Origin of the sequence: Stenotrophomonas sp. SMYL11 (assembly GCF_036320005.1) — a bacterium.
GTDB lineage: Bacteria > Pseudomonadota > Gammaproteobacteria > Xanthomonadales > Xanthomonadaceae > Stenotrophomonas > Stenotrophomonas maltophilia_A.
Map to the genome: position 1 here is coordinate 315,079 of NZ_JAWIRS010000002.1, position 57,298 is coordinate 372,376.

48 protein-coding genes, 1 tRNA gene and 1 pseudogene (2 of these 50 running past the window's edge) are annotated in these 57,298 nt (G+C 66.7%); 18 read left to right on the plus strand and 32 right to left on the minus strand.

Going from position 1 to position 57,298, the window contains the following annotated elements:
• The 4 genes in view from V3B46_RS05375 to V3B46_RS05390 are tightly spaced (each overlapping or abutting the next) and all read left to right on the plus strand, a layout consistent with a single transcriptional unit that may run on beyond the window.
• On the plus strand, positions 1 to 1,132 hold the 3' portion of the coding sequence (locus tag V3B46_RS05375) for a TolC family protein (protein ID WP_329891315.1). It extends 269 nt beyond the left edge of the window; the window shows 1,132 of its 1,401 coding nt (coding positions 270-1,401); the start codon falls outside the window, past its left edge; the stop codon is at positions 1,130 to 1,132.
• Positions 1,125 to 2,138, plus strand: coding sequence for an HlyD family secretion protein (locus V3B46_RS05380; protein WP_329891316.1), 1,014 nt, complete (start codon positions 1,125 to 1,127; stop codon positions 2,136 to 2,138). Before V3B46_RS05375 ends, V3B46_RS05380 begins: the two co-directional genes overlap by 8 nt.
• Positions 2,123 to 3,310, plus strand: a complete 1,188-nt coding sequence (locus tag V3B46_RS05385; RefSeq protein WP_329891317.1) for an ABC transporter permease — start codon at positions 2,123 to 2,125, stop codon at positions 3,308 to 3,310. Before V3B46_RS05380 ends, V3B46_RS05385 begins: the two co-directional genes overlap by 16 nt.
• Positions 3,307 to 4,434 (plus strand): ABC transporter permease, encoded by a 1,128-nt coding sequence (locus V3B46_RS05390; RefSeq protein ID WP_329891318.1) that lies wholly within the window; start codon positions 3,307 to 3,309, stop codon positions 4,432 to 4,434. The genes V3B46_RS05385 and V3B46_RS05390 overlap by 4 nt, the downstream gene beginning before the upstream one ends.
• A gap of 125 nt (positions 4,435 to 4,559) precedes the next feature.
• On the opposite strand, the gene V3B46_RS05395 is transcribed toward V3B46_RS05390, so the two are convergent.
• Positions 4,560 to 4,928 carry a glycine zipper 2TM domain-containing protein gene (locus V3B46_RS05395; RefSeq protein WP_032127541.1) on the minus strand — a complete coding sequence of 123 codons (369 nt, stop codon included), beginning with the start codon at positions 4,926 to 4,928 and terminating at the stop codon, positions 4,560 to 4,562.
• A 166-nt stretch (positions 4,929 to 5,094) separates the two neighbouring features.
• The gene (locus V3B46_RS05400; RefSeq protein WP_329891319.1) at positions 5,095 to 7,317 is read right to left on the minus strand and encodes a methyl-accepting chemotaxis protein; all 2,223 of its coding nucleotides are present in this window, start codon (positions 7,315 to 7,317) and stop codon (positions 5,095 to 5,097) included.
• A 281-nt stretch (positions 7,318 to 7,598) separates the two neighbouring features.
• Between V3B46_RS05400 and V3B46_RS05405 the strand changes: the two genes are divergently transcribed.
• Complete coding sequence (locus V3B46_RS05405; RefSeq protein ID WP_049424493.1) at positions 7,599 to 7,991, plus strand: barstar family protein; 393 nt, start codon at positions 7,599 to 7,601, stop codon at positions 7,989 to 7,991.
• 29 nt (positions 7,992 to 8,020) lie between these two features.
• Here the strand turns inward: V3B46_RS05405 and V3B46_RS05410 are convergent, their stop codons facing one another.
• Both V3B46_RS05410 and V3B46_RS05415 read right to left on the minus strand, forming a co-directional pair.
• Positions 8,021 to 9,013: a glycosyltransferase gene (locus tag V3B46_RS05410; protein WP_329891320.1), complete on the minus strand. Its 993-nt coding sequence runs from the start codon at positions 9,011 to 9,013 to the stop codon at positions 8,021 to 8,023.
• Positions 9,013 to 10,290, minus strand: coding sequence for an O-antigen ligase family protein (locus tag V3B46_RS05415; RefSeq protein ID WP_154262808.1), 1,278 nt, complete (start codon positions 10,288 to 10,290; stop codon positions 9,013 to 9,015). The genes V3B46_RS05410 and V3B46_RS05415 overlap by 1 nt, the downstream gene beginning before the upstream one ends.
• Positions 10,291 to 10,630: 340 nt before the next feature.
• On the opposite strand from V3B46_RS05415, the gene mutS reads away from it, so the two are divergent.
• The 3 genes from mutS to V3B46_RS05430 all read left to right on the plus strand — a co-directional run bounded on the left by mutS (position 10,631) and on the right by V3B46_RS05430 (position 15,731).
• Positions 10,631 to 13,186, plus strand: coding sequence for a DNA mismatch repair protein MutS (gene mutS / locus V3B46_RS05420; protein ID WP_329891483.1), 2,556 nt, complete (start codon positions 10,631 to 10,633; stop codon positions 13,184 to 13,186).
• Positions 13,187 to 13,376: 190 nt separating this feature from the next.
• Positions 13,377 to 15,020, plus strand: a complete 1,644-nt coding sequence (locus V3B46_RS05425; RefSeq protein WP_049424487.1) for a catalase — start codon at positions 13,377 to 13,379, stop codon at positions 15,018 to 15,020.
• 108 nt (positions 15,021 to 15,128) lie between these two features.
• Positions 15,129 to 15,731: a DUF937 domain-containing protein gene (locus tag V3B46_RS05430; RefSeq protein WP_164089596.1), complete on the plus strand. Its 603-nt coding sequence runs from the start codon at positions 15,129 to 15,131 to the stop codon at positions 15,729 to 15,731.
• A gap of 38 nt (positions 15,732 to 15,769) precedes the next feature.
• Here V3B46_RS05430 and V3B46_RS05435 read toward each other — a convergent pair whose 3' ends face one another.
• A complete protein-coding gene (locus V3B46_RS05435) occupies positions 15,770 to 16,177 on the minus strand; it encodes an RNA-binding S4 domain-containing protein (protein WP_005408603.1) in 408 nt (135 codons plus the stop codon).
• Between the two features lie 9 nt (positions 16,178 to 16,186).
• On the minus strand, positions 16,187 to 16,426 hold the full coding sequence (locus V3B46_RS05440; protein WP_106467434.1) for a hypothetical protein: 240 nt from the start codon (positions 16,424 to 16,426) through the stop codon (positions 16,187 to 16,189).
• Between the two features lie 62 nt (positions 16,427 to 16,488).
• On the opposite strand from V3B46_RS05440, the gene V3B46_RS05445 reads away from it, so the two are divergent.
• Positions 16,489 to 17,949, plus strand: coding sequence for an MATE family efflux transporter (locus V3B46_RS05445; RefSeq protein WP_107432624.1), 1,461 nt, complete (start codon positions 16,489 to 16,491; stop codon positions 17,947 to 17,949).
• Between the two features lie 69 nt (positions 17,950 to 18,018).
• On the opposite strand, the gene V3B46_RS05450 is transcribed toward V3B46_RS05445, so the two are convergent.
• The 10 genes from V3B46_RS05450 to ffh all read right to left on the minus strand — a co-directional run bounded on the left by V3B46_RS05450 (position 18,019) and on the right by ffh (position 25,103).
• Positions 18,019 to 18,429, minus strand: a complete 411-nt coding sequence (locus tag V3B46_RS05450; protein WP_154262800.1) for a DUF1801 domain-containing protein — start codon at positions 18,427 to 18,429, stop codon at positions 18,019 to 18,021.
• Between the two features lie 38 nt (positions 18,430 to 18,467).
• Complete coding sequence (locus V3B46_RS05455; RefSeq protein WP_329891321.1) at positions 18,468 to 18,902, minus strand: DUF1801 domain-containing protein; 435 nt, start codon at positions 18,900 to 18,902, stop codon at positions 18,468 to 18,470.
• A 79-nt stretch (positions 18,903 to 18,981) separates the two neighbouring features.
• A complete protein-coding gene (locus V3B46_RS05460; protein ID WP_329891322.1) occupies positions 18,982 to 19,362 on the minus strand; it encodes a DUF6404 family protein in 381 nt (126 codons plus the stop codon).
• An 82-nt stretch (positions 19,363 to 19,444) separates the two neighbouring features.
• Positions 19,445 to 19,846, minus strand: coding sequence for a 50S ribosomal protein L19 (gene rplS / locus V3B46_RS05465; RefSeq protein ID WP_005408597.1), 402 nt, complete (start codon positions 19,844 to 19,846; stop codon positions 19,445 to 19,447).
• 154 nt (positions 19,847 to 20,000) lie between these two features.
• On the minus strand, positions 20,001 to 20,759 hold the full coding sequence (gene trmD, locus V3B46_RS05470) for a tRNA (guanosine(37)-N1)-methyltransferase TrmD (RefSeq protein WP_329891323.1): 759 nt from the start codon (positions 20,757 to 20,759) through the stop codon (positions 20,001 to 20,003).
• Between the two features lie 8 nt (positions 20,760 to 20,767).
• A complete protein-coding gene (gene rimM, locus V3B46_RS05475; RefSeq protein ID WP_010483256.1) occupies positions 20,768 to 21,280 on the minus strand; it encodes a ribosome maturation factor RimM in 513 nt (170 codons plus the stop codon).
• A 44-nt stretch (positions 21,281 to 21,324) separates the two neighbouring features.
• Positions 21,325 to 21,585 (minus strand): 30S ribosomal protein S16, encoded by a 261-nt coding sequence (gene rpsP, locus V3B46_RS05480; RefSeq protein WP_005415733.1) that lies wholly within the window; start codon positions 21,583 to 21,585, stop codon positions 21,325 to 21,327.
• Positions 21,586 to 21,716: 131 nt separating this feature from the next.
• The gene (locus tag V3B46_RS05485; protein ID WP_329891324.1) at positions 21,717 to 22,499 is read right to left on the minus strand and encodes an aminotransferase class IV family protein; all 783 of its coding nucleotides are present in this window, start codon (positions 22,497 to 22,499) and stop codon (positions 21,717 to 21,719) included.
• Positions 22,496 to 23,578 (minus strand): NAD(P)H-dependent flavin oxidoreductase, encoded by a 1,083-nt coding sequence (locus V3B46_RS05490; protein WP_329891325.1) that lies wholly within the window; start codon positions 23,576 to 23,578, stop codon positions 22,496 to 22,498. The genes V3B46_RS05485 and V3B46_RS05490 overlap by 4 nt, the downstream gene beginning before the upstream one ends.
• A gap of 148 nt (positions 23,579 to 23,726) precedes the next feature.
• On the minus strand, positions 23,727 to 25,103 hold the full coding sequence (ffh, locus tag V3B46_RS05495; protein ID WP_005408591.1) for a signal recognition particle protein: 1,377 nt from the start codon (positions 25,101 to 25,103) through the stop codon (positions 23,727 to 23,729).
• Between the two features lie 122 nt (positions 25,104 to 25,225).
• On the opposite strand from ffh, the gene V3B46_RS05500 reads away from it, so the two are divergent.
• Positions 25,226 to 26,020 (plus strand): cytochrome C assembly family protein, encoded by a 795-nt coding sequence (locus V3B46_RS05500; RefSeq protein WP_032127560.1) that lies wholly within the window; start codon positions 25,226 to 25,228, stop codon positions 26,018 to 26,020.
• A gap of 91 nt (positions 26,021 to 26,111) precedes the next feature.
• Here the strand turns inward: V3B46_RS05500 and V3B46_RS05505 are convergent, their stop codons facing one another.
• The 4 genes and pseudogenes from V3B46_RS05505 to radA all read right to left on the minus strand — a co-directional run bounded on the left by V3B46_RS05505 (position 26,112) and on the right by radA (position 32,413).
• Positions 26,112 to 26,576, minus strand: coding sequence for a YqhG/Tai3 family protein (locus V3B46_RS05505; protein WP_154262794.1), 465 nt, complete (start codon positions 26,574 to 26,576; stop codon positions 26,112 to 26,114).
• A gap of 107 nt (positions 26,577 to 26,683) precedes the next feature.
• Positions 26,684 to 28,987: pseudogene (locus tag V3B46_RS05510) on the minus strand (tetratricopeptide repeat protein); the annotation flags it as partial.
• 48 nt (positions 28,988 to 29,035) lie between these two features.
• Positions 29,036 to 30,892 (minus strand): ATP-binding protein, encoded by a 1,857-nt coding sequence (locus tag V3B46_RS05515; RefSeq protein ID WP_329891326.1) that lies wholly within the window; start codon positions 30,890 to 30,892, stop codon positions 29,036 to 29,038.
• A 144-nt stretch (positions 30,893 to 31,036) separates the two neighbouring features.
• Positions 31,037 to 32,413, minus strand: a complete 1,377-nt coding sequence (gene radA / locus V3B46_RS05520) for a DNA repair protein RadA (RefSeq protein ID WP_005408586.1) — start codon at positions 32,411 to 32,413, stop codon at positions 31,037 to 31,039.
• Between the two features lie 149 nt (positions 32,414 to 32,562).
• Between radA and V3B46_RS05525 the strand changes: the two genes are divergently transcribed.
• A complete protein-coding gene (locus V3B46_RS05525) occupies positions 32,563 to 34,623 on the plus strand; it encodes a putative bifunctional diguanylate cyclase/phosphodiesterase (RefSeq protein WP_329891327.1) in 2,061 nt (686 codons plus the stop codon).
• Between the two features lie 120 nt (positions 34,624 to 34,743).
• Here V3B46_RS05525 and cyoD read toward each other — a convergent pair whose 3' ends face one another.
• From cyoD to cyoA, 4 genes are read right to left on the minus strand one after another with little or no spacing between them, the layout of a single operon-like run.
• Positions 34,744 to 35,085: a cytochrome o ubiquinol oxidase subunit IV gene (gene cyoD, locus V3B46_RS05530; RefSeq protein WP_005408584.1), complete on the minus strand. Its 342-nt coding sequence runs from the start codon at positions 35,083 to 35,085 to the stop codon at positions 34,744 to 34,746.
• The gene (gene cyoC, locus V3B46_RS05535) at positions 35,085 to 35,723 is read right to left on the minus strand and encodes a cytochrome o ubiquinol oxidase subunit III (protein WP_005408583.1); all 639 of its coding nucleotides are present in this window, start codon (positions 35,721 to 35,723) and stop codon (positions 35,085 to 35,087) included. The genes cyoD and cyoC overlap by 1 nt, the downstream gene beginning before the upstream one ends.
• Positions 35,720 to 37,717: a cytochrome o ubiquinol oxidase subunit I gene (gene cyoB / locus V3B46_RS05540; protein ID WP_094000276.1), complete on the minus strand. Its 1,998-nt coding sequence runs from the start codon at positions 37,715 to 37,717 to the stop codon at positions 35,720 to 35,722. The genes cyoC and cyoB overlap by 4 nt, the downstream gene beginning before the upstream one ends.
• A gap of 2 nt (positions 37,718 to 37,719) precedes the next feature.
• Positions 37,720 to 38,760, minus strand: a complete 1,041-nt coding sequence (gene cyoA / locus V3B46_RS05545) for a ubiquinol oxidase subunit II (RefSeq protein WP_329891328.1) — start codon at positions 38,758 to 38,760, stop codon at positions 37,720 to 37,722.
• 352 nt (positions 38,761 to 39,112) lie between these two features.
• Between cyoA and V3B46_RS05550 the strand changes: the two genes are divergently transcribed.
• Both V3B46_RS05550 and V3B46_RS05555 read left to right on the plus strand, forming a co-directional pair.
• Positions 39,113 to 39,748 (plus strand): GyrI-like domain-containing protein, encoded by a 636-nt coding sequence (locus V3B46_RS05550; protein ID WP_329891329.1) that lies wholly within the window; start codon positions 39,113 to 39,115, stop codon positions 39,746 to 39,748.
• A 13-nt stretch (positions 39,749 to 39,761) separates the two neighbouring features.
• Positions 39,762 to 40,094 (plus strand): hypothetical protein, encoded by a 333-nt coding sequence (locus V3B46_RS05555; protein ID WP_329891330.1) that lies wholly within the window; start codon positions 39,762 to 39,764, stop codon positions 40,092 to 40,094.
• A 104-nt stretch (positions 40,095 to 40,198) separates the two neighbouring features.
• Here V3B46_RS05555 and V3B46_RS05560 read toward each other — a convergent pair.
• From V3B46_RS05560 to V3B46_RS05570, 3 genes are all read right to left on the minus strand, one after another.
• Positions 40,199 to 40,274 (minus strand) — tRNA-Thr (locus V3B46_RS05560).
• Positions 40,275 to 40,324: 50 nt separating this feature from the next.
• The gene (locus V3B46_RS05565; protein ID WP_329891331.1) at positions 40,325 to 41,329 is read right to left on the minus strand and encodes a 2-hydroxyacid dehydrogenase; all 1,005 of its coding nucleotides are present in this window, start codon (positions 41,327 to 41,329) and stop codon (positions 40,325 to 40,327) included.
• Between the two features lie 97 nt (positions 41,330 to 41,426).
• Positions 41,427 to 44,297, minus strand: a complete 2,871-nt coding sequence (locus V3B46_RS05570; protein WP_329891332.1) for an autotransporter family protein — start codon at positions 44,295 to 44,297, stop codon at positions 41,427 to 41,429.
• A gap of 254 nt (positions 44,298 to 44,551) precedes the next feature.
• Here V3B46_RS05570 and V3B46_RS05575 point away from each other — a divergent pair, with 254 nt between their 5' ends.
• From V3B46_RS05575 to V3B46_RS05595, 5 genes are read left to right on the plus strand one after another with little or no spacing between them, the layout of a single operon-like run.
• Positions 44,552 to 45,061 (plus strand): RNA polymerase sigma factor, encoded by a 510-nt coding sequence (locus V3B46_RS05575; protein ID WP_029379863.1) that lies wholly within the window; start codon positions 44,552 to 44,554, stop codon positions 45,059 to 45,061.
• On the plus strand, positions 45,058 to 46,026 hold the full coding sequence (locus V3B46_RS05580) for a FecR family protein (protein WP_329891333.1): 969 nt from the start codon (positions 45,058 to 45,060) through the stop codon (positions 46,024 to 46,026). The genes V3B46_RS05575 and V3B46_RS05580 overlap by 4 nt, the downstream gene beginning before the upstream one ends.
• 11 nt (positions 46,027 to 46,037) lie before the next feature.
• Positions 46,038 to 48,836 carry a TonB-dependent receptor plug domain-containing protein gene (locus tag V3B46_RS05585; RefSeq protein ID WP_329891334.1) on the plus strand — a complete coding sequence of 933 codons (2,799 nt, stop codon included), beginning with the start codon at positions 46,038 to 46,040 and terminating at the stop codon, positions 48,834 to 48,836.
• 46 nt (positions 48,837 to 48,882) lie between these two features.
• Positions 48,883 to 49,839 carry a hypothetical protein gene (locus V3B46_RS05590; RefSeq protein ID WP_329891335.1) on the plus strand — a complete coding sequence of 319 codons (957 nt, stop codon included), beginning with the start codon at positions 48,883 to 48,885 and terminating at the stop codon, positions 49,837 to 49,839.
• On the plus strand, positions 49,836 to 50,555 hold the full coding sequence (locus tag V3B46_RS05595) for a hypothetical protein (RefSeq protein WP_329891336.1): 720 nt from the start codon (positions 49,836 to 49,838) through the stop codon (positions 50,553 to 50,555). Before V3B46_RS05590 ends, V3B46_RS05595 begins: the two co-directional genes overlap by 4 nt.
• 83 nt (positions 50,556 to 50,638) lie before the next feature.
• On the opposite strand, the gene V3B46_RS05600 is transcribed toward V3B46_RS05595, so the two are convergent.
• From V3B46_RS05600 to ileS, 5 genes are all read right to left on the minus strand, one after another.
• Positions 50,639 to 51,304: a lysoplasmalogenase gene (locus tag V3B46_RS05600; protein ID WP_329891337.1), complete on the minus strand. Its 666-nt coding sequence runs from the start codon at positions 51,302 to 51,304 to the stop codon at positions 50,639 to 50,641.
• Entirely contained in the window at positions 51,301 to 53,184 is a 1,884-nt protein-coding gene (locus V3B46_RS05605) for a M61 family metallopeptidase (RefSeq protein WP_329891338.1), read from the minus strand. Before V3B46_RS05605 ends, V3B46_RS05600 begins: the two co-directional genes overlap by 4 nt.
• Before the next feature lie 202 nt (positions 53,185 to 53,386).
• A complete protein-coding gene (gene ispH, locus V3B46_RS05610) occupies positions 53,387 to 54,337 on the minus strand; it encodes a 4-hydroxy-3-methylbut-2-enyl diphosphate reductase (RefSeq protein ID WP_049424359.1) in 951 nt (316 codons plus the stop codon).
• A gap of 27 nt (positions 54,338 to 54,364) precedes the next feature.
• Positions 54,365 to 54,889 carry a signal peptidase II gene (lspA, locus tag V3B46_RS05615; RefSeq protein ID WP_010483311.1) on the minus strand — a complete coding sequence of 175 codons (525 nt, stop codon included), beginning with the start codon at positions 54,887 to 54,889 and terminating at the stop codon, positions 54,365 to 54,367.
• Positions 54,889 to 57,298 carry the 3' portion of an isoleucine--tRNA ligase gene (gene ileS, locus V3B46_RS05620; RefSeq protein ID WP_329891339.1) on the minus strand. It continues 422 nt past the right edge of the window, so 2,410 of the gene's 2,832 nt are visible here — the last part of the coding sequence; the start codon falls outside the window, past its right edge; the stop codon is at positions 54,889 to 54,891. The genes lspA and ileS overlap by 1 nt, the downstream gene beginning before the upstream one ends.

A 57,298-nucleotide genomic window follows, 5' to 3' on the forward strand; every position in this document is an offset into this window, starting at 1 on the left:
GACCCTCACCCTGCCACTGGGTTCGCTGGCACCGGTGGCCGAGGCCTATGGCATCGACTCGCCGCTGTCGTTCACCGAACGCGACTGGCGTACCCGCCCGGTAGTGACCGCGGTGCTGCCGCTGTACACCGGCGGCGTGATTCCGGCTGCGCAACGTGCGGCCAGCGCGGCGCACGAACAGGCCAGTGCCGAGCGCGAGGCTCAGCGCCAATCGCTGACCGTGCAGCTGGCCCAGGCTTATTTCGGCCAGCGCCTGGCCGAGCAGGCAGTGGATGTGCGCCGCGACGTACGCGATGGCCTCAACCGCCACCTGTCCGACGCGGAGAAGCTGGAACGCGAGGGCTTCGCCACCCGTGCACAGCGCCTGCAGGCCACCGTGGCCCGCGACAAGGCCGAGCGCGAATACCAGAAGACGGTGAACGACCTGGCCACGTTGAAGGCGGCGCTGGCCACGCTGCTGCGCAGTGGTGGCGAGGTACAGCCGGTGTCGCCGCTGTTCGTGCAGCGCGTGCCACTGGAACCGGTCGCCAGCTTCGAGCGCACTGCGCAGGCGCGCCAGCCGCAGATCGCCCGCCTGCGGGCGATGGTGGCGCAGGCCGAACAGGGCGTGCGCGTGCAGCAGGCCAAGCTGAAACCGCAGATCTTCGCCTTCGGCCAGTACGACTTCCGCCGCCGCGACGAGATGCTGACCGATCCGGACTGGGCCTTCGGTATCGGCCTGAAGTACACCTTCCTGTCACCGAACTCACGGCCGGCGCAGATCAGCGCCGCGCGTGCACAGCAGGAACAGGCCGAAGCAGGCCTGCGCGAAGCCGAGAACCAGGTCGCCCTGGGCGTGCGCAAGGCCTGGAATGAGCTGGAAACCGCACGCCAGCAATACGTGCTGCTGGACAGCAGCATCGCCCAGGCACAGGAGAACCTGCGCCTGCAGGAGCTGGCGTTCCGCGAAGGCCAGGCGACTTCGCTGGATGTGATCGACGCGCGGCTCGGCCTGGGCGGCGCCCGTGTCGAGCGCGCACAGGCCGCCTACCAATACGATATTGCGCTGGCACAGTTGCTGGAGGTCAGTGGACAGATGGACCGTTTCGAAGAGTTCCGACGGCGTGCGGACGAGGTGATCGACCATGAGTGATGTGCTGCACGACGATGCGACGACGCCCCCCGGCAAGCGTCGGCTGGGACCGATCCTGGCTGTGGTATTGCTGATCGTGGTGGTGCTCGGCCTGTGGCTGGCCTGGCGCAGCCCGGGCGACCAGATCCAGGGCATGGCCGATGCGGACACGATCAACGTGGCCGCCAAGATCACCGCGCGCGTGGCCGAACTGAAGGTGCGCGAGGGTGACCGCGTGCAGCCCGGGCAGGTGCTGTTCCTGCTCGACAGCCCGGAAGTGGCCGCCAAGGAACAGCAGGCGCACGGTGCATTGGCCGCCGCACAGGCGGTGGCCGACAAGGCCGACGAAGGCGCGCGCAACGAAGACATCCGCGCCGCCGAAGCGAACTGGAAGCGGGCCGAAGCCGGTGCGACGCTGGCCGAAGCCACCTACAAGCGCGTGCAGAACCTGTTCAACGAAGGGGTGATGACCCGGCAGAAGCGCGATGAAGCAAATGCCCAGGCCATCAGTTCGCGCGAACTGGCCCGTGCCGCCCGCGCGCAGTACGACATGGCGCTGGCCGGCGCACGCGAGCAGGACAAGCGTGCCGCGCAGGGCCAGGTGCAGCAGGCACAGGGCGCGGTGGCCGAAGTCAACGCCGCGCGTGTCGAAGTGGAAGGGCGCGCGCCGGTGGCCGGCGAGATCAACAAGCGCATGGCCGACCCGGGTGAACTGGTGCCGGCCGGCTACCCGGTGTTCACCCTGGTCGACATCGACCGCATGTGGGTAGCGATGAACCTGCGCGAATCGCAGATGCAGGGCCTGAAGGTCGGCAGCAAGCTGCAGGGCAGCGTGCCGGCGCTTGGCCAGGACGGCGAGTTCGAGGTCTATTTCATCAATCCGGCCGGTGACTATGCGACCTGGCGGACCACCCGCCAGTCGTCCGGCTACGATGTCCGCAGCTTCGAGGTGCGGGTGCGCCCGGTACGCCGCATCGAGGGCTTCCGCCCCGGCATGAGCGTGCTGTTCGCATGGCCCCAGCACTGAGCCCCGACAGCAGCAGCTTCGCCGCCAGCTGGCGGCGCGAGCTGCGGTCGCTGCGCGGCAACCGCGCCGACCTGCTGCTGGTCACCCTGCTGCCGCTGCTGATGCTGGCCGTGATGGCGTGGATGTTCACGCCCTCGGTGATGCGCGACATCCCGATCGCTGTGGTCGACCTCGACCACAGCAGCGACAGCCGCCTGCTGCTGCGCATGCTCGATGCCAGCCCCGGCGTGCGCATCGCCAGCCAGCCTGCGGACATGCAAGACGCACGCTCGCAGCTGCGCAGCCTGGACGTGTTCGCCATCGTACTGGTGCCGCGCGATGTCACCCGGCAGGCGTTGCGTGGGCGCCAGGGCACGGTGTTCGCCTACTACAACGCCACCTACATGACCACCGGCCAGTCCGCGGCGCGCGATATCGGCGACGCGATCTCGGCCTGGAACGCACGCCTGCTGCGCGAGCGCATCGGCCTGCAGGTCGGCCCGGGCAAATTGCGTGCGGCACCGATCGCGGTGCAGTCGGACATCCTGTACAACCCGGCGCGCAGCTACGAGCTGTTCCTGCTGCCGCTGATCTTCCCGGCGGTGCTGTCGCTGGTGCTGGCACTTGCGGTGGCCGGCAGCCTCGGCCGCGAGATCCGCGACGGCACCCTGCCCGCCTGGCTGGGCCGCAAGCCGTGGCTGGCGATTGCCGGCAAGGTCGCGCCCTATATCCTGCTGTTCTCGCTGTATGGCGCACTCGGCGTCGGTTACCTGGCCTGGCTGCGCGGCGATGGCGTGGCGGGCAGCGTGCTCCTGCTGCTGCTCGCACAACCCCTGTTCTATCTGGCCACCGCCGCCTACGCGCTGTTCTTCGTCGGCGTCACCCGCGACATGGGCACCGCGCTGTCCGCGGTGGGCCTCAGCATCGGTACTGCACTGGCATTTTCCAGCGCCACCTTCCCGGTGCTGGACGGGCCGTTATTCACCCGCGTCTGGCATCAGCTGCTGCCACTCAGTGCCTATATCAAGCTGCAGACCCAGCAACAGTTCATTGGTTCGCCGCTGCAGGTTTCGGTATGGCCGCTGACCACGTTGCTGCTGATGTCAGTGGTGGCCGGCGGCATCGGTGCACTGCGCCTGATCGCTTTCGCGCGTACGCCCGGGGCCGCGCAAACGGCGGGGGCCGACGCATGAGCGCACTCTGGCGCAGCCTGCGGCAGACGCTGATGGCGGTACTGTGCGACCGCTATGCGATCGTGGTGATGGTCGGCGCAGTGATCCTGTACTCGTTCTTCTACCCGGCCGCGTATCGCCACCAGGTGGCCGGCAACCTGCCGGTACTGGTGGTGGACGAAGACCACAGCGCGACCAGCCGCGAGCTGCTGCGAAAGCTCGACGCGTTGCGGGTCGCACGCGTGGTCGGGCAGCCTGCGGACATCGACAGCGCGCGCCAGCAGCTGGAAGCCGGTCATGCCGAAGGCATCGTACTGATCCCGGCCAACCTGGAGCGCGACATCCTGCGCGGCCACCCGGCCAAGCTGGTGCTGCTCGGCAACGGCGCCTACCTGGGCCGCGCCAGCTGGGTGCTGGGAAGTGTGGCCGAGGCACTGGGCGCATTCGGGCGGGATGCGGTGGTCGGACAGGCCGCCTTCATGGGCGCACCGCAGGCACCGCCGGTCGCGCTGGTGCAGCGCCCGCTGTACAACACCCAGGAAGGCTATGGCAGCGCCATCGTGCCCGGCGTGGCCGAGCTGATCGTGCACCAGACGCTGCTGATGGGCATCGGCGTCCTGCTCGGCGGCCGTCGTCTCGCACTCGGCCGGCGCCTGCGCTTCGACCTGCCGACGCTGGCCGGTATGGCACTGGGTTTCGGCCTGATCGGCCTGTTCGGCCTGTTCTACTACGCCGGTTTCACCGCCTGGGTGCAGGACTATCCGCGTGGCGGCAACCCGTTGGGCCAGTTGTTGGGCGGTACGCTGTTCATCGCCGCCACGGTGGCGTTCGGCCTGTTCGTCGGCAGCTTCTTGCGCACCCGCGAGCGCGCCTTCCAATACATCATCGCCACCTCGATCCCGCTGTTCTTCCTGGCCAACCTGTCGTGGCCAGCGGTGATGACACCGCAACCGCTGGTCTGGCTCGCGCAGCTTCTGCCGACCACCTCAGGCATCAACCTGATGGTGCGCCTGAACCAGATGGACGCCCGCCTGGCCGAAGTCAGCCACGAACTGATCACCCTCACCGCCCTGCTGCTGCTTTACGGCAGCCTCGCCACCTGGCGCCTCCTCGCAAAAAAGGGGACGGAGGGGATTAAGTCGTAAACAGCAAGGTTGGGGGATTGCGACATAATCCCCTCCGTCCCCTTTTCTGAAACGACGAACGCCGGCGCTGGGCCGGCGTTCGAGTACTGCGCGTGGAAGGGGAAGCGGGGTCTGGCTGCGATCGATCAGCGGTAGACGCGTTCGCAACGGCGTTCCACCACGCGGTCGCCGTTCTTCTGCTGGCTGTTGCCCTGGATCTGGCGACCGGCCGCACCACCGGCAACGGCGCCTGCCACGGTGGCCAGCTTTTTGCCGTTGCCGCCGCCAACCTGGTTGCCGAGCAGGCCACCGATCACGGCGCCGGTGGCGGTACCCGTGATGCGGTTCGGATCGCGCGAGTTGCGCTGCACTTCCACGTTCTTGCAGACCACGCGGCTACCGTCGTTGAACTTGCGTCCCTCATCGCGCGGGCCATAGGTCTGCGCGCCGGCCACCGACGAAGCCGCCAGCAGGGTGCCCAGCACAAGCAATCGGGTCGAGGTCTTCATGGCCATCTCCTGAGTTCCGGTATGGCACCAGTGTCCTCCCGCGATTGGCAACCGGAAGTGAAATGCGCGTGTCCGCCACTTCATCGGCCATCGCACGTTCAGCAAGAAAATCCGCGCCCATCGCGACCAGCCGTCGCGATGGGCGCCGTCTCCCTGCCGGCCTTGCCCGCTTCTAGAACTCTTCCCAACCACCCGCATTGGCGGCCAGCGTCGGCTCGATCCGCGGCGACAGCGCCGCGGGCCGCCGTACCGGCGCAACCGATGCCGCCACGGCAGCCAGCGCCGGGCGCACCGCTGCGGCGGCGGTCAGCGCCCCCGTGCGGAACACTGATACGGCCTCGGCCAGCAGGTTCGCCTGCTCCTCCATCGAGCGCGCTGCAGCACTGGCTTCTTCGACCAGCGCGGCATTCTGCTGCGTGGTCTCATCCATCTGCACCACCGCCTGGTTGACCTGTTCGATGCCCGAGCTCTGCTCCTGGGACGCAGCAGAGATATCGGCCATGATGTCGGTCACGCGCTGCACCGAGGCCACGATCTCGCCAATCGTGGTGCCAGCCTGGCGGACCAGCGCCGAGCCGTCGGCGACCTTGCCGACCGAATCCTCGATCAGCCCCTTGATCTCCTTGGCCGCACCGGCCGAGCGCTGTGCCAACGTGCGCACCTCGCTGGCCACTACCGCAAAGCCCCTGCCCTGCTCGCCGGCACGCGCAGCTTCGACCGCCGCGTTCAGCGCGAGGATATTGGTCTGGAAGGCGATGCCATCGATGACCGAGATGATTTCGGCGATCTTCTTCGACGAGGCCTCGATGGCCGACATCGTGGTCACCACCTGGCCCATCACTTCACCGCCCTGGGAGGCAACACCATGCGCGCCGATGGCCAGCTGGTTGGCCTGCCGTGCATGCTCGGCATTCTGCTTCACGGTGGAGGTCAGCTCCTCCATCGATGCCGCCGTTTCTTCCAGGTTCGCCGCCTGCTGTTCGGTACGCCGCGACAGGTCAGTGTTGCCCGAGGCGATCTCGCCCGCTGCCAGGTTGATGCTGGAAGCACTGGCCTGGATGCGGCCGACGATCTGCTTGAGCTGGTCGACGGTGGCATTGCAGTCATCACGCATGCGTGCGAACACGCCATGGAAATCACCCTGCATGCGCACGGTCAGGTCGCCGCGCGAGATGGCCTGCAGCAGGGTCGAGACCTGCACCAGGTTCTCGTCGGTGGCCTGCATCAGGCGATTGAGCCCGGCCACCATGTCGCGGAAATCATAGGCGAAGCGATCTTCGTCGCCGCGCAGGCTGAAGTCGCCTGCCGCAGCCGCTGTCGCCAACCGGCGGATCTCGCTGTTGATCGCCGACAGGCTGGACTTGGTTTCGACCATCGCCTGGGTGATCGCCGCCTTCTCACCGGGCAGCGGGTCCATGTCCACCGATAGATCGCCGCGTGCGTAGTGTTTCATCACCTCGATCAGCCGGTTCTGTACCTGCACGTGCGATCCAACCAGCGCGTTGGTCTCATGCACCATGCGCCCGTAGTCACCGGGGAACGCGCTTTCGTCCATGCGGTAGCTGAGGCTGCCGGCATCGTGCTGGCGGGCCAGCTCCCCCTGTGCCGCCATCACCGACTGCAGCTGTGCCTGCATGCGGTGCATCGACTTCAGCAGCTGGGTCACCTCGTCGTTGCCGGTGGCGTCGATGCTGCTGTCCAGGCGGCCACTGGCGATGCCGTCGGCCAGCTTCACCGCTCCTTCCAGCGGGCGGGTCAGGCTGCGGGTGATCGCCCAGGCCGCCAACGTCCCCAGCAACAGACTCAGTGCCCCGAACGCAATCGACAGCGTGCCGGTCCACGATTCGGTTGCGCGGTACTCTTCGCGGCTGCGTTCGGTCAGTGTTTCCTGGTGGCGCAGCAGGGCCGAAATGGATTCATTCCAGGCCGTTGCCAATCCGTGCTCGGCCAGCAGCTCCTTCGCTGCACCATCAAAATCCCCCGCCTTCATGCGCTCATGCAATTGCCGGGTTGATGCATCGGTGGCCTTGCGGGCCGCCTCGATGCGAGCGACCAGGGTATCGCCGGTAGCGTCACGCGGAATCTTGATGTACTTGGCCCAGATACCGTCATAGGTCCGCGACAACTCCTGGGCACGCTGGTAATCCTTGTCGAACTCGTCACCCCGCTTGATCACCATCAGGCGACGATGCATCAGCACCGCGTTGTTGGTATCAAGCATGTCATTCAACAGGCGCATCTTCACCATGTTGACGTCCACCACTTTCTCGAACTGGGCGGATTTCAGCTGATTCCCATACAGCACCAGGCCGACGATGGCCATGATGAACAGCAGCAGCAGACCGAAGCCGGCGCCAAGCCGGGATCCCACACGGAGATTACGTAAGGCAAGCATCTCAATTCCCTTGATCGTGGCCGTACGTTCGATGGCGGCGCAGCGGAGGGAAACTTTACGGGACTTTATATATGGACCGATCCAAATATATGGAACTGTGCAGGCAGTCAGAAAATTCGGCGGCCGATAATGGCGCCATATCATTATCGAATACCCCTGACACGCAAGCGCCCGATGAAAATCACGCAGGCTTAACACCATAATAGCGCCACCCCCATCCAAGTCGGCCCGGATTATCTGCGCCGGACACAACCGTCGCCCCGGAGGGCTACAGTCTGCAGATGACACGGATCCTGCACATCGAAGGCGCGTCCATCAACGACATCGCCAGCCTCTACGTGGAAATCAATCGCGTGTTCATGGCCGACGAAGACTGGCAGCTGGGCGCAAGCCTGGACGCGCTTGATGACCTGCTGCACGGGGGCTACGGCGCGCTCGCCGGTCATGCCACCGCCACGGTGGTGTGGCGCGACATCGCCCACAGCCGCGAAGCACTGGGCCGCGAGACCACGCGCGCCTGGCTGCAGTCGAAACTCGATCAGGGCGGCAGGTTCAACGGTCCGGCCATCCACGCTCAGTTGATGGCACTGTCGCTTGGCCAGGGACAGACCTACTTCGAGATCGTCATGGAGATCTTCGGCAGCCATCCGCAGATCACCCTGGTGCCAGGCTGAGCACTCTGCAGCAACCAGCCCCCATCAGCTCAAAGCCTGGCCAGGGCCTCGCCCAGACGGCGTGGGAACGCCACTTCGCTGGCCAGGTGCCATGCGCGTGCATTGGCGCCCAGCCGGGTCCACTCGGCCTCGTCCATCGCCAGCGCACGCTCGACGGCCTGTTCCAGCGCCTTCTCATCCACATGCCAGGTTCTGGACAGATGGCAGGGCTCGCCCTCGTGCGCGGCAACCAGGATGCCGCGGCTGTCGTCGATCATCTGGTTCATCGGCGCGCCATCGCAGGTGATCACCACCGCTCCGCAGCTCATCGCTTCCACCAGGTAATGGCCCCAGCCTTCAGTCTGCGAGAGGCACAGGTGGAACGCATGTTCGTTCTGCATGCGCTGCACTTCCTCATCGGGCAGGCGCTCGCGGACGATCCGCAGATTCACGGCACCGCCCTCATCTTCGTCCGAAGGGCCGCCGCGCAGGATGGTCAGCAAGGGCCATTCAGGGTGCCGCTTCCAGACATTGACGAGTGCAGCCGTTCCCTTCATGCGGCTGGTACCGGCCGCATGCAGGAAGCTGCGCGGCCTGCGCGGCACCGCCGGGTCGTAGCGGTCACGGCTGCAGAAACCGACTTCCAGCGCGCGCATGCCCAGTGCGTTGAAGATGCGCGTGGCTTCTTCGGTCTTGGTCAACAGCGCATCGAACCGCGGCAGGATCCTCAGGCTGCGTGCGGACACCCATTCCGGATTCGGAATCAACAGATTGACCTCGGCCAGTCCGAAGCTTGCCGGCCGGACATGCTCCAGCGAGATGTTGATGTCGAACCGGGCCGGCGTGCGCCCCAGGCTCAGCCACGAGGCCAGCAGCCTGCGCAGGCGCATCCCGCGGAGTTTCCAGGCCCCCCCATTGCGCACCGCGTCCAGACGGCTGACCGTCACCGTGTGCCCGAGCTGCTGCAACGAGCGCTCGATCACCTGGATGTCATGGGACAGACCTCGCTGGTTGTCGGCGGCCAGCAGGTGGATATGCGCCATCAGGAGGGACTCCCTGGCCGGCGCAGATCGCGCGCAGGCAAGGCGGTCGCCAGCATGAAGCCCAGCACCAGGTAGAAATAGAACGAATGCGGCATCGCCCGGTAGAACACGTTGTCCGTGAACGCCGACAGCGCATAGACGATGACCACGGCAAGTCCGGCGGTGGCGATCATCGAGGTGATGTCGTCGGCGTGGCCGAGGCGCCGCACGAAATGAATGCCGGGCAGGATGAAGACCAGCAGCATGATCAGCAGCAACGGCACGCCACCGGTCACTGCCGCTTCCAGGTACTCGTTGTGCGGGTGGTTGTAGCGGAAGATCGACTCGGACACCTCGCCGCGGGCGATGCCCTCACGTGCATAGGTACCGAACTGGTTCAGGCCCACCCCCGCCACGGGATGCTCGGCGAAGGCGTCGACCGCCACGCCCCACATGGCGATGCGCTCGCGGACCGAGCCGACCTCGTTTTCCTGGTTGAAACCGGAGATCTCGCCACTGACCTCACCGAAGCGCTGGATAACCTCATGGTTCAGGACCGAGGTGGCACCGACCACGCCAATGACCAGGGCACCGACGAAGGCCAGTGCCCCCCGCCAGCGCCGGGTGCGCCGGACGTGCACCGCAATCACCATCAGCATGGCGGGAATGAACGCCAGGATCGGCCCGCGGCTCTGCGCCAGGATCGAACCGTAGACGCCGACGGCGATGGCCACGCCGTGCAGCCAGCGTTCGGCCGGATGCACATTGGGCTGGATCAACCGGATCACCGAGAACAACGCCATGCACAGCGTCACCATGGTGAACTCGATGGCCGTCCATTCGCCGCCACTGAAACCGTGCGCGCGTTCGAGGCCCATCACGTGGTGCTGCACGATGCACGACCCGCCGAAGACCAGGGTGGACACGGCGAAGATCTTCCAGATCAGGCGCCAGTCCAGCGCCGTGGCGAACACGGCAGCGGTACCCAGGTAGAGCAGTGTCTGCGCCGGCAGATCCAGCTCGTTCCAGCGCAGCCCGTGCCAGAGGATGCTGTAGAAGGCATAGGCCAGGCGCAGGAAGCAGACGATCACGATGAACCGGGCGATGCGGTAGCGCAGGCGGACATCGGGCTGGCGGCGGATCAGAACCACGCCGGTGACCAGCAGGGCCAGCAGCAGCACCGCCTTCAGCAAGGTGTAGGGTGCGGAGCCGGCAAGCGGAACGATGGCGACCAGGATGCTCAGCAGGACGGTACGCCAGGTGTAACGAGGTTCGGCGGCCATGCAGGCTGCAGTCATGCTTGTTCTTTCCATCAACGCCCGCCCGGGGGATAAGTCGCCCCGGTTTCCATGGAGGCCGTTTGGCGGAAATCGCCGGGGCTGACACTACCGTGGGCCCTTGGGGAAATCAACCAAAGTGCCGGCGCAGGGGCGCAGGCGTTGGCACACGGACAGCCTCCGGGCCCAGCGCGGGTGCCGCGGATCATCGACCGCCCCAGGTCGCTACACTAATGGCCTCTCCGGCCATGCCTGCGCGTGGCCACGCCCCGACGCCCTGCCAAGACGCGAAACGCCCCAAGTGACTGATACGAAAGACAACACCAGCAACGCCAAGGCGTCCAAGGAACACACCCCGCTGATGAAGCAGTTCTTCGCGGCCAAGTCCGATTATCCGGACCTGCTGCTGTTCTTCCGCATGGGTGACTTCTACGAGCTGTTCTATGACGACGCCCGCAAGGCCGCGCGCCTGCTCGACATCACCCTGACCCAGCGCGGCAGCTCCGGGGGCGCACCGATCCCGATGGCCGGCGTACCGGTACATGCCTATGAAGGCTACCTGGCACGGCTGGTGGCGCTGGGCGAATCGGTGGCGATCTGCGAGCAGATCGGTGACCCGGCGCTGGCCAAGGGCCTGGTCGAGCGCAAGGTGGTGCGCATCGTCACCCCCGGCACCGTCACCGACGAAGCCCTGCTGGACGAACGCCGCGACACCCTGCTGATGGCCCTGTCGCGCAGCAAGCAGGGCTACGGCCTGGCCTGGGCCGATCTGGCCGGCGGCCGCTTCCTGGTCAACGAGGTGGAAACCGACGACGCCCTGGAAGCCGAACTGGCACGGCTGGAGCCGGCCGAGCTGCTGGTGCCCGACGAAGAAAACTGGCCGGAGTTCCTGCGCCAGCGCACCGGCGTGCGCCGCCGTGCGCCGTGGCTGTTTGATGCCGACAGCGGCCGCCGCCAGCTGCTGAATTTCTTCAAGCTGCACGACCTGAGCGGCTTCGGCATCGATGACAAGCCGCGCGCCACCGCGGCGGCCGGTGCCCTGCTTGGCTATGTCGAGGAAACCCAGAAGCAGCGCCTGCCGCACCTGACCTCGATCGCGATGGAAACCGCTGGCGAAGCGATCGCGATGAATGCCGCCACCCGCCGCCATCTGGAACTGGATACGCGTGTTGATGGCGACACCCGCAATACGCTGCTGGGTGTGCTCGACAGCACGGTGACGCCGATGGGCGGTCGCCTGCTGCGGCGCTGGCTGCACCGCCCGCTGCGCCTGCGCGAGGTGCTCGTACAGCGCCACCATGCGGTGGAAACCCTGATCGATCGCGGCAGCGATGCGGACATCCGCGAGCAGTTCCGCCGCCTTGGTGACCTGGAACGCATTCTCACCCGCGTCGCGCTGCGTTCGGCGCGGCCGCGCGATTTCTCCACCCTGCGCGACGGCCTGGGCCTGCTGCCGGCGGTGCGCGAGGTGCTGGCGCCGCTGGATTCGCCGCGCCTGCAGACCCTGCACGCCGCGCTGGGCGAGCACGACGAATGCGCGCACCTGCTGGCCAGCGCCATCGCCGAGATGCCGCCGCTGAAGCTGAGCGACGGCGGCGTGCTGGCCGATGGCTTCGATGCCGAGCTGGACGAACTGCGCCGCCTGTCCACCCACGCCGACCAGTTCCTGGTCGACCTGGAACAGCGCGAGCGCGAAAGCAGCGGCATTCCCACCCTGAAAGTGGGCTACAACCGCGTGCATGGCTACTACATCGAAATCAGCAAGGGCCAGTCCGACCGCGCGCCGGTGCACTACACCCGCCGCCAGACGCTGACCAACGCCGAGCGTTACATCACCGAAGAGCTGAAGGCCTTCGAGGACAAGGTACTGTCCGCGCGCGACCGTTCGCTGTCGCGCGAAAAGTATCTGTACGAGCAGCTGCTGGACACGCTGGGCACGCAGCTGGAACCGCTCAAGCAATGCGCCGCCGCATTGAGTGAACTGGACGTGCTGGCCGCCTTCGCCGAACGCGCGCAGGCGCTGGACTGGTCACGCCCGCAGCTGCAGGCAGAGCCGTGCCTGAAGATCGAGCGCGGCCGCCACCCGGTGGTCGAAGCCGTGCGCGAGCAGCCGTTCGAACCGAACGATCTGGACCTGCATCCGGACCGCCGCATGCTGGTCATCACCGGCCCGAACATGGGCGGTAAATCGACCTACATGCGGCAGAACGCGCTGATCGTGCTGCTGGCCCACATCGGCAGCTTCGTGCCAGCCAGCCGTGCGCTGATCGGGCCGATCGACCGCATCCTGACCCGCATCGGCGCCGGCGACGACCTGGCCCGCGGGCAGTCGACCTTCATGGTGGAAATGGCCGAAACCAGCTACATCCTGCATCACGCCACCGCGCATTCACTGGTGCTGATGGACGAGATCGGCCGCGGCACCTCCACCTACGACGGCCTGGCCCTGGCCGACGCGGTGGCCCGTCACCTCGCCTACCAGAACCGCTGCTACACGCTGTTCGCCACCCACTACTTCGAGCTGACCGCGCTGGCCGACGAGCAGCACGAGGGCGGCCGCAGCGGCATCGCCAACGTGCACCTGGATGCCGTCGAGCACGGTGAGGCGCTGGTGTTCATGCACGCAGTGAAGGACGGCCCCGCCAACCGCAGCTTCGGCCTGCAGGTGGCCGCACTGGCCGGCCTGCCGCGCGCCACCGTGGCGCAGGCGCGTCGTCGCCTGGCCGAGCTGGAGCAACGTGGTGGTGAAAGCCATGCCGCCGAACTGGCGCCGCAGGCGCTGGATGCGCCACAGCAGTTCGGGCTGTTCGCAGCACCGTCGAACAAGGCCCAGGAAGCGCTGGCCGCCATCGACCCGGACGAGCTGACCCCGAAACAGGCGCTGGAAGCCCTGTACCGGTTGAAGGCGCTGCTCTAACCGCAGCGCGCGCCCAAGGCCTCCCGCCTACCTTGCGGGAGGCCCATCGAAAGGCTCTGCAAATCCGATTCTGAGTTTCAATTGACAGAATCTATCATCATGAATGGATCATTCGATTATTCATTTCATCTGGCCCTAGCTAAAGTCGAGTGAAGATGTTCCACCCCGTCTTCACCCGCAGGAGCCAGCCATGAGCCAGTCCGATAACAACAGTCCCAAATGCCCGTACCACACCGCGCCGTCGCCTGCGGAAGGTGCCCAGCAGCAGCGGGAGCTGAGCACCACGCCCAAGCAGAAGCACGGGGATGATCCGGTCACGCCGATGACCACGGCCTTCGGCGCACCGGTGGTGGACAACCAGAACAGCAAGACCGCCGGCCCGCGTGGCCCGCTGCTGATGGAAGACGTCTGGCTGCTGGAAAAGCTGGCCAACCTCAACCGCGAGATCATTCCCGAGCGCCGCATGCACGCCAAGGGCTCGGGCGCGTTCGGCACCTTCACCGTCACCCATGACATCAGCAAGTACACCCGCGCCAAGCTGTTCGAGAAGGTCGGCAAGCAGACCGAGATGTTCGCCCGCTTCACCACGGTGGCCGGCGAGCGTGGCGCCGCCGACGCCGAGCGTGACATCCGCGGCTTCGCGCTGAAGTTCTACACCGAAGAAGGCAACTGGGACCTGGTCGGCAACAATACCCCGGTGTTCTTCCTGCGCGACCCGCGCAAGTTCGCCGACCTCAACAAGGCCGTGAAGCGCGACCCGCACACCAACCTGCGCAGCGCGCGCAACAACTGGGACTTCTGGACGCTGCTGCCCGAAGCCCTGCTGCAGGTGACCGTGGTGATGAGCGACCGCGGCATTCCGCGCAGCTTCCGCCACATGCACGGTTTCGGCTCGCACACCTACAGCTTCACCAACGCCGACAGCGAACGTTTCTGGGTGAAGTTCCACTTCGTCAGCCAGCAGGGCATCGAATCGCTGACCGACGCGCAGGCGCAGATCCTGGTCGGCCATGACCGCGAAAGCCACGGCCGCGACCTGTTCGCCGCGATCGAGAAGGGCGACTTCCCGAAGTGGAAGCTGTTCATCCAGGTCATGCCGGAGCTGGATGCGGAAACCTACCGCGTGCATCCGTTCGACCTGACCAAGGTGTGGCCGAAGAGCGACTACCCGCTGATCGAAGTGGGCCAGTTCGAACTGAACCGCAATCCGGTCAACTGGTACCAGGACGTGGAGCAGTCGGCGTTCGCGCCGAGCAACCTGGTGCCGGGCATCGGCCCGTCGCCGGACAAGATGCTGCAGGCTCGCCTGTTCGCCTATTCCGATGCGCAGCGCTACCGCCTGGGCGTGAACCATCACCAGATTCCGGTGAACGCCGCGCGCTGTCCGGTGCACAGCAACCACCGCGACGGTGCGATGCGCGTGGACGGCAACTACGGCGGCCTGCCGCACTACGAGCCGAACAGCTACGGCCAGTGGCAGGAGCAGCCGCAGTACCGCGAACCGCCGATGAAGATCCGCGGCGACGCCGACTTCTGGAATTTCCGTGAGGACGACGCCGACTATTTCAGCCAGCCCGGTGCCCTGTTCCGCAGCTACAACCAGGCACAGAAGGACCGCCTGTTCGCCAATACCGCCCGCGCCCTGGGCGATGCGCCGGACTTCATCAAGCAGCGCCACATCGACAACTGCAGCAAGGCCGACCCGGCCTATGGCGCTGGCGTTGCCGCGGCCCTGAAGGCGCTGGCCAGCCAGCCGTCGGATCCGTTCAAGCCGGCGCAGCCGGAAGCGGATTTCCCCACCGCCACCCCGGGCGCCGAAGACATCGAGCTCTGATCGCCCTGCCCCGTGTACGGCACGCCGCCTCCCGGTGAGGCGGCGTCGCCGTTTTAACGGTCCGCGTCGTACCTTCTGCACGCCCAACCCCAATCAAGGATTCCGCAGATGAGCCTGACCGACGAACTTCTCGCCAAATTGCAGGGCGCCCCGCTGCAGCAGGTGTCGCAGCAGCTCGGCATCAGCGATACCCAGGCTTCCGGCGCGATCAGTGCCGCGCTGCCGGTGCTGATGGGCGCGCTGGGCAACAACGCCTCGCAGCCGCAGGGCGCGCAGGCGCTGCTCGGCGCCTTGCAGAACAACCACAGCGGCCTGGACCTGGGCAGCGTGCTCGGCTCGGTGCTGGGCGGCGGTGGCGGTGGTGCGGCCAGCGACGGCGCCGGCATCCTCGGCCACATCTTCGGCGGCAACCAGCAGAAGGTGGAGACTGGGCTGGCCCAGGCCACCCAGCTCGACAGCGGCCGCACCAGCCAGCTGCTGCAGATCCTTGCCCCGATCGTGATGGCTTTCCTGGCCCAGCGCCTCGGTGGCGGCCAGGCCGATGCCGGCTCGCTCAGCCAGGCCCTGGGCCAGGAGAAGCAGCAGGTGCAGCAGCAGGGCGGTGTTGCCGGTGGCCTGCTCGGCAGTCTGCTGGACCAGGACGGTGACGGCCAGCTCGGTGTCGGCGATCTGCTGAAGATCGGCGGCAGCCTGTTGGGTGGCAAGCGCTGAAGCATGCGGGCGCCGGACCCGGTCCGGCGCCCCGTCAACTACAACGCGTCGATATCACCCAATGCACGGATCAACCGCCGTGCGCGCTTGTCCGGCTTGTGCTCCGGTGGCTGGAAACCATCGCGTGCGGCGATGCGCAACGCACGCTGTTCGGCACGGCGTGCCTTCGAGGCCTCGCTCTCGGCATACAGTTGCTGTGCTGTCGGCGCCGGCCCGCGCTGGTCGCTCAGGCCCAGCACCTGGATCTCGAAATGCTCCTCGCCACGATCCACCTGCAGCTGCTCACCCACGCGCACCGCGCGCGAGGATTTCGGGCGCTGCCCAGCCACGCTGACCTTGCCGGTCTCGATGGCCTGCTTGGCCAGGCTGCGGGTCTTGAAGAAACGGGCCGCCCACAGCCAGATGTCCAAGCGGACACTGGGCGACAGCGGGGAAAGCTCGGTCATCGGCAGGGACTACTCCGTTCGCTTGTTCAGGGGCCGCGGGTTGTCGGGGTCGGTGCGGCAACCGCTGCCCCCGATCAGGGTGGGAACGCCGGCGGAAAGATCCTGGCGCTGGCTGCCGACCAGGCACTCGGGGCGGTCGGTTGGCCGCACCTGGTTATCGCCCAGCCGGTCACCTGTCGAACATGCGGCCAGTACGGCGCCGATCAAGGCCAACGCCATGCTCCATTTCACCTGCAGTCGTTGATGCATTGCCACATCCTGCAAACCGGCTTGGTGCTAGTGTGCGCCTCCCGGGATTCGATCACCACTCCATGGCCAAAGCGCCGCTTGACCTGACCTCCGGCCCGATCGGCCGCAATCTTCTGCTGTTTTCACTGCCGATCCTGGCAGGCAACATCGCGCAGTCGCTGAACGGTTCGGTGAATGCGGTCTGGGTCGGGCGCTTTCTCGGCGAGGCGGCACTGACCGCCACCGCGAACGCCAACAACATCATGTTCTTCCTGATCGGCTCGGTGTTCGGCTTCGGCATGGCCTCGACCATCCTGATCGGCCAGGCGATCGGCGCGCGCGACATCGCGCAGGCGCGGCGCGTGGTCGGCACCAGTGCCACCTTCTTCATCGGCCTGTCGGTGATCATCGCCATCGCCGGCTGGTTCATGGCCCATCCGCTGCTGGCGGCGATGGGCACGCCAGCGGCGTCGCTGCCGCTGGCCGAGGCCTACCTGCAGATCATCTTCCTGGCGATGCCGACGCTGTACGCGTTCGCCTTCCTCACCGCCGCACTGCGCGGTGCCGGTGATTCGCGCACGCCGTTCCGTTTCCTGATGGTGTCGGTGGCGCTGGACATCGTGCTGAACCCGGTGCTGATCTTCGGCATGGGGCCGTTCCCCGCGCTGGGCATCGCCGGCTCGGCCTGGGCCACGCTGGTCGCGCAGACGCTGTCGCTGGCCGGCCTGCTGCTGTACATGCGGCACAAGCGCCACACGCTGTGGCTGGGCCGCGCCGACATGCGCCTGTTCAAGCTCGACCTGACCATCCTCAAGGCGCTGGTGATCAAGGGTGTGCCGATGGGCCTGCAGATGGTGCTGATCTCGCTGTCGGTGATCCTGCTGATGACCATGGTCAACCAGTACGGCACCGACACCGGCGCCGGTTACGGCGCTGCCCTGCAGCTGTGGAACTACCTGCAGATGCCGGCGATGGCGATCGGTGCGGCATGCTCGTCGATGGCCGCGCAGAACGTCGGTGCGCAGCGCTGGGATCGCGTGCGCGGCACTGCGCGCCAGGGCGTGCTGTTCAACTTCCTGCTGACCGGCGCGCTGATCCTGCCGCTGGTGCTGTTCGACCGCCAGCTGCTGGCGCTGTTCCTGCCGCCGGCCAGCCAGGCGCTGGACATCGCCCGCCACCTCAACCACGTGGTGATCGGCTCGTTCCTGTTCTTCGGCGTCAGCTTCGTGATCTCCGGCGTGGTGCGCTCCACCGGCGCAGTGATTCCGCCGCTGCTGATCCTGGCCGGTTCGCTGTGGGGCGTACGCGTGCCGTTCGCCGAACTGCTGCAGCCGTACTGGGGCGCCGATGCGATCTGGTGGAGCTTCCCGGTCAGCTCGCTGGTGTCGATGCTGCTGTCGCTGGCCTATTACCGCTGGGGCGGCTGGCGCAAGGCGAAGATGATGGGCAAGCCCTCGCACGCCGAAGAACTGGCCACGCCGTCGGAGATTCCGGCCTGCCCGCCGTCGCCGGTGGCCGACCCAGATGCCGCGCCACTGCGGTAGAGCCGGCCGCTGGCCGGCAATTTCATGCCTCTTCGGAAGCATCGTGCAACAGCCGGCCAGCGGCCGGCTCTACCGTTTCTTCTTTCTGGCAGCATTGAATGTCGCCGCCGCGCGCAGCAACGCCTTCAACGCCGCGGGATCGGGCATCGCGCCTTCATGGATGTCGATCGCACGCCGCGTGTTGCCCTCCAGGCTGGCGTTGAACAGGCCCTTCGGGTCCGCCAGCGCGGCACCGTTGGCAAAGGTCAGCTTCACCGCCTGCTTGTAGGTTTCGCCAGTGCACAGGATGCCGTTGTGCTCCCACACCGGCGTACCGCGCCACTTCCAGGTTTCCTGCACGTCCGGCAGCGCTTCATGGATCAAAGCACGCACGCGTGCCAGCGTTTCGCCACGCCAGCCGCCCAGCTCGGCGATGCGTGCATCGATCAGTTCAGCGGCCGGGGTTCCGGCATCGGCAGGGTTCGGCGCGTGCGTGGCCATCAGCGGTTCTCGTCGGCAAGGAGATCGGAACGGTGGGCTTACATGCGCTCGCCGGGCAATGCCGCGGCCTGGCGCACCCAGTCAAGGAACTGGGCTTCATCCAGTACACCATCCTGCGCAATGTGCAGGTAGCGCGTATCGGCACTTTTGGACGGCTCGGGCGGCATCGGCTTCAGTGCAGCGCCACGGAAGAACGCCACCTTGATGTAGCGGGTGAAGCAATGGAAGCTGAGGAACCAGCCTGCGCCCGGCGCAACCGAATACATCGGCGAGTTCCACTTCACCGCCTTGTGCACGCCAGGTACGGCCTGTTCGATCAGCGCATCCAATTGTGCGCCGATCGGACGTTTCCAGTCCGGCATGGCGGCGATGTACGCCTGCACCGGAGCATCGCCCTCGCCCTTGGCGATCTGCGGGTTGCCGCCGGACAGCAGCGTGGGCGCGGCGGAAGGTGCGGTTCGCTTGGCAGGCATCGCACGGCACGTCCATCGGGATGAAACCGCAGCCTAGCGCGGCCTGTCCCCAACGGTCACGGCGCAGTGCGCCATCGGCTCAGTCCGCCTGCCGCGCCCGGAACTGCTGCCAGTCCGGCAGCTTGCGGTGGCGGCGCAGCGAGCGCATCAAGGCCGCCATCACCACGCCGAACAGCGCACCGGCCACCAGGCCGGCCGCCAGCAGCAGGGCCAGCGGGCGTTCACTGCCCTGCCACAGCATCAGCCACATCAGCGCGGTCCAGAACAGCCCGACCAGCAGGCCCTGCACCAGCGCATTGGTGCCGAAGCCGGCCAGGATCGGCGGTGGCAGTGCGATGCCCATGCGCCACAGCACACGATGCAGCAGCGGTGCCGACTGCACGCGCGCCAGCCCCTTTCCGTCGAGGAAGCGCAGCGCCGACTGGATCACGGCGGGATAACGCGGGTTGATGTCGTTCATCACCTGATCGTGGCCGATGCGATACCGGAAACGCAAACGGCCACCTGAAGGTGGCCGTCGCGGCAACAACCGAAGTTGTTTATCAGGCCTTTTCGGCCAGACGGGCAGCCTTGGCGGCAGCAGCGGCAGCCAGGTCTTCCTTGATGCGGGCAGCCTTGCCTTCCAGGCCACGCAGGTAGTACAGCTTGCCGGCGCGGACCTTACCACGACGCTTCACTTCGACCGAGTCGATGATGGCGCTGTGGGTCTGGAAAACGCGCTCGACGCCGTAGCCGTGCGAGATCTTGCGGACGGTGAACGAGGAGTTCAGGCCGGCGTTCTTGGTGGCGATGACAACGCCTTCGTAGGCCTGCACGCGCTCGCGGCTGCCTTCCTTCACCTTCACGTTGACGACAACGGTGTCGCCCTGGCTGAACTTCGGCAGTTCACGGGTGATCTGGGCGGATTCGAATTCCGCGACGATGGACTTGTTCAGCTTGCTCATGGGTTACACCGATTCTTGTTCGGGTGGGCGTGTCGTATCGACAACGTAGGCTCATGCAGTCACCGGACTGTGCTGCACGTTTGTTTTGGGTACTGCGCGCGCCGGCCGGGGCCGACGGGAATTGGCCATGATAGCCGATAATGCCAGCCCTGCGCTAGGGGCTGGCCTTGTGTTTCCGGGCCTGGCGGCCCTGCTCCAGCAGTTTGCGGTCGCCCTTGCCCAGCGCCTGTTCATCCAGCAGGTCCGGGCGCCTCTCGGCGGTCCGGACCAGCGACTGCTGACGGCGCCAGGCCGCGATGGCCGCGTGGTTGCCCGAGCGCAGCACGTCCGGCACGTCACCCAGCGGGTGCTGGGCCGGCTGGCTGTAGTGCGGGCAGTCAAGCAGGCCGAGGTCGCCCTCGAAGCTGTCCTGCGCCGCCGATTCCGCGTCGTTCAGGGCACCGTCCTGCAGGCGGGCCACGGCGTCGATGATCACCGCCGCGCCCAGCTCGCCACCGGACAGCACGTAGTCGCCGAGGGAAATCTCCTCGTCGACATTGGCCTCCAGGAAGCGCTCGTCGATGCCCTCGTAGCGGCCGCAGAGCAGGACCATGCGCGGCAGCGCCGCCAGTTCCCGCACCTTTGCCTGGGTCAACGGCGTACCCTGCGGGCTGAGATGGATCACCCGCGCCGGGGTCGGATCGGCATCACGGATCGCCTGCAGGCAGGCCTGCAGCGGCTCGATCAGCATCACCATGCCGGGGCCACCGCCGAACGGACGGTCGTCCACCCGGCGGTAGTTGCCTTCGGCGTAATCACGGGGATTCCAGCCATGCAGGCTGAACAACCCCTTCTCCTGCGCGCGCCCGACCACACCCAGTCCAGCGGACTGGGCGAGGAACTCGGGGAACAGGGTGATGACGTCGAAACGCATGCTCACACTCAGAACTCGGGATCCCAGTCGACCACGACCAGGTTGGCCTCGAAGTCGACCGACTTGACGAAGTCCGGCTGCACGAACGGAATCATCCGCTCGCGGTCACCACGGACCACCACCACGTCGTTGGCGCCGGTGCTGAACAGGTGCGAGACCTGGCCCAGGGCAACGCCCTCGGTGGTCTTCACATCCAGGCCTTCCAGATCCACCCAGTAATACTCATCGGGCTTCGGCGGCGGCAATGCACTTCGAGCCACGTAGATCTCGGTGCCGTGCATCGCTTCGACGGTATCGCGGTCCTCGACGCCGGGGAAACGGGCGACCAGGTGCTTGCCGCTGTCGCGGCCGCGTACACCTTCAATCGTGGTTTCCACGCCGGACGGGCTACGCACGATCCACGGCTGGTAACGGAAAATGGCGGAACGTGGCTCGGTCCAGGACTCGAGCTTGATCTCGCCGCGCACACCAAAAGCGCCGACAACCCTGCCCAGCAGGATGCGGCGCTCGATATCTTTCATCTGCTTCAACCAAGAGGGCCACGCCGAAGCGTGGCCCGTCAGGATCAGGCCGCAGCGGCCTGGGACTTGGTCGCTTCCTTGATCAGGTTGCGGACCTTGTCGGTCGGCTGGGCGCCGTTCTTGACCCAATGGTCAACGCGGGCCAGGTCCAGCTCGATGCGCTTCTCGGCGCCCTGGGCGACCGGGTTGTAGAAGCCAACGCGCTCGATGTTGCGGCCGTCGCGCGCGCTGCGCACGTCGGTGACGATGATGTGGTAGAACGGACGCTTCTTGGCGCCGCCGCGGGTCAGTCGAATCTTGACCATGGTGTTTTTCCTATTGCCCAGTCGCCAGGATGGCGAGGTAAGCGGGCGATTATAGCGGCAGAGCCCGGCCGAGCCAACCCCGGGGTGAATCCGCCTTCACGGCAGCGCCGGGCCATGCCCGACGGGGGTTTTCACCCCAATCTGTCCCAAGCCACCGCCGCCAGAACTGCCCTGCCCTGTTCAGCCAGTGCCTGCGAGCCGGGCAGGACATGCCCGTCGATGGCGTCCAGCGCCCACAGGCCGCTGGCGTTGCAGGCAAAAGCGGCGTTCATACCGGCCATGTCCGCCAGCCGCAACTGCTGCGTGGCCTGTGCGCCCGGCCAATGCTGCTTCAACAACGTCTCGGCGGTACCGCGCAGGGCCGGTGCCTGCGGCCAGCGCAGCCGCTCACCATCGTGAACGGCCAGGTTCCAGGTGCTGCCCTCACTCACGTCGCCATCGGCGGTCACGAACAGCACATCGTCGAATCCTTCCGCCATCGCCGCGCGACGCTCGGCGAACAGGCCGAAGGTGCCCACATGCTTGATCTGCGGCAGCTCGCGCTGCCACACCACGCTGCGCACCCGCTTCGGTGCGGTCAGCGCCACCGGCGCGGACACCGCCACCAGCACGTCCACCGGTACGGCCGCCAGCGGATTGCGGAAATCGAAGTGGCGCGAGTACACCGTCACCCGCAGCGAGGCATCGGACAGCGCCGCCTGCTGCAGGGCCTGCGCCATCCAACCCCGCACCTGCGCCGTATCAAGTTCGCTGCCGAACAGTTCGCGGGTCGCCTGCGACAGCCGCGCCAGATGCAGGTCCAGCCCCTGCACCGCTCCGCCCCGCACCTGCAGCGAGGTGAAGTGGCCGTAGTTCACCAGCGCCGGCAGCAGATCCTTCACCTGCGCCGGCTGGCCGTTGCAGGTCAGCGTCATCGCAGCAGCGCCTGCGCCTGTTTCCACATATCACGCAGCACGTCGGCAGCGGGCTGTGCCTGGGCCATCCACGCTGATTGCCCGGCCCAGGCCTGCATCGCGGCCAGGCGGTTTTCCTGCACGGCCTGCCTGCGCATCGGCGCGGTCAGCCCGCGCTGCACCGGGTACGGACGCGGCGCGGGGGCGCCTTCCGCAGCGGCGGCGCGCACATAGGGTGTCGCCAGGCCACGGCCCAGGCGACCACTGAAGGCGCGGGTCGGCCAGGTGTCTTCCGGTTCGCTGGCGGCCAGCCCATCGGACCACGCCGAAGCGATCGCCGCTTCGGGCGTGCGCAGGAAGGCGGTGCCGATCTGCACGGCGCTGGCCCCCAGGGTGAGTGCGGCAGCAATGCCGCGGCCATCGGCGATGCCACCGGCGGCGATCACCGGAATCTGCAGGTGATCGGCCAGGCGCGGCAACAACGCAAACAGGCCGACCAGCTGACGCTCGGCCATCGCCGGATCAAAGGAACCGCGATGACCACCGGCTTCCACCCCCTGCGCGACCACTGCATCGGCACCGGCATCCTGTGCCGCGCGCGCTTCGGACAAGGTCGTCGCACAGGCAATCCAGGCAATGCCGGCATCCTTCAACTGCTGCACGTGGCGCGGCAGCAGCACGCCCATGATGGTCGAGGCCACCGCCGGGCGCGCGGCCAGCAGTGCAGCGAACTGTTCTTCGAAGTCGGCGGGCGTGGCATCGGCGGCGCTGGCCGGCACGTCCGGGCCCCACTGCGCGAGGAAGGCGCGACTGGCGGCTTCAGCGGCGACATCACGGGTCGGTGCCGGGTCCGGCACCCACAGGTTCACCTGTGCGGGGCCCGTCGAGGCAGCGCGGAAGTCATCCATCCAGTGGCCGATATCGGCCGATGACGACAGCACTGCGCCCATCGCCCCCATGCTGCCGGCATTGGCCAGCGCGGCCGACAACGGCACCGGGCAGGCGCCGGCCATCGGGGCCAGCAGGATCGGAACGGAAACGCCAAAGCGCCGGCAGAACGCCTCGACGCGGGAAGATACAGATACAGCGGAACTCTGCATGACGGCCCATCGTTTCGGACAGGCCCCCATGGTGCGCGCAGGACGGGGGTAGAGTCGAGCTTGCTCGACTGGACCAGCAACAGCAGTCGAGCAAGCTCGACTCTACGCAGGCCGCGCCGACCACGACGCGTGCCCGCGGCTCAACCCATCAACGGAACGGCATGCCGCGGCCGCCCATGGCGCCCATCATGCCCTTCATGCTGCGCAACATGCCCTTCATGCCGCCGCCGGCCATCTTGCTCATCATCTTTTCCATCTGCATGTACTGCTTCATCAGCTTGTTGACGTCGGCGGGGGTCACGCCCGAGCCCTTGGCGATGCGCGCGCGGCGCGAGCCGTTGAGCAGGTTCGGGTTGCGCCGTTCCTTCTTGGTCATCGAGCTGATGATGGCGATCATGCGCGGCACTTCCTTGCCCTGGCTGACCTGCTGCTTCAGATGGTCGGGGATGTTGCCCAGGCCCGGCAGCTTGTCCATCAGGCCGCCGATGCCGCCCATGTTCTGCATCTGCTCAAGCTGGTCACGCATGTCGTTCAGGTCGAACTTCTTGCCCTTGGCGACCTTCTCGGCCAGCTTGGCCGCCTTGTCCTTGTCAACCTGCTGCTCGACCTGCTCGACCAGCGACAGCACGTCGCCCATGTCCAGGATGCGGCTGGCGATACGGTCCGGGTGGAACACGTCCAGACCTTCCGGCTTCTCGCTGACACCGACGAACTTGATCGGCTTGCCGGTGATGTAGCGCACGCTCAGCGCGGCACCGCCACGGGCGTCACCGTCGGTCTTGGTCAGCACCACGCCGGTCAGCGGCAGGGCGTCGCCGAAGGCCTTGGCGGTGTTGGCCGCGTCCTGGCCGGTCATGGCGTCGACCACGAACAGGGTTTCGGCCGGGTTCACCGCCGCGTGCAGGGCCTTGATCTCGGCCATCATCGCTTCGTCGATGGCCAGGCGGCCGGCGGTATCGACCAGCAGCACGTCGACGAACGACTTGCGCGCATCGTCGATGGCGGCGCGGACGATGGCTTCCGGCTTCTGGTCGGCGCTGGACGGGAAGAACAGCACGCCGACCTGCTCGGCCAGAGTCTTCAGCTGCTCGATCGCGGCCGGACGGTAGACGTCGGCCGAGACCACCATCACCTTCTTCTTGCGCTTTTCCTTCAGGTGCTTGGCCAGCTTGCCCACCGTGGTGGTCTTGCCGGCGCCCTGCAGGCCCGCCATCAGGATGATGGCCGGAGCGGGCACATTGAGGTTCAGGTCGCTGGCTTCGGCGCCCATCACCGCGGTCAGCTCGTCGCGCACGACCTTGATCAGGGCCTGGCCCGGGGTCAGCGACTTCAGCACTTCCTGGCCGACCGCGCGCACCTTGATGCGCTCGATCAGGGCCTGCACCACCGGCAGCGCAACGTCGGCTTCGAGCAGCGCGATGCGCACTTCGCGGGTCGCCTCGCGGATGTTCTCCTCGGTCAGGCGGCCGCGGCCACGCAGGCGCTCGATGGTGCCGGAAAGGCGCTGGGTCAGGGACTCGAACATGCGGCGCAACCTGTCTGCAAGCGGGGGACAATAAGGCAGACAGTATAACGGGTCCGCTCCCCTCCCCGGACTGCGACCACAGGGCCGTCGCCACCACCGCAGGGGTATGCGAAACTGCAACGATGTTAATCGTTCTCATCGCCGCCCTGCTCTACCTGGCCGCCAGCGCCCTGCTGGTGCGTGCGCTTGGCCGCGATGAAAGCACCGGCTCCCCCGCCTGGCTGTGGCCCGCACTGCCGGCGATGCTGCTGCACGGCGGCTACCACGTGATGGTGGCGATGCGCACCAACGGCGGGCCGGACATGCACTTCTTCGCTGCGCTGTCGCTGGTCGGCCTGGGCATGGCGTGGCTGACCTCGCTGGTCGGCGCGCGCGGGCGCATGTCGGCACTGGGCGTGGTGGTGTTCCCGCTGGCCGCGGTACTGCTGCTGGCCTACCACGGCTACGGCCACGAACCGAGCAAGGTGCTGGGCTGGCGCCTGGCCAGCCACGCCTGGCTGGCGCTGCTGGCCTACGCCACGCTGAGCATCGCCGCGCTGCTGGCGATCATGCTGTGGCTGCAGGAACGCGCCCTGCGCCGCCGCGAGTTCCGGCCGTGGCTGCGCGCCCTGCCGCCGCTGGCGGATCTGGAATCGCTGCTGTTCCGGGTGATCACCGTCGGCTTCGCGCTGCTGACCTTGACCCTGGTCACCGGCGTGCTGTTCGTCGACGACCTGCTGGCGCAGAAGCTGGTGCACAAGACCGTGCTGAGCGTGCTGTCGTGGATCGTGTTCGGCGTGCTGCTGATCGGCCGTCGCCGCTACGGCTGGCGCGGCATGAAGGCGGTGCACTGGACGCTGGCGGCGATGCTGTTGCTGCTGCTGGCGTTCTTCGGCAGCCAGTTCGTGATCGAACTGGTGTTCGGGCATTCGCGATAGCGGCGTGCCGGCCCGCGGTCGGCCCCCACACCGGTAGTACCGGCCGCTGGCCGGCAACAGGACCGCACCCTGCGTGGATGCCGCAGGCGGTTCAAGGCACCGGCTGGGCCAGGATCTTCCGCACCGAACGGCCGCTGTTGGTGAGGATGTCATCGACCTGCCAGCAGCCCTGCCCCTGGCGCACCATCGGCAACCGGGTCACGTAGGCCTTCTTCCATACCGAATAGCGCATCTCGACCTGGCCGGACGTCGCCGAGACCTCTTTCCAGCTGTAACGCACCGGGCTGTCGATGTCGCCATCCTGCGCATCCAGCCACGGGTCCGAATCGATGGTGCAGATGCCTTCCTCGCGCGTCTGGCAGGCGCGCTCGCCACGCAGGGCCTTGCCGAAGCCCGGGCTGACCAGCGCCGGCGGCGGTGCCAGCAGATCGCCATTGCCGGTGGTTGCCTCGTAGAAGGCACGGGCGACAGCCACTGGATCCTGGCAGGCCGGCGCGGCCTGCACGGCGGGGGCCAGCAGCAGCCCGGCGATCATGAACATCCCTGTCTTTCGCATGTGTTCCATTCCTTGTGTGGGGGGACGCCGGGCATGGCCCGGCGCTACCGGAATCGGGTGGGGTAGCGCCGGGCCCAGCCCGGCGCGCGCGCCGCCCGGCGGGCGTTCAACCCGGAACGCTCGCTCACGTCCAGGTGCGGCTGGCGATCCTGGTCGCAGGCTTCGGCCAGCCGCAGCCAGCAATGCGGATGCGGCCACTTCGCGGTTTCCTGCTGCAGGAAGCGGTGCAGGGCCAGCGGTGCATGGTCCTGCGGCTGGGCGACGGTGAACAGCAGGCCCGGCAGCGTGCCCTCCTTCTCGTCCGGATCGGTCACGGTGTAGTCCGCGCGGCTGTGCGACCACACCTGCCAGCCCTGCGCCTCGGCCACTGCGACAAAGGCATTCCACGCATCTTCGCCCGGGTGCGCGCCGTCGACCAGCCAGCTGCGGGCAAAGCCGCCGCGCTCCAGCACATGCACCTGCGCATAGGTCGGGATGAAATGCTCGCGCGCTTCCTCTTCCTCCGGCGCCGGATGCACCAGCGCAGCGTCGAACACCACCCAGTCGCCGACCTGCTGGGTACGGTTGGCCGGCGCGTTCTCAACGATACGTGCGGTGACCGGGCCACTGCGGCGCGCGTAGTACTCCATCGGCTCGCCGTTCTCTTCGCTGCGGATGATCACCCAGCCCCACGGCTCCTCGACCACGCCGTCCTGGCTGGACAGCTCCATGCCGATCGCGGCCGCCGAGCGACGCACCGCGTCCCAGTCGCGTGCCGCGCTGGCCGCGCTCATGTGGTCCCAGTGCGCGGCATTCGGTTCTTCCAGCAACTCCACCAGCTGCGCATAGCATGCCTGCGCCTCGCTGAAGCGACCGGTTTCCATGTACATCCGCGCCAGCGTACCGCGTGCGCCATGCGAGCCCGGCGAGGCCGCCAGCAGCGCCTGCGCGGCCTGCTCCAGCGCAGGCCAGTCCGACACGCGGCGGGCGCGCTGCACCTCGCACCAGTGCGCGAACACCGGCACGGTGCCGCGATAGGTATCCGCCAGCAGGCGCAGGCCGTCGTCGTCGCCCTGCTCGGTCAGCCAGCGCATCAGCGTGTAGGCGGCCGGGCCATCATCCTGTGTGTGTGCGCGCACGAATCGCCAAAGCAATGCGCGCGCTTCCGTCTGCGCCCCACAGGCGCTCAGCGCGGAGGCAGCCATCTCGGCCAGCGCCTCATCATCTGGCAGCTGCGCCTGTGCCTGCAGCAGCCACTGCGCCTCACGTTCGGGATCGCGCGACTGGTTCTGCTCTCCCTGCTCGTTCAGCCAAACCAGTAGTTCAGCGGCTGGCACCGGCAGCGGCGCCACATCCGGCAAGGCATCGATGCGTGCCGCCAGGCCGGCCACCAGCGCTGCCGCACCTCGGTCCTGGCGCAGCTGCGCCAGATGGATGCGCGCCAGTTCCAGCTGGCGCAGCGCCACCCAGCGTGCGCCACGCTGCAGGGCCAGCTCCAGGCTCAGCGCGGCGACTTCGATCAGCAGGCGGTGCGAGCCAACCTCGGCAAAGTGTTCGATGATGGTGTTGAAGCGCGTGCCCAGATCCCAGGTATTGCGTGCGGGATCGCGCCGGCACAGCGCTGCGGCGGTGTTCGCCCACAGCCGCCAGTAGGTAGGCGTCAGTTCGCTCCACGGCACCAGCTGCTGCAAGGCCTCTTCGTCGCGGTCCAGCTGGGCCAGCGCCCACGCCTTGGACAGGCGGCGCGGCACCGTGCAGTTGGCCGGCTCGTACTCGCCGGACGCGGCCACTTCGGCCTCGCGCTTCTCGATCAGCAGCAGCGCTTCTTCGGCGCGGCCCATGCCCAGCAGGATCTTGATCTGCATCTCCGGGAAGCTGTCGAACACTTCCTTGCCGCAGGCCTCGATCGCGTCGGACTGCACCTGCAGGTAATCCAGTGCGTCCTGGCCGCGGCCATCATCGAGCAGCGCATCGGCCTTTTCGCAGCTCAGGCACTGGAAGCAGGCCCAGCTTGGATCGATGCGGCCCAGCGTCTCGTCGCAGACCTCGATGCGCTCCGGCACCCAGCCGGGGCCATCGATGTTGCCGTAGCAGGCGGCCAGGTCCTGGGTCACGCAGATCGACTGCGGGCATTCCAGAGTGTCCTCGCGATGCGCACGCTCGAACAGCGCCACGGCTTCGCCCAGCGCGCTCTCGCCTTCGACGCGGTTGCCGACGCGGTTGCGCAGCGCCCAGTGGCCGACGTAAACGTCGACCCACGGGTTGTCCAGCGCCTTGCCCAGCGCTCGCGCTTCGGGCAGCAGCGCGTCGACGCGGTCGACACGCAGTTCGCTCACCTCGTCGGCGAGGCGGTTCAGCAGGTGCGCATTCTGCGCCTGGCCGGCCTGGCGCAGGTCGCCCTGCAGTTTTTCGACCCAGTTCCAGATGTCCATGGGGTAATTACTCCTGTCTAGCGAAGGCTGGATGAGAGGATGCGGTGCTCAGCGCAGCATCTGCTGCAGGGCACCGGCGATATCGGTGAACGCGCCGTTGAGATCCGGGCCGGGCGTGGCAGTCGCGCGGGCCAGTGGACGGCCCTGCGCGGCGACGATGATCTTCAGTGAGCGCAGCAGGCGCGCTGCGGCTTCGGCCTGCGGATGGCCGTCGCGCTGGGCGCGCAGCAGCGCCTGCACCGCCGGGTTGTCGAGGTTGAGGTACAACCGCGAGGGTGCACGTGATTCGATGCGCGCCGTGAACTGCCGCGCCAGCCGCAGCGCCGCCATTGAAACGCGCTTGTCGTTCTCGTCGTCTTCGAGGCGCTGCTTCAGTTCGGCTTCGCGGTCGGGCACCACCACCACCGGCAGCGCCTCCGGGCTGAAGCGTGCCGGCAGCAATTGCTCGCCGTCACCCAGCTGCTCGCGCAGCCATGCCAGCTGCGCCTCGTCGAGGCTGTCATCGCTGCGGAACAGCGCACGGTTGCCCTGCTCGGTGCCGAGCTCGACCAGACGCAGCCCCTTGGCCTGGGCCCAGCGCCGCAGGAACGGCACTACTGCATAGCGATGGCCATGCGCGACCGGCACGCCCATCGCGCGGAACAGCATTTCCTCGAAGCCGCCACCGTTGTCGAGGATCACGTGCACGGCACCGCGTGCGGGCAGCGCACTGGCAGGCAGGTCGCCCTGCGAGGTCGGCACGCGCACGTGCTCCAGCAACAGGTCGAACAGGCGGTCATCGCACAGCGCCGCGCCCAGCAGCGCCTCGTTGTGGCGGCTCAATACACGTCGCCACGCTTCCGGCTGCTGCCGCGCGACGTCGGCCAGGCCATCAATCAGCGCCTCCAGCAACGCATGCTGCACGGCACGGTACTGGTCGTCGCGCTGCAGGTCTTCGCGGCTGGCGGTGGGCGTGAGCCGCGAGGATTCGATCACCCCGCCGATGAAGCCCGCCCACGGCGGCAGCAGGTCACGCGCATCGTCGTCCAGCAGCATGCCGCGCACGAACACCGACAGGTTGCGGTTGTCGCTGGTGCCGTAGGTGGCACCGTCCTGCACCCACAGCAGGCCGGTGGCATCGCTGTTGCCATCGGCACGCAGCGGCACGGTGACGATCGGCTCGAAATCATGTTCGAAACGCGCCGCGAACTGCAGCGCCTGGCGACGCGCCTGCACCGGATGCAGGGCCACATCGCCCTGGCCACGCCACGGCGGCGGCTCGGGGTTGAGCGCCTCGCCTGCAGCACCGATGAAGATCGGCTCGGACAGCAGCGCGCAGTAGCGACCCAGCACCTCGTGCAGGCGCGCCTCGTTGGCCAGCGGCAGGAAGTCCGGATGCAGTTCCAGCTCCACCTCGGTGCCGACCGCGCGTGCCGGCACTTCGCTGACGGTGTACTGCTCGGCGTTGCTGGACACGTACAGATGGCCCAGTTCCGGCGTCTGGTAAGATGTGGTGCGCACGCTGACCCGGCGCGCCAGCACGAAGGCCGACAGGAAGCCGAGGCCGAACATGCCGATCAGGCCCTCATCGTCCTCGCCGCCCTGGCGCAGGCCGCGGGTGTAGCCGACGCCGACGGTCGCCAGGTAGTCATGGATCTCCTGACGGGTCAGGCCGGCGCCGGTATCGGAGATGCGCAGCACGCCGGCAGCGGCATCGACCTGCACCGCGATACGCGAGGGCACCTCGACGCCAGGTTGTTCGATGCGGCGGCGGATGATCGAGTCGTGCGCGTTCTGCACCAGCTCACGCAGCGCCACCACCGGGGTGGAATACAGGTGCTTGCCCAGCACCGTCATCAGTCCATTGAGATCGACCCCGGCGCGACGGATTTCGGCGTTGGGGGCGGTGAGCGCGGTGTCCTGCATGTAATCGTTTACTCCTGGGCACGGAAAGACGCCAGAGGGCGCCTTCGTCGAGCGGGAAAAACTAGCACAGGGAGGCTGACCGTTGCCGTGCCGGCCGCCGTATTCCACGTGCGCGGTGCTGACGCCGGGCCATGCCCGGCGCGATCACGCTGCGTCGATGGCCTCGGACAGGCGCTCCACAGCGATCACTTCCATACCCTTCACCGAACCGCCCTTGGGCGCATTGGCCTTGGGCACGATGGCGCGCTTGAAACCATGGGTGGCGGCCTCGCGCAGGCGGTCTTCGCCATTGGGTACCGGTCGGATCTCGCCGGACAGGCCAACCTCGCCAAACGCAATCGTCTTTTCCGCCAGCGGCCGGTCCTGCAGCGAGGACAGCACCGCCAGCAGCACCGGCAGGTCGGCAGCAGTTTCCTGCACGCGGATGCCACCGACCACGTTGACGAACACGTCCTGGTCGCCCACCAGCACGCCGCCGTGGCGATGCAGCACCGCCAGCAGCATGGCCAGCCGGTTCTGCTCCAGGCCAACCGCGACACGGCGCGGGTTCGACAGCGGCGACGCATCGACCAGCGCCTGCACTTCCACCAGCAGCGGCCGGGTACCCTCGCGGGTGACCATCACGCAGCTGCCCGGCTGATGGGTGCTGCCACCGGACAGGAAGATCGCCGACGGGTTGGAGACCTCCTTCAGGCCCTTGTCACCCATCGCGAACACGCCCAGCTCGTTGACCGCACCGAAGCGGTTCTTGAACGCGCGCAGCAGGCGGAAGCGGCTGCCGCTCTCGCCTTCGAAATACAGCACCGCATCGACCATGTGTTCCAGCACGCGTGGGCCGGCGATACCGCCCTCCTTGGTCACGTGGCCAACCAGGAACACGGCGGTGCCGGTCTCCTTGGCGAAACGCACCAGCCGCGCCGCACTCTCGCGCACCTGGCTGACCGAGCCGGGCGCGGCAGTCAGGCTCTCGGTCCACAGGGTCTGCACCGAGTCGGCCACGATCAGCCGCGGGCCCGCCCTGGACGCATGCTGCAGGATCGACTCGACGCCAGTCTCGGCCAGCGCATTGACGCCATCCAGCGGCAGCTCCAGACGATGCGCGCGGCCGGCCACCTGGGCCAGCGACTCCTCGCCGGTGACGTACAGCACCGGCAGCTCGGCCGCCATCTTCGCCACCGCCTGCAGCAGCAGGGTGGACTTGCCGATGCCCGGGTCGCCACCGACCAGCACCACCGCGCCCTCGACCAGCCCCCCGCCCAGCACGCGATCGAACTCGCCGATGCCGGTCGAGACACGGCGATGCTCGGTCTGCTCCACGTCCTTCAGGGCGGTGATCTTCGGCGGGTCGATCTTGCCCGCCCAGCCGGCCCGGCGCGACGCGGGCGCCTTGGCCGCCGCAGCGCTTTCCAGCACGATCTCCGACAGCGAATTCCAGGCATTGCACTCGGTGCACTGGCCCTGCCACTTGCTGAATTCGGCGCCGCATTCATTGCAGACGTAGGCGGTGCGGGCTTTTGCCATCGGATGATTTCCAGCAACGGGAACAGGCGTGGCAGGATAGCCGAGCCGGGTCGCAGGTGCTGCGACCGCTCAAGTCCCGCCCACCCGCGCCGATAGGGGTCGCGGGCGTGCGCCTTGCGGGCGCCCCTCCCTCCCCCACTGGATTCAACATGACTGGCAGTTACAGTCAGAGCCTGGTCGCCATCTCCCTGCTGGTGGCCATTCTTGCTTCGTACACGGCGCTGGACATGGCTGGCCGCCTGGCCACGGCCGAGGGCCGTGTGGCCCGCTGGTGGCTGGCCGGGGGGGCAGCGGCAATGGGCCTGGGCATCTGGTCGATGCACTTCATCGGCATGCTGGCCTTCGACCTGCCGATTCCGGTCGGCTACGACCTCGGCATCACCCTGTACTCGCTGGCCGTGTCGATCGGCGCTTCGGCCTATGCGCTGTGGCTGGTGTCACGGCCCAGCCTGCCGTGGCGACGACTGCTGGCCGGCGCCGTGCTGATGGGCCTGGGCATTGCCACCATGCACTACCTCGGCATGGCCGCGATGCGCATGCAGCCGGGTATCGACTATCACCCGGGCTGGTTCGCCGCCTCCATTGCAGTAGCCATCGGTGCCGCCGGCGCGGCGCTGTGGATCGCCTTCCGCCTGCGTACCGAGCAACGCCACACCATGCGCCTGCGCGCACTGGCCTCGCTGGTGATGGGCCTGGCCATCGTCGGCATGCATTACACCGGCATGGCCGCCGCACGCTTCCCCGAGGGCAGCATCTGCGGCGCGGTCGGCAGCGGCGGCATCGACACGCGCTGGCTGGCAGTGCTGGTGATCGTCACCACCGTAGCCACCCTGGGTATCGCCCTGGTCGCCTCGCTGTTCGATCGGCAGATGCGGGTTCGTACCGGGTTGCTGGCCGATTCACTGGCACACGCCAACGACAAGCTGATCCAGGCCGCCCTGCATGACCCACTGACCCAGCTGCCCAACCGCATGCTGCTGCAGGACCGCATCGAGCAGGCCATCGAAAAGGCGCGCCGCCGCGGCCGCGCCGTGGCGGTGATGTTCTGCGACCTGGACGGCTTCAAGGCGGTCAACGATGCCTACGGCCACCAATTGGGCGACCGTCTGCTGGTGGCGGTGGCACAGCGCATCGGCGGCCTGCTGCGGCCGCAGGACACGTTCGCGCGCCTCGGCGGCGACGAGTTCGTGATCGTGCTGGCCATCGACACCCCGGACGATGCGGTGGTGGTGGCCGAACGCATCATCGCCGCCGCCGGCGAACCATTCTCCCTGGATGCCGCCGAACTGCAGGTCAGCGCCAGTCTCGGCATCGCCCTGTACCCGGATGACGCCAGCAACGAGCGCGAGCTGATGGCGCACGCCGACGCGGCGATGTACCACACCAAGGAAACCGGGCGGAACGGCTACACCTTCTTTACCCCGTCGATGCAGCTCAGCGCCAACCGCCAGCTGCGCCTGCTGCAGGACCTGCGCAAGGCCGTGACGCGCAACGAACTGGTGCTGCATTACCAGCCCAAGTTCCCCGCGGCGGGTTCACCGGCCACCGGCGCCGAGGCCCTGCTGCGCTGGCAGCACCCGGAGCTGGGCCTGCTGGCACCGGATGTGTTCATTCCCATCGCCGAACGCAGCGGCCTGATCCTGCCGATCGGCGACTGGGTACTGGACCGCGCCTGCGCACAGCTGCGTGCGTGGCACGATGCCGGACATTCCCAATGGTCGATGGCGGTGAACCTGTCGCCACTGCAGTTCTCTTCGCCGGCCCTGCTGGACAGCGTGCGCGAGGCACTGGAGCGGCACCGGATCGAGCCGGCACGGCTGACCCTGGAGATCACCGAAACCACCGCGATGAAGGACGTCGACGCCAGCCTGGCGATTCTCAACGACCTGACCGCAATGGGGGTGCACATTGCCATCGACGATTTCGGCACCGGTTATTCCAGCCTGCTGTACCTGAAGCGCATGCCGGCCACCGAACTGAAGATCGACCGCGCGTTCGTGCATGACCTGGAACGCAACGACGAGGATGCCGCCATCGTGTCGTCGATCATCGCGCTGGGCCGGACCCTGCAGCTGCAGGTGGTGGCCGAAGGCGTGGAGACGCAGGCGCAGCGCGAGTACCTGAGCGAACTGGGGTGTGATCAGCTGCAGGGCTACCACCTGGGCCGGCCTATGGATGCCGAAGAGTTCCTGCGCCGGGTGGGGGGGTAGAGCCGGCCGCCGGCCGGCTTCACGCGATTGCCGGCCAGCGGCCGGCACTACCGGTCCCGCAGGCAAACAAAAAGGCCGCCCCGAAGGGCGGCCTTTCTGCGTGGCAACGTCGCGCGGACGTCAGTGCATCATGTGCACGTTCATGTTGTGCATGACCCACAGGGTACCGACCACGATGATGCCGATCACCACCACGGTGAAGGCCGCAGCGTTGACGTTCCAGCGGCTTTCCGAAGAGCGGTCCAGGTGCAGGAAGAACACCAGGTGGACCAGCATCTGCAGCACCGCGGTGATCGCGATCACCACACCGTTGACGGTGCGCGAGAAATCGCCCGACATCACCATCCAGAACGGGATGACGGTCAGCACCACCGCCAGCACGAAGCCGATCAGGTACGACTTCACGGTGCCATGGCTTTCGCCGCCGGTGCCGTGGTCGTGTGCATGGTTGTCATGTGCCATTACAGGGCTCCATTGAGGTAGACGACGGAGAACACGCCGATCCAGATCAGGTCCAGGAAGTGCCAGAACAGGCTCAGGCACGCCATGCGGGTCTTGTTGGTCGGGGTCAGGCCGTACTTCTTCAGCTGCACGAACATCACCAGCAGCCACAGCAGGCCCGCGCTGACGTGCAGGCCGTGGGTACCGACCAGGGCGAAGAACGCCGACAGGAAGGCACTGCGGTCCGGACCGTAGCCCTGGTGGATCAGGTGCTGGAACTCCCACACTTCCATGCACATGAAGCCGAAGCCCAGCAGCCAGGTGATGCCCAGCCACAGGTACATCTGGCCCATCTGCTTGCGGTGCATGGCAATCATGCCCAGGCCGAAGGTCAGCGAGGAGGTCAGCAGCAGCGCGGTTTCCCATGCCACGAACGGCAGTTCGAACAGGTCCTTCGCGGTCGGGCCACCATCGGTACCGCCGGCCAGCACCACATAGGTGGCGAACAGCGAGGCGAAGATGAGGCAGTCGCTCATCAGATACACCCAGAAACCGAAGACGGTGTTGCCGCCGGTGTCGTGGTGCTCGTGGTCGTCATGGCCATGGGCCGCCGCGTGCGCGGCGTGCCCGTGGCTCAGGGTCGAGGTATTGGTGCTCATGCCTTCAGCTCCGACTTCACCAGGCCCTGGGCTTCCAGGTGCTTGCGGTGTTCGTTCTCGATGCGTTCCACCTCGGCGGCCGGGACCCAGTAGTCCACGTCCTGGTCGAAGGTGCGGTAGATGAACGTGGCGATCATGCCGACGAAGCCGACGATGGCCAGCCACCAGATGTGCCAGATCATCGCGAAGCCGAACACCAGGCTGAAGGCACCGATGACAACGCCCGTGCCGGTGTTGCGCGGCATGTGGATATCGGTGTACTTGGCCGGCTTCGGCCAGGCTTCACCGCGCTGCTTGCGCTCCCAGAAATCGTCCAGCTCGGTGACTTCCGGCAGCGTGCCGAAGTTGTAGAAGGCCGGCGGCGAAGAGGTTTCCCACTCCAGCGTACGGGCATCCCACGGGTCGCCGGTCAGGTCGACGGTCTTCTTGCGGTCGCGGATCGACACGGCCACCTGGATGATCTGGCACAGGATGCCGGCACCCACGATGAAGGCACCTGCGGCAGCCACCAGCAGCAGCGGCTCGTAGGCCGGGTTGACGGTGCTCTGCAGACGACGGGTCATGCCCATGAAGCCCAGCACGTACATCGGCATGAAGGTCACGTAGAAGCCGATGAACCAGCACCAGAACGCGCACTTGCCCCAGAACTCATTGAGGCGGAAACCGAACATCTTCGGCCACCAGTAGGTGATGCCGGCGAACATGCCGAACACCACGCCGCCGATGATGACGTTGTGGAAGTGGGCGATCAGGAACAGGCTGTTGTGCAGCACGAAGTCGATGGCCGGGATCGCCAGCATCACGCCGGTCATGCCGCCGATGACGAAGGTGACCATGAAGCCGATGGTCCACAGCACCGGAGTGGTGAAGTGCACGCGGCCGCGGAACATGGTGAACAGCCAGTTGAAGATCTTCACGCCGGTCGGGATCGAGATGATCATCGTCGTGATGCCGAAGAAGGCATTGACGTTGGCACCCGAGCCCATGGTGAAGAAGTGGTGCAGCCACACGATGAACGACAGCACGCCGATGCAGGCGGTGGCGTAGACCATGCCCTTGTAGCCGAACAGCGCCTTGCGCGAGAAGGTCGCGATGACTTCGGAGAACACACCGAACGCCGGCAGGACCAGGATGTACACCTCCGGGTGACCCCAGATCCAGATCAGGTTGATGTACAGCATGGCGTTGCCGCCACCGTCATTGGTGAAGAAATGCGTACCCAGGTAACGGTCCAGGGTCAGCAGCACCAGGGTGATGGTCAGCACCGGGAAGGCAGCGACGATCAGCACGTTGGTCACCAGGGCGGTCCAGGTGAACACCGGCATCTGCATCAGCTTCATGCTGGGGGTACGCATCTTCAGGATGGTGATGAAGAAGTTGATACCGCTCAGCGTGGTACCCAGGCCTGCGACCTGTAGGCCCCAGATGTAGTAGTCCATGCCGACGCTTGGACTGTATTCGATGCCCGACAGTGGCGGGAACGCCAGCCAGCCGGTGGCAGCGAATTCACCGATCCACAGCGACAGCATGATCAGCACCGCACCGGACACGAACAGCCAGAAGCTGAGCGAGTTGACGAACGGGAACGCGACGTCGCGCGCACCGATCTGCAGCGGCACGGCCAGGTTCATCAGGCCGGTGATCAGCGGCATCGCCACGAAGAAGATCATGATCACGCCGTGGGCGGTGAAGATCTGGTCGTAGTGGTGCGGCGGCAGGTAACCCTCGGACCCGCCGACGGCAAGCGCCTGCTGGGTACGCATCATGATCGCGTCGGAGAAACCGCGCAGCAGCATGACGAAGGCGACGATGAGGTACATCACGCCGATCTTCTTGTGATCCACCGAGGTGAACCACTCCTTCCACAGATAGCCCCACAGCTTGAACTTGGTGATCAGGGCCATGACGCCCAGGCCACCCAGCACCGCGCCGACCAGGGTGGTCAGCACGATCGGATCGTGGGGGATCGACTCAATTGAGAGTTTACCCAACATGTTCATTCTCCCGAGCCCGCATGGCCGGCGTGGTCTGCGTGTTCGTGTTCGTTGGCATCCAGGTTTTCACCCGATTCCTTGGAATCATGCGCGTCACTGGGGGCATGGCCCTCGTGCGCTTCATGGCTGGCGGCATCGGCAGCGGCGGCACCGGCGTGTTCGTGCTTCATGCCGTAATGCTTGTTGTCGCCCATGTGCTTGGCGATGACCCAGTCGAACAGGCCTTCTTCGGTCTTGCCGAAGTAGGTGACCGGATACCACTCGGCGTTGCGTGCTTCACCCAGCGCCTTGAACGAGGCCTTGTCCAGGGTCTGCTCGCCGGCACGGACCTGGTCCAGCCACTGGCGGTATTCGGCATCGGTGACCGAGTAGGCGGTGAAGTGCATCTTGGCGAAGCCCGCGCCGCTGTAGTGCGAGGACATGCCCGGGAATTCACCGGTCTCGTTGGCGATCAGGTGGAGCTTGGTCTCCATCGCAGCCATCGAGTAGATCATGCTGCCCAGGTGCGGGATGAAGAAGGCATTCATCACCGAATCGGACGTGATCTTGAAGTTCAGCGGCGTGTTGACCGGGAACTTGATTTCGTTGACGACCGCCACCTTCTCTTCCGGATAGATGAACAGCCACTTCCAGTCCAGCGAGATCGCCTCGATGGTGACCGGCTTGACGTCCGAATCCAGCGGCTTGTACGGGTCCAGTGCGTGCGACGAGCGCCAGGTCAGGACCGCCAGCACCAGCACGATCATGCAGGGAATGGACCACACCACCACCTCGATCGCCGTCGAGTGGGACCACTTCGGCTCGTAGCGGGCCTTGGTGTTGGAGGCGCGATACTTCCACGCGAAGGTCAGGGTCATGATGATGACCGGGATGACGACCAGCAGCATGAGCACGGTGGCCGTGATCAGCAGGGTCTTCTCATCCTGGCCGATCTGGCCCTTCGGACTGAGGATGGCCACGGCATCGCAGCCGGTGAGCATCACCAGCAACGACAGCAGCAGGCCCGGGCGCAACCAGCGCCCAAGGGTTTTCAACGGAATCATCGGTCGATCCAATTGCGAGGGAATGCCGTTCCCCGTCCTGCCTGTTCCGGCCAAAGCCGGTCCCACCGGTCCGGAAGACAGGTAGGGAGGTGGGGTCGAGTCAGCCTTTCAATTTTAGGCCGTCACCCACCATTTAAGAAAGGCATTGACAATGATCGAGCGCAGGAAAGGCCCGTTTCTGGCTGCGACACGTTGTCGCACCGCGCAACCGCGGCGGGCAGAACGCCCGGGCGCGGCATCCTGGCATCGGGCGATGGCGGCTGCTCCGCCCGTGTTCGGCAAAGTCGCCTGAACTTGTTCAGGCATGCCTGCGCGGGCAATGCATGGGATGCTCGGCGCAGGAGGAAGGCCCGTGGACAAGTTCGACTTCAAGAAGCGCGATCGCGCGTTGTACCAGCCCCCGGTGGGCCGGTTCGTGACAGTGGACGTACCGCCCCTGCCCTACGTGATGGTCGACGGCCACGGTGATCCGAATACCGCCCCCGCCTACCTGCAGTCCGTGCAGTGGCTGTACGCGGTGAGCTATGCACTGAAGTTCGTGCTGAAGGCCGGGGGCCAGGACTACGTGGTGCCACCGCTGGAAGCGCTGTGGACTGCCGAGGATCCGTCGAGCTTTGTGGCTCGCCGCAAGGATGAGTGGAGGTGGACGGTGATGATCCGCACGTCGGACGGGGTCAGTCCAGAGCAGCTGGAAGCTGCCATCGCCAAGGCGGCGAAGAAGCTGGGCGACGTTCCGGCCAGCCTTCGCCACGAAATTCTTGAAGAAGGCCTCTGCCTGCAGACACTCCATGTCGGTGCCTACGATGACGAGGGCCCGATACTGGCCCATCTGCACGACGAACTGATGCCTTCGCTGGGCTACGCCTTCGCCGGCCCCCATCATGAGATCTACCTGAGCGACCCACGCCGGACCGACGCAGCGCGGTTGAAGACCGTGCTGCGGCAGCCGGTTCTGCCGATTGAGCCTGATGAGGACTCCCACACGTGACACAAGGAATGCCATGCGCCTGATCAGCCAACTGCTGCACTGGACCACCCTGCCCGCCGGGCGCCGTCTGACGGCCGTCCTCGGTGCCGCGCTGGTGATCGTGCTGGCCTGCAATCCGGCGCTGTCGCCGTTGCTGCCGGTGGTGGACGCGCTGGGGCTGGACGTGCTGATGCTGTTGCTGGGTGCGCAGGTGGTGGCGGTACTGCCTTGGGCCCGGGAGCATGCCGCGCGCGGGACCAGGATGCTTGCACGCCTGCTGATCGGCGCGTTGGCGGGAGCAGCAGGTGGCTATCTCCGGCAGCTCGCGTGGTGGCTGGCACGCGGCGCAGCGATGACGAGGCGTTGATGAAGACCTGCAGCCTTCGGTGAAGTGGTCATCCAATGATCACCGGCGGGCGCAAACAAAAAGCCCCAGCCAAAGGCCGGGGCTTTTCATTACAACTGGACAACTGGTGCCGGAAACAGGAGTCGAACCTGCGACCTACGCATTACGAATGCGCCGCTCTACCAACTGAGCTATTCCGGCGGAGCCCGCGATTTTACGGGCTGGGCGCCCCGGCGGTCAATCCATCCGGCTCAGCCCGCCTCTACCCAGTTTGCGCACACCCGCCCGGCCGCGAAATCCTGCAGATTCCCCAGCGTGATCGCCGAGATTTCCTGCAGCGCCTCCACGGTGAAGAAGCCCTGGTGGCCGGTCACCAGCACATTCGGGAAGGTCATCAGGCGCTGGAAGGCCTCGTCGTCGATGATCTCGCCGGACAGGTCCTGGAAGAACAGCGCGCTTTCCTGCTCGTACACGTCAATGGCCAGATGCCCCAGCCGGCGCGACTTCAGCGCGCGGATCACCGCATGGGTATCGACCAGTGCGCCGCGCGACGTATTGACCAGCATCGCGCCCGGCTTCATCCGGGCCAGTGATGCATCATTGATCAGGTGATGGGTCTCAGGCGTCAGCGGGCAATGCAACGACACGATGTCGGCACGCGCCAGCAGTTCATCCAGCCCGACCATTTCGCCGATACCGCCGAACGCAGCTGACGGACAAGGATCGTGCCCCAGCACGATGCAACCCATGCCCTTGAAGATGCGCGCGGTGGCCAGCCCGATCTTGCCGGTACCGATGATGCCCACGGTGCGCCCATGCAGGGTGCGCCCGAGCAGGCCATCGAGCATGAAGTTGCCCTCGCGCACACGGTTGTAGGCACGATGGGTCTGCCGGTTGAGCGTCATCACCAGCGCCAGCGCGTGCTCGGCCACGGCTTCGGGAGAATAGGCCGGCACCCGTGCGACGAACAGGTCCAGCGCTTTCGCGGCGGCCAGATCCACGTTGTTGAAACCCGCGCAGCGCAGCAGCACGGCCCGCACGCCCATCGCATGCAGGGCATGCAGCACCGGTGCATCCAGACGGTCGTTGACGAACACGCAGACCGCGGCGCAGTCCTGCGCCAGCGCGGCCGTGTGCACGTCCAGCGCCACATCGAAGTATACGAACGCAAAGCCGTCCCCAGCCGCATCGCGCTGGTTCGCCTCATCAAGGAAACGACGGTCGTAGGGACGGGCACTGAAGACGGCGATCTGCATGGACGGGCCTGGGTGGAATGGCGTACCGACCATACCGCAGCAGCACCCGCGTTGGGATGGCACCGGCGATGCCGTCATCGCCGGTGCCGGGTGCCACTTAGAACTTGTAGCCCAGGCCCAGCATCACGCCGTTCTGGATCTGCCCGTCGCGGCGCTCACCCACGTAATCGGCCATGATCGACAGCCGCTCGCTGGCACGGCTGGTCACGCCCAGGTTCCAGGCCAGTACCTGCTCGCCCACCGCCTGGCTGCTGGCGCCGAACACCAGATCCGGTGCCGCGGCGAAGCCGGTGCTGTAGCGGGCCTGCGAATCGCCCAGTTCCTTCTGCCAGACCACCCGGGCGCGCGGGGTGATGCGCTCGCCGTTATTGCCTTCGAAGGTCTTGAACAGCTGCAGGCCAGCGCCCACGCGGATGCTCTCCAGGCTGCCGCTGCGTCCAACCAGTGCGCCCGCGCCCTGCCCTTCATTGAAACGGGTGGCCGAGGTGCGCGCGTAGTCCACCACCGGCAGCAACGGCTGGATCACCAGGCCCTTGCCGCTCGTGAAGGAGAACGCATGTTCCACCCGTGCGGAGATCGCATCGTTGCTGTACTTGGCGCGCAGTGGCTGCTGCAGGCCATCGATGCCGTTGATGCTGCGACGGGTATCGTGGCGCAGATCGGTGTAGCGCACGGCCGCCGACAGATAGCCGCGCGAGTAGGTCGCATCGAGGTAGCCGCCCACGTCCAGCGCGCGCACGTCACCATTGAAGCCGGAGCCGTCGCTGGCCTTGGTCGACATGTCGGCCGCGGCCACGCTGACGCCCAGGGTCACGCGGTCATCGGCCACGCGGGTGTCGGCACCGACCACGATGCCACCGATGGTGTGGCTCAGGCCGGCCACGCCACCGTCGGCATCGATGCGGCCGTGGCTGGCGAAACCACGTGCCCAGATGCCATGGCTGCGTCCAGCATCAGCGCTGCCCGCAACGCTGCCCGACGCCGGCTCGACCAGGTGCATCGCCAGCTGGTTGAACAGGCTGCCATGGCGCATGCCCGGCTGGGAGGAGACCGACTGCGCCACCTGCGAGGCCAGGCCATCGGCATCACCGCCGCTGCGCATGGCCGACTGGTGCTGCTGCACGACGTTGCCGATGCTGCCCACCAGCGCGGTGTCGGCCAGTCGCAGGCTGGCGTGCGCATCACCGCGCAGGGCACCGGCCTGTTGTGCGATCACATCGCGGTCGGCGAACTGCAGTGCGCCCAGCAGCGATCTCAGTCCCTTGTCCTGGCGATCGGAGGCGGTCGCCAGCGCGCGGCCCAGGCCGTCGCCGGACGTACCGTTGGCGAACAGGCCCAGCTGGTCAAAGCCGGGGTTGGCGGTCAGCCACAGGCCGTCGGCCGTCTGCTTCACGTTGAAGCTGAGCAGTGAATTGTGGCGGGGACGGAACACATCACCACTGATGCTGGCGCTGTAACCGGTGTCGCCCAGGCGCACGACGTCTTCGAAGCCGCCCTGGTAGATCGGGCCCTGTACCAGGTCACGGCGGAAGTCCTGCCCGTAGTAGCCCTGCGCCACGTTCAGTTCGAGGAAGGCACCCTTGGAGATCACCAGTGCCCCCTCGGTCTGCTCGTCATCAAAGAACGTGCCCACGCGCAGGCGGCCGGCGGCCGTGCCGCCATTCTCAGTAACGTCGAACAGCACCTTGCCGCCCGGCATGATGTTGACGTAGCCATGGGTGACCAGGTCGCCGCCGCGCGGCATCAGCGTGCCGAACACGCGCAGGCGGTTGAAGCCGTCTTCGCGGTAGGAAGGGCCGGTGCCGTCCAGCAAAGCAGCGCGGTCCATCGCAGTACCCGCCACGTCGCCATGGCCAACCAGCATGCCTGCGCCGAGCACCCGCACTTCCGATGCGCGCAGGGCACCGCCTTCCAGCGCGATGGTGCCATTGTCGACCAGCATGAAGTCCGCGCCTGTCGTCGCGGACGTGCGCCAGGTGGCGCCGTTGCTCACCCGGATCACGCCCATGGCGTTGTCCAGCGTGGAGACATCCAGATCAGCCAGCCGCAGCTTGGACAGCAGCAGGTCCTGGATGTCCGGATCACTGAGGTAGCCCTGCACCGACAGCGCGCCGATGCCCTGCGGGCCGCGACTTGATGCGTTGTAGATGCTCTGTGCGACATTGATGTAGGTGGATCGCCAGTCGGTATTCCAGCGCGCGAAATCATCATCGACGAACGCCTGCAACTGGCGTCCGGTACGCAGGTAACCGGGGTTGATGTCGCCGACCACGTTGGCGGTGACGTTCAAGGTGTCACCCGGATCGCGGTACCCGTTCGCGGTGATGATCTTGTTGCTGTAGATGTCCTGGCCGGGGAACGACTCCAGCTTGCTGCCACTGCCATCGGGATCGAAGGTGACCGAGGCACCGGAGCTGCGTGCCGGGTCGCGGAACACCAGCAGGCCATTCGGCTGCACCACCTCGTACATGGCCTTGTGCAGCAGCCCGGCGTCCATGCCACCACCGTAGTTGCCGGTATAGATCTGGGTCATGCGCGGCGACGGTGTGTAGATCACCTTGCCGCCGCTGCTGGCCGCGTGGATCTGCACCGAGTCGATGAGCGGCAGATCGCCGGCCAGATAGCGTTCGACGCCACCAGACTGCATGATCGAGCAGGAAGAAATGCAATTGCCGGACACGATGGTGTTCAGTCCAGAGGTGCGGATGATGCCCTGCAGCCACTCGCCGGCGATCAACGCACCACCATTGGACGTGCGCAGCACCACCTCACGGACCGGCCGGCCTTCGGCCTGCGCCTTGGCCAGCAGTGCCGGCAGGGATACCACGTCGGCGTAGGTCACATCGCCACTCAGGAAGATGCGATCGCCCTGCACGTGATAATTCATTGCCATGACGTCATCCACCACGGATATGGCGCCAACGCCCATCAGCCCGGCCAGGGCCAGGCTCAACTTCGAATACTTCATGTGTTCTCTCTCCACCCGCAACACGCGGGTAGAACGATCAACGCCGCAGCGGGGCGATCTCCCCCAGTGGAACGGATCCTGAAAAATGAATACATTCACAATGAGAATTCGAACGATGCACACTCTTCCCCATCCGGTCATCGTCGCGTAAAACTCGATGACGCATTCGCCACCGACAGTCGAGGCCAGCCCTGTCCACCCCGTCTCCCCTGATCCATCGCGCGCCGGAGCCGCCCGCACCTGCGGATGCCTTCATCGCGTTCGTACGCGAAGAGCGCGCACCGCTGTGCGCGTTCCTGCGCACGCGGGGGGTCGGGCCTGAGGATGCCGAGGATATCGCGCAGGACTGCATGGAGCGGCTGATCCGCTATCGCGCACAAGGCCCGGACGAACTGCGCCTGCTGCTGTATCGTATCGCCCGCAACCGCCTGGCAGACCGCGGCCGCTCACCGCAGTCGCGGCCGCATCTGCCGCTGGCCGAACACGATGGCAGCGACGAACCGTCCAGTTCCTCGCCCGATCCATTGCGCCAGGCCGAGTCAGGGCAGATGCTGTCCCTGCTGCGGCAGGCCCTGTTCAAGCTGCCCGAACGCGCACGCGAGGTCTATCTGCTCAACCGCATCACCGGCATGAGCTACACCCAGATCGCGCGGCATTGTGGAATTACTGCCAAGACCGTGGAAAAACATATCGCCCGGGCCCTGCAGGGCCTGCGTCAGGAGTTGGGATCGGATCCGCTGCACAACGACAGGGACGGCCAATGAGTGGCACCCCGCACAGGGATGATGCACAGCTGTTTGAACGCGCCAGCGCCTGGGTAGCCCGCCTGGAAGCCCCGGACTGCACGTCGGCCGAACGCGAAATGTTCGAGGACTGGCTGGCCGAAGATCCGGCCCACGTCAAAGCCTGGGTGCAGGCCGAAACCCTGTTCCAGCAGGGTGCGGAGCTTGCGGCTGACCCTTGGCTGCGCACCGCCGCCGCACGGGCGGCGCGTCCGCCGCGCCGGCGCTGGTTGCCGGGCGTGGCCGCTGCCGCCGGTGTCTGCATGGCGATCGGCATCGGCTGGATGGTTGCCGTCGACGGCAACCCGACGCCACAGGTCTACGCCAATGATTCGCACCAGCCACAGCAGCAGACGCTGGCCGATGGCAGCGTTGCCATGCTGGATGCCGGCACCACCCTCCGCGCCCGCTTCGGCTGGCGTCATCGTGATCTGGTATTGGAGCGGGGTCGGCTGCAACTGCAGGTCGCACCGTCGAACAAGGCGCTGCAGCTGCACGCCGGCGGCAGTACGATCCGCGACATCGGCACGACCTTCCAGGTGGAACGCCTGCGCGACGGTCTGGTCGAGGTCGCGCTGCTGGAAGGCGCCGTGGAAGTCAGCAACGGTGCAGCGCAGCACACGCTGGCGCCCGGCCAACAGCTGCAGGTATTGCCCTCCGGCCGTATCCAGCCGGGCCCTGCCCTCTCGTCCAACGCAGCCGCTGAAGGCTGGCTGCGCGGGCAACTGGTGTTCGATGCCACGCCACTGTCGATCGTGGTCGAGCGCATGAACCGTTATGGCCGCACGCCGCTGGTGATCGTCGATCCGGAGATCAGCGACCTGGCTGTAAGCGGCACCTTCCGCGCCGGTGATGCACAGGAGCTGCTGTCGGCGCTGGAACTGGGTTGGTCCGTGGCTGGCCAGACGCGTCCGGATGGCGCGCTGGAACTGCGCCGCACCTACTGAGGAGACCGGCAGTGAAGGCAGGTCCGGGTGCGCTGCAGTGGGGGCTGCTCCGCGCCCTGCTATGCCTTGCACTGGGTGTTGCCGCACTACCGCTGGCCGATGCCGGCGAGCCTGCCGGCACGCTGGAGATCGACGTGGGTGCCGGCCCACTGGTGCCGGCACTGCAGCAATGGGCCCGGCAGAGTGGCACCGCCCTGCTGTTCGACGCACGTGAACTGGATGATCTGCGCACCGGCGGCAGCCGTGGCCAACGCGATACCGGGGCCTCCCTGAAGCAGCTGGTCGCCGGCCTGCCGGTGAACATCCTGCGCACTTCATCCGGTGCCTTTGTCGTGCGGCGCGTCCATTCCGAGCCCCCTGCCACGCCGCCGAAAGCAGTCGCAGCCCCGCGCCTGCCGCGCCCGGCTCCCAAGTCCGCCGACACGCCACACCAGGTGGAACTGGCACCCATCCATGTCACCGGCAGCCGGCTGCCGCGCTCTTCGGTGCAGACCACGCTGCCGGTCACCACCATCGATCGCGACGACATCCTGCGCAGCGGTTACGGCAATCTGTTCGACCTGCTGCGGCATCTGCCCGGCATGAACGGCCATCCCGCCATGAGCACCTCGCGCGGCGGCGATTCGCAGTACCTGCCGGTGGGCGCAGCGGCCACCACCAGCCTCGACGGCATGGGCCCGCGGGCGACGCTGTTCCTGGTCAACGGCCGACGCCTGCCGCGCTATCCGATGGTGTCGCTGGAACAGGGTGGGCTCACCGACCTCGGCGGCATTCCGCTGAGCTTCGTCGACCGCATCGAACTGGTGCGCGGTGGTGCCTCGGCCATCTATGGGGCCGACGCCATGTCCGGCGTGGTCAACATCATCCTGCGCGACCAGGCCGATGGGCCCGAAGCCATGCTGCAGACCGGGCTCAGCAGCCGCGGCGATGCGGGCCAGTACCGCCTGCAGGCCGCCACGGGCGGCGCGCGTGGCAACGGGGACCGCTGGTTTGCCGGACTCGATCTGCACCGTGTCGAACATGTCGCCGGTGACCAGCGTGACTGGCACGCGGAAACCTCGCTGTATCCGATCGGCGCGATCTTCGGCAACTGGTACGTGCCCGCCCGGCGCTGCGAGCCGCCCCTGAAGCGGCGCGAGGATGGCTGCTGGTTTGACAGCGCGCGGCCGCGTTCGCTGCAGCCCGCCTCGGATACCGCGTCGGCCTTCCTGCACTACCGGCATGAACGTGGTGAGGGACGCTATGCCTATGTCGAAGCGCGGGCCAGCCACAACCGCCAGCGCTTCGATCTGGGCCCGACCGCCGTTGCGGTGGTCTCGCGCGGAATCACCTTCAACAGTGTGCTGCGTGAGGCCGGCAACGTGCGCCCCAGCGTCCGCGCCACCGATGCCGACCTCACCCTCGGCTTCGGCCGCGACCAGGGCCGGCGCAGCTGGGAGGCGGGCATCAGCGCGCAGCGCAGCGACGTGACCTTGTCCACTGCAGGCACGGTGCGCACGACACGCCTGCTTGAAGCAACGCAGGCGCGCAGGTTCACTCCCGGTTTCGACGCGCCACCGGCGGCCGAGGCGGACACGCTGTTTCCGTCCATCCGCAACCGCGGCAGCACCGCACAATGGCAGGGCTGGTGGGGCGTGCAGCGTGAGCTGATGGCAATGCCCGGCGGCAATGCGCAGCTGGCCACCGGCATCGACCTGCGCCATGAACGCTGGACCTCGCGTCCGGACGCGCTACTGAGCCAGGGCGACCTTGCGCTGGGCCTGCCACAGCAGCGACGCCGCCTGTCGCGACAAAGCAGTGGCATCTACACCGAGCTGGGCCTGCCGCTGGCACCCACGCTGCGCGCGGACCTGGCTGCACGCTGGGACCGCGACGGCGGCTTCATGGCGTTCTCGCCTCGTGCCGGGCTGCGCTGGAGCCCGACGCCGCACTGGTCGTTCCTGCTGGCCAGCGGGCGCGGCTATCGTGCACCGAGCCTGTTCGAGCAACGGCGGCCTCCCGGCTACTTCGGCTCGATCACGCTTCCGGTGTCCAGCACCCTTCCGGAATGTGCGATCGCCACGCGTGGTGGCGGCTGCAGCGTCACGGCCAACGTGGTTGAGAACGATGCACTGAAGGCCGAGCGATCACGCAGCCATTCGCTGGCAGCCACGTGGACGCCCGACGACACGTTCTCGCTGTCGCTGACCCACAACATCGTGGAACTGCGCAACGAGATCCTCGCTTTGCAGCCGAGCGATGCGGTGTGGAACCGCAGCACGTGGGAACTGGATGAAGACGGCCACCTGGGCAGCCTGCGCCTGTCGTTCGACAACATCGGCCGCACCACCTCCCGCAACTGGGTGCTGCGTGGGGAGTACCGAATCGATTCCGGCAGCAACGGCCAATGGTTGTTTTCGCTCGATGCGCTGAAGCAGCAGGAACTGCGTCGCCGCCGTGACCATGAGGCCGCCGTGGACCTGCGTGGCCATGTTACACCCGAGCTGGCTGCGGTGTTGAACGTGCAATGGCAGAACAGCAACTGGGACATCGCGCTGCGCGGCAACCAGATCGGGCGCACGCGTGCCTGGCTGCCAGGGGCGGAGTGCCCGCAGAAGCAGGTCGACCGGAACCACTGCATGAACCCACGCCAGCTGCGCTGGAACCTGCACCTCGCACGCCGGCTGGGGCCGCGCATCGTTGCAGCACTGGACGTGCACAATGTGCTTGATGCGCAACCGGTGAACTATCTGGTCGGCAACGGCGGTCAGATGCCCGGGCTGGACGATCCGCTCGGCCGCTACTACCTGCTTACCCTGCAGTTCCGCTGAAGCGTAGTAATCTACGCGCCCTGTTCCACCGCGGTTCCCTTCCCCCATGAAAGCCTATCTCTGGTTCTGGGGCGCGTTCCTGCTGTTCTTCGCGTTGCCTTTTCCCTGCATTCTCTATTTCGGCACTTCGTGGCCGGTAGCGCTGGTCGACCGCAGCGCACCGTGGCTGGCACTGTTGCTGCTCGCACTGTCGATGGCCCTGTGGCTGACGCTGCTGTTCGCCTTCCTGCACTACCTGTTGCTGGGGCCGCCACGCGCACTGCACCGGGTGCAGTCGATCCTGGCCGATGGTGAACCGCGCAGTGCGCTGATCGAGCAGGGCGAACAAACGGGCGTGCAGGTACGTGGGTTCGCGCAATGGAAACTGCAGTTGTCCTTCAAAAACCTCTCAGGTACGCCGGTCCGCGAACAGATGCTGGTGGTCGACAGCAAACCCCAGCTGCATCGCTTCGAGGTGGGCAGGCACATCGATGCGCGCCTGGGCCGGACACCCGGGGCATTCCCCAACATCGTGCTGGACGGTGCCCAGCCCGAACTGAATGTCGCCAGCCTGTGGCGGCGCGGCATCGGTGCAGCACTCGGCATCGCCACCGTCGCCGCTGCCTATGCGTGGGCCTACCAGCTGCAGAGCGAGGGGCTGGGCTGGACCTTCCTGTCGTTCGGTCACCCGCTGCTGGTGTGCCCGCTGGTGCTGTGTGGCTATGCGCTGGGCCTGCGCCTGCTCGGCCGCCTGCTGCACGCCGATGCCCGCGGCGATGCGCTGAAATATCGCGGCATCGGCGTGGAGGCCAGGGTGTTGAAGGTGCGTCAGACCGGCACCCACCTCAACGAACAGCCGCAGGTGGAGTTCCAGCTGGAATACATCGACCGCGAAGGCAACGTGCAGCAGGCCCGCGTACGCCGCTTCATCCCGCTGATTGAACTGGCCAACATCCCGCGCGAGCACGTGACGCTGCTGTACGACCCGGATGACCGCAGCAACGTGCGCCTGGAGGGAGTATGAAACAGCCGCCCTCAACCCGCACCGTGTTCCTGGTACTGCTGCTGGTTCTGGCGGGCGTGGCCGTTGCCGGCGGCGCCCTGCAGACCATCAGCGAAACGCTGGGGCATTCGGTACAGCCGGACCGGTTGCCCGCGTCCGTCTCGTCACAGTCGCCGCGCGAACAATCCGCATCGCTTGTGCCGTCCCCGGCGCCCGTCCCCGCCGCGAGTACCGCTGCGGCGCCCAAGCGCAACAACCGCCTGTTCGATGCGGACTACCTGCTGGCTGCCCGTCAGGCACTGGAGCAGATGCCAGCGCTGGCCGGCCAGCGGCTGACGGTCTTCCACAGCATCCACTTCTACGACGATGGCCGCATCAACCTCGATCTGGTCGATCCGCGACAGCCGGGCCACGTCGACAGCTATCACTTTGAACGTGGCCAGTGGCGCAAGGGCAATCCGGTGAACCCGCAGCAGTTTGCGCCGACCATCAGCCTGCAGCGCAGCAGCACATCCCTGGCCAGCATCGATTTCGAGGCTGTGCCGCGCGTGGCGCAGGCGCTGCAGGAACAGCGCAATGCGCTGCAGAACCCCGCATCTGAAGTCGGCCACGTCTACGTGATCGTGCGCAAAGCCGGCAAGCTGGTATGGCTGCCGGACGAAGTCGCCGGAGACCGCGAATCCGTGCGCCTGCAGTTCGATGCGCAGGGCACCCTGCGCGGCGTGAGCCGCCGGTAGGCCACACAAAAAAGGGGACGGAGGGGATTAAGTCGTATGTGCCTTGGTGCGGTTTGCGACTTAATCCCCTCCGTCCCCTTTTTCTATTTCACCGAGCGCGCGATGGCGTACTGCGCGCCGTAGTAGGTGGACAACACCAGCAGACTGGCCAACGGCAGGCCATCGGCGAAGCGGTCCCAGGCCAGCAGGGAATCACTGGCCACGAACAGCAATGCACCTGCCGCGGCCCAGCGGGCGCTTCGGGCCTCCACGGCATCGGGCTGCGGGCTGCGCCACTGCCGTGCGAGGGCCAGCACTGCCATCGACGCCAGCACCCCCACGTACGCCAGCACCGGCACGCGCATCGGCGCCGGCAGGTGCGGCCACAGGCCAAGTACATTGAGCACGGCGAACGCCGCCAGCAGGACGCTGGCGGCCAACAGTCCACGCCCGGCACGCAGGCCATCGCGGAAGGCGACGATGTAGCAGATGTGCGCCAGCAGGAACGCGACCAGCCCCGGCACGAACGCATCGATTGGCAACATCAGCGCGATGTCACCCACGCACGACAGCAGCATGCCGGCCAGCACCGCGCGGCGGTAGAACGGTTGCGCCGGATCATGCGCGTGCCAGACGATGGCGGCGATCAGCAGCGTGGTGGCCGGCTTGGCCAGCCAGTGCAGCCAACGCCCATCGCCATGCAGGAATGCACCTACGATGGCAAGGATCGCCATCAACAGGATCACGCCATCGCGAGCGCGCGGTTTCATCGCGCCTTCCACAGGTCCGCCAAGCGGTCAGGCTTGCCGGCAATGCGCTCCAGCACCGGGTACTGCAGGCCACCGTGGTAGGCGATGCTCATCGTTTCGATGCGGTCGAACTGCTTCACCAGCAACACGATCGGCGCCTTGTCCTTCGCTGCTGCAGCCACCGCATCCTTCAAGCGCTGGCTGCTGTATTCACGGCCGCCAACCGCGATCACCTTCATGCCCGGTGCAAGCCCGGCGTTGAAGGCCGGGCTGTCCCAGATCACGTCACCCACCGTGCCGTTGTCGAGCACGGTCGCACCCAGCGAGTACGCCAGCAACGCGGCCTTGGCGCGCTTCTCCTGCGCCTTGTAGGCGTCGTTCGGGGTATCGCGGTAAACCAGCTTCCAGCCTGCCAGTTCCAGGCCCCCGGTCAACGAACCATGGCCGTCCAGGCGCCCGCGCAGGAACGTCGCCCAGTCGTACGGCGCGATGCCGTTCAAGGTCGCGACCACATCGTCGAAGGTGTACGGATTGACGTCCCAATCGCCATTACCGACCCCGAAGAAGGCGCGCGCGAAATCATCCAGGCTGCGCCGGTTGCCACTCAGTTCGCGCAGCTTGCCCTCCACTTCCAGCCACAGCATCTGGCCGCCGGAGTAGTAGTCCTCGCTCATCTGGTAGTTGCGGTAAGGCAGCGTACGGCGCTGGGCGATGGTCGGGTCGTTGGTGGTGTCCTGCAGCGGTCGCCAGGCAAGGCCCGGGCGACCACGGTCATAGGTCGCGGCCACGTTGGCCAGCATGTCGCGCGCCTGCGCCGTCGACCACAGGCCCGAACGCGCCGCCAGCACCTGGCCCCAGAACTGGGTCTGGCCCTCGTACACCCACAGCAGGCTGTCGCCCATCGGCACGTTGAAGTTGGCGGTGGCCAGATCAGCGCCTCGACGGTACTTCCCGTTCCACGAATGGGTGTACTCATGCGGCAGCAGGTCACGCATCCACGCGTTGCTGTCCCACTCGGTGAAGTAACCCGGGTCGGCACTGTTCTCGCTGGAACGGTGATGCTCCAGGCCGATGCCGCCGAGGCGGTCGGTCAACGCCAACAGGAACTCGTAGTGGTTGTAGTGGCGCGCGCCATAGAGCTTGTCGGCCTGCTGCACCAGCGCACGGTGCAGCTTGATCTGTTCGTCGGTCGGCTTCAACGACTTGGCCTCGTCGGCGAACACATTGAGGTGCACCGGCACCTTCGCACCCGGGTCGAGATCGATGCGCTGGTAGTGCTCGCCGGCGAACAACGGCGAATCGACCAGATGGTCATACGAGATCGGCTTGAACACCACGGTGTCACCGTCGCGTCGCGCGGTTTCCAGGGCAGTGGCGAACGACCAGCCCTTGGGCAGGGTCACGCTGGCCTGCGCCTGCAGGTTGCGCGCATCGACGCCGGCCGGATACAGCGAATTGGCGTTCCACTGCAGGTTGAGCATTTCCGGGGTCATCACCACCCGGCCCTGGCTGCCGCCCTGCGAGGACAGGAAATCGAAGTGGGCGACGATCTCGCTCACGCCCTCGGGCACGTTCACCTTGAACGCATAGACGTTGAACTGGTCGCGCTGCCAGGCCAGCGGCTTGCCGTTGGCCGTCACGCGCAGCCCGGCCAGCTTGTCGATCGGGCCGGTGGGCGAATGGTTGCCGGGAATCCACTGCGGGTACAGCAGGGTCATCGGGCCGGGCTTGGCCGGCACGGTGGCGGTCACCTTGAAGATGCGCCGGGCCAGGTCACGCGCGTCCACGTCGATGCGCAGCAGGCCGGGAGCCGCCGCGTTCGCCGGGGGCGAGGTCTGCGCAAGTGCAGGCGTGGCCGCCAGCGCGAACAGCAACGACATCGCCAGGGCTCGGGTCTTCATCGGGCAGGTTCCAACAACGGAGAATCTTCCGATGCTAGGCCTGTAACGTGCCCCGCCCCATGGCCAAAGGTCATGGGCGGTGCGCCCATCCGTGCATGCCCAGAAGCGTGCGAACCAAGGTTCGCACCCACCTTGTGCTGGTTTGCACCCACCACAGCAGTTTCAGTAGATCCACGCCATGCGTGGATGAGGCGCTTCCCGGTCAGTCGACCAGGCGCAGGCGCAGTTCCTTAGGCAGCGCGAACACCATCGATTCCGGTTCGCCGTCCAGCTCGCCCACGCCGCTGGCGCCCAGCTCGGCCAGACGCGCCAGCACGCCATCCACCAGCACCTGCGGCGCCGAGGCACCTGCGGTCACGCCGATGTGCTGCTTGCCAACCACCCACTGCGGGTCGATCTCGTGCGCGCCGTCAATCAGGTACGACTCCACGCCCTCACGACGGGCCAGCTCGCTCAAGCGGTTGGAGTTGGAACTGTTCGGCGAGCCGACCACCAGCACCAGGTCGCAGCGCTTGGCCAGATCGCGCACGGCGTCCTGACGGTTCTGCGTGGCATAGCAGATGTCGTCATTCTTCGGGCCCTGCATCGCCGGGAAACGCTCGCGCAATGCATCGATGATCCCGCGCGTATCGTCCACCGACAGCGTGGTCTGGGTGGTGTAGGCGAAGTTTTCCGGCTGGTTGATGTGCAGCGTGGCGACCTGCTCGACATCCTCCACCAGGTAGATCTGGCCGGTGCCGGCTTCACGGTTCCACTGGCCCATGGTGCCTTCCACTTCCGGGTGGCCGGCGTGGCCGATCAGCACCACGTCACGGCCGGCACGGCAGTGGCGGGCCACTTCGAAGTGGACCTTGGTCACCAGCGGACAGGTGGCGTCGAACACCTTCAGGCCACGACGCTCGGCTTCCTGGCGCACGGCCTGGGACACGCCATGCGCGCTGAAAATGACCGTGTTGTTGTCCGGCACTTCATCGAGTTCCTCGACGAAGATCGCGCCGCGCTGCTTCAGGTCGTCGACCACGAAGCGGTTGTGCACCACTTCATGGCGGACGTAGATGGGCGCGCCCAGCGTTTCGATCGCGCGCTTGACGATCTCGATCGCACGATCGACGCCGGCACAGAATCCACGCGGGTTGGCGAGCAGCACATCCATCAGTTCAGTCTCCCGGCAGCGGCCGGCTTACGGTTTCGGATTGGCATTATCCGCCTTTTTGGCGGACTTGCCGTCGAACAGGCCAAACAGGGCGATGCCGATGGCACCCACCACGATGGCCGAATCGGCGATGTTGAACGAGGGCCAGGTGTAGCTGCCCACGTACCACTGGATGAAGTCGACCACGTGGCCGTGCACCTGGCGGTCGATCACGTTGCCGATCGCGCCGCCGATGATCAGCGCATACGGCACCGCCGCCTTCCAGTTGCCGCGGGCGGTGCCGCGCAGCCACCAGGCCATCAGGCCGCTGATGACGATCGCCAGCACGGTGAAGAAGTGCTTCTGCCAGCCACCGGCGTCGCTCAGGAAACTGAACGCCGCACCGGTGTTGTAGGTGCGGTACCAGTTCCAGAAGCCGTCGATGACCACCACCGGCTGGAACTCCGGCAGGCTCGACAGGACCCAGGCCTTGGACCACTGGTCCAGGCCGATGATGGCCGCCGACAGCAGCAGCCAGACCAGGGCGTTCGGATGCGGACGGGGCGCGGCCATCAGAACCAGCTCCGCACTTCACCGGCACCGGTGATGTTGCTCACGCAGCGGCCGCACAGCTCCGGATGATCGGCATTGCTGCCAACGTCGGCGCGGTGGTGCCAGCAGCGCACGCACTTGGCCTTGGCGGTCGGCTGGGCGCTGACGAACACCTCGTCGGTAGTCGCCGGGCGCACCTGCACGTCACCACTGATGAACAGGAAACGCAGTTCATCGGCCAACGGCTGCCACTTCGCGGCCTGCTCTTCGCTGGCGGCGATGGTGATCTCCGCCTCCAGTGCAGCACCGATCGCGCCGTTGGCACGCATCGGCTCGAGCACCTTGGCCACCTGCTCGCGCACGGCCAGCAGCTGGTCGAAATCAGCGGCGTTGAGCTGGGCATCGGCCGGCAGCGGCGCCAGGCCGTCGTACCAGGTGGTGAACAGCACATGGCCGGCATGCTCGCCCGGCAGATAGCCCCACAGCTCGTCGGCGGTGAAGGTCAGGATCGGCGCCACCCAGCGGGTGAACGCTTCGGCGATGTGGTACATCGCGCTCTGTGCCGAACGGCGACCGTGCGAATCGGTCGGCATCGTGTACAGGCGGTCCTTGGTCACGTCCAGGTACAGCGAGCCCAGGTCCACGCTGCAGAAGTTCAGCAGCAGCTGCACGATCTCGGCCATGTTGTAGCCGTCGTAGGCCGCCTTGATCTTCTCCTGCAGCTCCCATGCGCGATGCACGATCCAGCGGTCCAGCGCGACCATCTGGTCGAGCGGCTGCAGGTGCTGGGCCGGATCGAAACCGTCCAGGTTGCCGAGCAGGAAGCGTGCGGTGTTGCGCAGGCGACGGTAGGCGTCGGCGTTGCGCTTGAGGATCTCCTGCGACAGCGACATCTCGTTGCTGTAGTCGGCCGAGGCGATCCACAGGCGCAGGATGTCCGCGCCCAGCTTGTTCATGATGTCCTGCGGCTCGATGCCGTTGCCCAGCGACTTGGACATCTTGCGGCCGTGCTCGTCCACGGTGAAGCCGTGGGTCAGGCACTGCTTGTACGGGGCACGCTTGTCGATCGCCACGCCGGTCAGCAGCGAAGACTGGAACCAGCCGCGGTGCTGGTCGGAACCTTCCAGGTACAGGTCGGCCGGCTTGCCGAAGCCACGTGCGGCCAGCACGCCTTCATGGGTCACGCCCGAATCGAACCAGACGTCGAGGATGTCGGTGACCTTCTCGTAGTCGGCCGCTTCGGCGCCCAGCAGTTCAGCAGCATCCAGCGAATACCACACGTCGATGCCCTCGGCTTCGACGCGGTCGGCGACCTGCTGCATCAGCTCCACCGAACGCGGGTGGATCTCGCCGGTCTGGCGATGGGTGAACAGTGCGATCGGCACGCCCCAGGTGCGCTGGCGCGAGATGGTCCAGTCCGGGCGACCGTCGACCATGCTCTGGATGCGCGCCTTGCCCCAGGTCGGGAACCAGCCCACGGTGTCGATGGCGGCCAGCGCATCGTTGCGCAGGTTGGCCTTGTCCATCGAGATGAACCACTGCGGGGTGGCGCGGAACACCACCGGCGTCTTGTGGCGCCAGCAGTGCGGGTAGCTGTGGCGGATCGGGTGGAAGGCCAGCAGCGAACCGTTGTCGCGCAGCACGCCGACGATGGCCTCCTGCGCCTTCCACAGGTGCTGGCCAGCCAGCACCACGTCACCGGCCGGCGGGGTCGATTCCAGGTACACGCCACGGCCGTCGATCGGGGTCACCTGGCCGGCGTTGTACTTGTCCAGCAGGCCGTACTTCTGGCTGACCACGAAGTCTTCTTGGCCGTGGCCGGGAGCGGTGTGCACCGCACCGGTACCGTCCTCGTCGGAGACGTGCTCGCCGTTGAGCACCAGGATCTCGCGCTCCGGGTAGAACGGGTGCGCCAGCAGCTGGCTCTCCAGTGCGGCACCGGTGGTTTCACCGTGCAGCACCACTTCGTCCACGCCGTAGCGCTGCAGCGCGCGCTCGGCCAGGGCCGCGGCCAGCACCAGCCAACGGCGCTTGCCGTTGTGCGCCGGGCCTTCGGCCAGCACGTAGCGGATCTCCGCGCCCAGCGACACCGCCAGCGAAGCCGGCAGCGTCCACGGGGTGGTGGTCCAGATCGGCACGGCCACTTCAACGTCGGCCGGCACGCTCACGCCGAACGCCTGGCCGATGGCCTGCGCATCGCGCGCGGCGTAGGCCACGTCGATCGCCGGCGATTCCTTTTCCTGGTATTCGATCTCGGCCTCGGCCAGTGCCGAGCCACAGTCGAAGCACCAGTACACCGGCTTGGCGCCACGCACCAGGTGGCCGTTGGCCACGACCTTGGCCAGCGCGCGGATTTCATTGGCTTCGAAGTCGAAGCTCAGGGTCTTGTACGGGTTGTCCCAGTCGCCGGTCACGCCCAGGCGCTTGAAG

Coding starts and splice junctions, on each gene's coding strand:
- V3B46_RS05570 (WP_329891332.1), bottom strand. CDS start 44,297: ATGAAGTATTCGAAGTTGAGCCTGGCCCTGGCCGGGCTGATGGGCGTT.
- cyoA (WP_329891328.1), bottom strand. CDS start 38,760: ATGATTCCGTTGAAAACCCTTGGGCGCTGGTTGCGCCCGGGCCTGCTG.
- V3B46_RS05525 (WP_329891327.1), top strand. CDS start 32,563: ATGACTGGCAGTTACAGTCAGAGCCTGGTCGCCATCTCCCTGCTGGTG.
- trmD (WP_329891323.1), bottom strand. CDS start 20,759: ATGCGTTTCGACGTCATCACCCTGTTCCCCGAGTTCCTCGCCCAGTCC.
- V3B46_RS05500 (WP_032127560.1), top strand. CDS start 25,226: ATGTTAATCGTTCTCATCGCCGCCCTGCTCTACCTGGCCGCCAGCGCC.
- V3B46_RS05515 (WP_329891326.1), bottom strand. CDS start 30,892: ATGCAGGACACCGCGCTCACCGCCCCCAACGCCGAAATCCGTCGCGCC.
- ffh (WP_005408591.1), bottom strand. CDS start 25,103: ATGTTCGAGTCCCTGACCCAGCGCCTTTCCGGCACCATCGAGCGCCTG.
- V3B46_RS05445 (WP_107432624.1), top strand. CDS start 16,489: ATGGCCAAAGCGCCGCTTGACCTGACCTCCGGCCCGATCGGCCGCAAT.
- ispH (WP_049424359.1), bottom strand. CDS start 54,337: ATGGATGTGCTGCTCGCCAACCCGCGTGGATTCTGTGCCGGCGTCGAT.
- V3B46_RS05600 (WP_329891337.1), bottom strand. CDS start 51,304: ATGAAACCGCGCGCTCGCGATGGCGTGATCCTGTTGATGGCGATCCTT.
- V3B46_RS05565 (WP_329891331.1), bottom strand. CDS start 41,329: ATGCAGATCGCCGTCTTCAGTGCCCGTCCCTACGACCGTCGTTTCCTT.
- V3B46_RS05580 (WP_329891333.1), top strand. CDS start 45,058: ATGAGTGGCACCCCGCACAGGGATGATGCACAGCTGTTTGAACGCGCC.
- rplS (WP_005408597.1), bottom strand. CDS start 19,846: ATGAGCAAGCTGAACAAGTCCATCGTCGCGGAATTCGAATCCGCCCAG.
- V3B46_RS05450 (WP_154262800.1), bottom strand. CDS start 18,429: ATGGCCACGCACGCGCCGAACCCTGCCGATGCCGGAACCCCGGCCGCT.
- V3B46_RS05415 (WP_154262808.1), bottom strand. CDS start 10,290: ATGACTGCAGCCTGCATGGCCGCCGAACCTCGTTACACCTGGCGTACC.
- V3B46_RS05435 (WP_005408603.1), bottom strand. CDS start 16,177: ATGACCGAGCTTTCCCCGCTGTCGCCCAGTGTCCGCTTGGACATCTGG.
- V3B46_RS05395 (WP_032127541.1), bottom strand. CDS start 4,928: ATGGCCATGAAGACCTCGACCCGATTGCTTGTGCTGGGCACCCTGCTG.
- V3B46_RS05440 (WP_106467434.1), bottom strand. CDS start 16,426: ATGCATCAACGACTGCAGGTGAAATGGAGCATGGCGTTGGCCTTGATC.
- V3B46_RS05460 (WP_329891322.1), bottom strand. CDS start 19,362: ATGAACGACATCAACCCGCGTTATCCCGCCGTGATCCAGTCGGCGCTG.
- rpsP (WP_005415733.1), bottom strand. CDS start 21,585: ATGGTCAAGATTCGACTGACCCGCGGCGGCGCCAAGAAGCGTCCGTTC.
- V3B46_RS05430 (WP_164089596.1), top strand. CDS start 15,129: ATGAGCCTGACCGACGAACTTCTCGCCAAATTGCAGGGCGCCCCGCTG.
- cyoB (WP_094000276.1), bottom strand. CDS start 37,717: ATGTTGGGTAAACTCTCAATTGAGTCGATCCCCCACGATCCGATCGTG.
- V3B46_RS05410 (WP_329891320.1), bottom strand. CDS start 9,013: ATGGCGCATATCCACCTGCTGGCCGCCGACAACCAGCGAGGTCTGTCC.
- V3B46_RS05385 (WP_329891317.1), top strand. CDS start 2,123: ATGGCCCCAGCACTGAGCCCCGACAGCAGCAGCTTCGCCGCCAGCTGG.
- lspA (WP_010483311.1), bottom strand. CDS start 54,889: ATGGCCGCGCCCCGTCCGCATCCGAACGCCCTGGTCTGGCTGCTGCTG.
- V3B46_RS05595 (WP_329891336.1), top strand. CDS start 49,836: ATGAAACAGCCGCCCTCAACCCGCACCGTGTTCCTGGTACTGCTGCTG.
- V3B46_RS05605 (WP_329891338.1), bottom strand. CDS start 53,184: ATGAAGACCCGAGCCCTGGCGATGTCGTTGCTGTTCGCGCTGGCGGCC.
- V3B46_RS05380 (WP_329891316.1), top strand. CDS start 1,125: ATGAGTGATGTGCTGCACGACGATGCGACGACGCCCCCCGGCAAGCGT.
- cyoC (WP_005408583.1), bottom strand. CDS start 35,723: ATGAGCACCAATACCTCGACCCTGAGCCACGGGCACGCCGCGCACGCG.
- V3B46_RS05455 (WP_329891321.1), bottom strand. CDS start 18,902: ATGCCTGCCAAGCGAACCGCACCTTCCGCCGCGCCCACGCTGCTGTCC.
- radA (WP_005408586.1), bottom strand. CDS start 32,413: ATGGCAAAAGCCCGCACCGCCTACGTCTGCAATGAATGCGGCGCCGAA.
- V3B46_RS05555 (WP_329891330.1), top strand. CDS start 39,762: ATGCGCCTGATCAGCCAACTGCTGCACTGGACCACCCTGCCCGCCGGG.
- rimM (WP_010483256.1), bottom strand. CDS start 21,280: ATGAAAGATATCGAGCGCCGCATCCTGCTGGGCAGGGTTGTCGGCGCT.
- V3B46_RS05390 (WP_329891318.1), top strand. CDS start 3,307: ATGAGCGCACTCTGGCGCAGCCTGCGGCAGACGCTGATGGCGGTACTG.
- V3B46_RS05590 (WP_329891335.1), top strand. CDS start 48,883: ATGAAAGCCTATCTCTGGTTCTGGGGCGCGTTCCTGCTGTTCTTCGCG.
- V3B46_RS05405 (WP_049424493.1), top strand. CDS start 7,599: ATGACACGGATCCTGCACATCGAAGGCGCGTCCATCAACGACATCGCC.
- V3B46_RS05425 (WP_049424487.1), top strand. CDS start 13,377: ATGAGCCAGTCCGATAACAACAGTCCCAAATGCCCGTACCACACCGCG.
- mutS (WP_329891483.1), top strand. CDS start 10,631: ATGAAGCAGTTCTTCGCGGCCAAGTCCGATTATCCGGACCTGCTGCTG.
- V3B46_RS05485 (WP_329891324.1), bottom strand. CDS start 22,499: ATGACGCTGACCTGCAACGGCCAGCCGGCGCAGGTGAAGGATCTGCTG.
- V3B46_RS05400 (WP_329891319.1), bottom strand. CDS start 7,317: ATGCTTGCCTTACGTAATCTCCGTGTGGGATCCCGGCTTGGCGCCGGC.
- cyoD (WP_005408584.1), bottom strand. CDS start 35,085: ATGGCACATGACAACCATGCACACGACCACGGCACCGGCGGCGAAAGC.
- V3B46_RS05505 (WP_154262794.1), bottom strand. CDS start 26,576: ATGCGAAAGACAGGGATGTTCATGATCGCCGGGCTGCTGCTGGCCCCC.
- V3B46_RS05490 (WP_329891325.1), bottom strand. CDS start 23,578: ATGCAGAGTTCCGCTGTATCTGTATCTTCCCGCGTCGAGGCGTTCTGC.